We start from the raw sequence: 57,671 nt of genomic DNA, 5'->3' as shown, positions 1-57,671 counted from the left end.
CGCCGATGAAGCGCACACGTTCGCCCATCTGGCGGCCCTGGTCGTCCTTCTTACCCGTGACCGGCACGACCGCGCGCAGCTCGGGGCCGAAAGTGCCCTCGAAGTCCTCGACCTTGCCGCCCTGGGACGTCACCTGCGAACGCAGCTCTTCGCGCATCTCCTCCCAGACCCCGCTGGACTTGGGCGCGGCGAAGGGCTGCACCTGCAGCGCCGAGCCCTGGGTGCGCAGGGTCACGCCGATGATGCGGTTCTGCTGCTGGGCGACGTTCACCTGGATCTCGACGCCCGAGCGCACCGGGATGCGCACCGCCCCCAGGTCCATCCGCTGGACGTCGGGCGCCTGCTCCGTGGAATCCCAGGGGCCGTTGGCCCGGTGGCGGTCGGCGTCCTTCTCCGGATCCGGCGGGTCCTCGGGCCGACCGGCGAAGTCGACCTCGGTGCCGCCCGCGCCGGGGGTCTCGGCGGTGCTGTCGGCGTCCTCGCCGTCCTTCTTCTTGCGTCGGCGTCCGAACACGCCTTACACCTCTCCCGCTTGGTCGTCCCCGGCCGCGGATACGGCGCCGGGGATGCTGAACGTCGTCAACTGCGCGCCGCGTGGCCGCCCGTGGAACCGAAGCCGTCCGCACCGCGCACGGACTCCGGGAGGGTGTCGACCTCGCGGAACTCGGCCCGCTCCACACGCTGGACGACCAACTGGGCGATGCGGTCGCCGCGGGCGAGCTTGACCGGCGTCTCGGCGTCCGTGTTGATCAGGGTCACCCGCACCTCGCCGCGGTAGCCGGCGTCGACGGTGCCGGGCGCGTTGACGAGGGTCAGCCCGCACCGGGCCGCGAGTCCCGAACGGGGGTGCACGAAGGCGGCGTAGCCCTCAGGCAGCGCGATGGCGATGCCGGTTCCGACGACCGCCCTCTGCCCCGGCCCCAGGAGGACGTCCTCGGCCGTGGCGAGGTCGGCGCCGGCGTCACCGGGACGCGCGTAGTCCGGCAGCGGCAGATCGGGGTCGAGACGGCGGATGAGGACCTCGATCCCACCGCCGTTGTGGGTTCCGTTACTCACACTGAGCGAGCTTATCGCGGTCCGGGGCCTGAGTCGGACGCTGCCGGGCCCACGCCCGGCGTCGGGAACGCGCCGCCGCCGGTCTACTCGGCCTCGGGCAGGCTGACCTCGACCTGCAGTTCGGTCTCGTCGGTGGCTTCCAGGTCCAGCCGGGCGGCGCGCCCGGCCGCCGCCAGATCGTCGCCCGCCAGCCGCACGTGGTTGACGTTCTTGCCGCGCACCGCCACCCGCTCGATCTCGGCGCGCATGGACAGCTTGGCCTCCGACTTGGCCTTGCGGACCATGCGCAGCACCTCGGAGGCCGAGGCCAGCACCGCGGGATCGCCTTCGCGCGCGGCTGCGCGGAACTCCTCGGCGTCGGGCCAGGAGCCGCCGTGCACCGAGCCCTCGTGCCACCAACTCCACACCTCGTCGGCGACGAAGGGCAGGAACGGCGCGAACAGGCGCTGGAGCGCCGAGAGGGCGATCAGCAGCGCCGCGCGGGCGGAGGCGGCGGCGGGCGAGGCGCTGTCGTAGGCCCGGGCCTTGACCAACTCCAGGTAGTCGTCGCAGAACTCCCAGAAGAACCGCTCGACCCGCTCCAGCGCGCGCGTGTGGTCGTAGGCCTGGAAGGCGGAGGTGGCGTCCTCGACGACGTCGGCGAGCGTGGCCAGCATCGAGCGGTCCAGCGGCTCGGTGACCGCGGCCGGATCGGCGGGGGTGTCCTCGCCGGCCACCGACAGCGCGAACTTGCTCGCGTTGAGGATCTTGATGGCCAGCCGCCGGCCGACCTTCATCTGGCCCTCGTCCAGAGCGGTGTCGGCGCCGAGCCGGCCGCTGGCGGCCCAGTAGCGGATGGCGTCGGAGCTGTACTTCTCCAGCAGGTCGATCGGCGTGACGACGTTGCCCTTGGACTTCGACATCTTCTTGCGGTCCGGGTCGAGGATCCACCCGGAGATGGCGGTGCCCTGCCAGGGCAGGCTGCCGTGCTCGAAGTGCGCACGCACGACCGTGGCGAACAGCCAGGTGCGGATGATGTCCTGGCCCTGGGGCCGCAGGTCCATCGGGAAGACCCGCTCGAAGAGGTCGGGATCGCGCTCCCAGCCGCCGGCGACCTGCGGAGTCAGCGACGAGGTGGCCCAGGTGTCCATGATGTCGGGGTCGCCGGTGAAACCGCCGGGCCGACCGCGCTGGTCCTCGGTGTAGCCCTCGGGCGCGTCGGAGCTCGGGTCGACGGGCAGCCGGGACTCGTCGGGCAGGAGCGGCGAGTCGTAGTCGGGGTTGCCGTCGTCGTCGAGCGGATACCACACGGGGAACGGCACGCCGAAGAAGCGCTGGCGGCTGATCAGCCAGTCGCCGTTGAGGCCCTCGACCCAGTGCTCGAAGCGCGAGCGCATGTGGTCGGGGTACCAGTCCAGTTCGCGCCCGCGTGCCAGCAGCGCCTCGCGCACCGAGGTGTCACGCCCGCCGTTGCGGATGTACCACTGCCGGGTGGTGACGATCTCCAGCGGCTTGTCGCCCTTTTCGTAGAACTTCACCGGACGCGTGGTGGGCTCGGGCTCGGCGAGCAGGTCGCCGGACTCGCGCAGCAGCTCGACCATGCGCTCGCGGGCGGTGTGCACGGTGGCGCCGACCAGGCGGGAGTACGCCTCGGCGCCGCCGGCGGCGGCCACGGCCTCGGGCGGCTCGGAGACGATACGGCCGTCCCAGCCGACGACGGGGCGGGTGGGCAGCTGCAGTTCGCGCCACCAGGTGACGTCGGCGAGGTCGCCGAAGGTGCAGATCATCGCGATGCCGGAGCCCTTGTCGGGCTCGGCGAGGTGGTGCGCCTTGACCGGGACCTCGACACCGAAGACGGGGCTGCGCACCGTGCGGCCGATCAGCTCCTGGTAGCGGGTGTCGTCGGGGTGGGCGACCAGGGCGACGCAGGCGGGGAGGAGCTCGGGGCGGGTGGTCTCGATGACGACGCTCTCACCGCCGTCACGGTGGAAGGCGACCTTGTGGAAGGCGCTGGTGCGCTCGCGGTCCTCCAGCTCGGCCTGGGCCACGGCGGTGCGGAAGGTGACGTCCCACAGGGTGGGGGCCTCGGCCATGTAGGCCTCGCCGCGCGCGAGGTTGCGCAGGAACGCGCGCTGGGACGTGGCGCGGGCGTTGTCGTCGATGGTGGCGTAGGAGTAGCGCCAGTCGACGCTGAGGCCCAGCCGGCGCCAGATGTCCTCGAAGACCTTCTCGTCCTCGACGGTGAGCGCGTCGCAGAGCTCGATGAAGTTGCGCCGCGAGATGGGCACCTGCCGCTTGGGATCGGGCTTGGCCGGCGGCGTGAAGTCGGGGTCGTAGGCGACGCTGGGGTCGCAGCGGACGCCGTAGTAGTTCTGCACCCGGCGCTCGGTGGGCAGCCCGTTGTCGTCCCAGCCCATCGGGTAGAAGACCGACTTGCCGCGCATGCGCTGGAAGCGGGCGAGGGTGTCGGTGTGGGTGTAGGAGAAGACGTGCCCGATGTGCAGGGACCCCGAGACCGTGGGCGGCGGGGTGTCGATCGAGTAGATCTCGGAGCGGCTCTTGGTGCGGTCGAAGTGATAGACGCCCGACTCGTCCCATACGTCGACCCATTTCGCCTCGAGACCGTCGAGCGAAGGCTTGTCGGGCACGCGGAAGGAACGAGAGCGGTTGGTCATGGGCCACATGGTATTGGTTCAGCGACCGTGTTCGCTCCGCAATCCCCAACCCTGCCGGCACGTATCCCGCCACCGGTCGAGCGGCTCCGCGCCCCCGCCGGAACGGATCCGCGCCGCCCGCGAGGTCGCTGCTCGCGCTGTTCGGCGCGGTGCGACGCGCCCCGCGGCGGCGGGAGCGCCGCCCGCCCGGCATGAAAGGATCGATTAAGGCGCACGCGCCGGGTAGCGGCGCGTCGCAAGGCGCTCGGCCCCGCCGTGCGCGGGCGTGCGGCCGTTCGCATGCGGCCGCGCCGCCAGGAAGGCTAGAAGGGAAGCGATCCGACAGATGGCTAAGAAGAAGGACGGTGAGTTCGCCGCGCAGGTCCTCGGCAGCGTCACCGCTCTGGCGGCGGCGTACGTCGCCCGCAAGACGCTGACGTTCGCCTGGACCCAGGCCACCGGCAAGGCTCCGCCCACCGAGCCCGAGTCCCCCGACGTCAAGCTGAGCGAAGCCCTCGGATGGGCCGTGGTCACCGGGATCGGTATGGAGGTCACGCGCGTCCTCGCGGTGCGTGCCGCCTACCGCCGGTTCTTCGACGCGGGCCACCAGAGCGGAGTCGTGGGAATCGACGTGGAGTGAGCGCGGCCGTTGCCGCAGTGTGCCCGCCGGTGGGGCCCTGACGCCGCCCCGCCGGCGGGTACACGCATCGCGCTCAGCGCTCGCCGTCGGTCAGTTCGCCCGCGGAGCGCCCGCCGTCGAGGCCCTCGCCCGGAGCGGCGGACAGCCCCTGGGCGCGCAGGTCGGCGCGCACCGACTTGGCCAGCGCCCGGGTGGCAGAGCGGTTGAGCGTCCCTCCGGCGACCGCGCCCGTGAGGTAGGGGCCCAGCGTCGTCATGTGGCGCCCCAGCAGCCGCATCAACCGCCGGCGTAGCGCGGCCTTGGCGGCGGCGCCCAGCGTGACCGGCAGCGCCTCCGGAGAGCTGACCGGGTCGATGCCGCGCTTGCGCGCCCAGGCGCCCAGGTAGCCCGTGGTGCGTTGCAGGCGGGAGCCCGATGCCGGCGCGCCGTGGACCTCGTGCAGCTCGGCGATGAGTTTGACCTCGACGGAGGCCACGAGGACCGTCTCGGCCACGATCTGGGCCGGCACCGTCAGCAGCAGGGGCGGCGCGGTGAACTGCACCGCGGCCAGTGCCCCGCCGGCGGCGCCCACGGCGGTCGTGGTGCGTGTGGCGTTGCGGACCAGCGCGTCGGCGAGTTCCTCGCCGTCGAGGCCGTGGTAGTGGGCGGCGAGGGTCTCGCGGTCGCGCACCGGAATGCGCGGTGCGATGTCGTTGGCGAACACGTCGGCCAGCCAGCGGCCGCCGGCGACCCCGCCGCTGCGCGCCGAGCGTGCACGGGCCGCCAGCGCCGCGGCGAGCCTGCGCAGCAGACCGGCCCGGCGCCGGGAGTCGGCCGGGCCCTCGTCGAGGATCTCGCCCACCAGGGCGCCGATGTCCTCGCCGCCGGCTGCGGCGACCTCGTTTCCGGGCTCGGCGGGACCGCCGGCGGCGTCGCTCGCGGAGTGCTCACCGCCCGGCGGCTGCCGGCGCCCACCGGTCTCTTCGCGGTCTCCCGCAGCGTCCTCGGACACGTGCTGCTCCCGTTCGAACGGATGAGGCGTCGCGCCGCGGCTCTGCCCGGGCTTCTCCCGTCGGCGCAGGAACACTTCCGGTCGACTGCGACCGTCTCGCGCAACCCCCGGGGACTCGTCTCAGGTTTTCCCGGCCTCGCTCGGGCGAACCCGTGCAATCGGCTCGGGAATCGGCTGACTCAATACGTGGCGCTTGAAGGCGCAAAGGACGATGCGCCCCCGGGAGCCCGTCCCGGAGACGCATCACATGCCGCGGCGATGGCCGTTCGAGGCATTCGAGGAAAGTAGCGCGCCGGGCTCAGGCGGCGCACTCCTTGCAAACGAGCTGCCCCTTCCGCTGCTCGGCCAGCTGGCTCCGGTGGTGCACCAGGAAGCAGCGCGAGCAGGTGAACTCGTCGGCCTGGCGCGGCAGAACCCGCACGGCGAGCTCCTCGCCGGAGAGGTCCGCGCCGGGCAGCTCCATCCCTTCGGCGACCTCGTCGGGGTCGACGTCGATGGTGCTGGTTCCCTTGTCGACACGGCGGGCCTGCAGCTCTTGCAGGCTGTCCTCGTTGATGTCTTCGTCGGCCTTGCGCGGGCTGTCGTAATCGGTGGCCATTCTGCTAACTCCATCCCCCTCGTTCTATGCCTCGTTGCGCGCTACCAACGCTTGAGAGCCTCGTTTTGTGCCCGGGCCGCTGGATGACTTCCGCCGGCGTAAGTGGACTATGACCCCTCCCGGGTGCAGTCGCACCGCATCGCAGCACCGTTCGAATGGACCCGGTCGCGCTTCGTCGCGCCGTGGATCCACTCGTCCTCATGTGCTACCCAACGCCTGCCGCATTCCGACCTGTTTCCTCGTCTTTCCTCGCCCCTTCGGGCACGGCGTGCACCGGAGCGGCGAGGCGAGAACATACACGCATACCGCGGAAGTCATTCCCGCAGCGTTCGCGCCCGGGAGAGCATACCCACCCTCGACGCGCACACGTCGACCGGGCCGTCGTGTTGTCGAACACGTATGAGTATCATGCGCACGCAGTCTCCCGCAGGGACTTCGTCGACCCCGTGATCAGTCCGGGCGCCCGGACGGCCAGATGTTACCTGCCTGCGGGGGCCGCTGTGTCACGGTGTTCGACAGCGGGGAAGCGCACGGTCACCACGAGGCCTCCGCCCTGGCGGGGCCACACGTTGACGGACGCGCCGTGGGCGCGCACGACCGAGCGCACGATCGACAGGCCCAGCCCGGCGCTGCGGCCGGACTTGACGCGGTCGCCGGAGGCCCGGCGGAAGGGCTCGAAGAGGCCCTCGATCTCGTATCCGGCGATGACGGGGCCGGAGTTCTCGACCTGGATGGCCGGGGAACCCTCGTAGATGCCCGAGCGGACGGTGATCTCGCCGTCGGCCACGTTGTAGCGCACGGCGTTCTCGACCAGATTGGCCACGAGGCGCTCCAGCAGGACCGGGTCGCCGACCACGGTGGCGCCGCGCAGGTCGGTGCGCAGGGTCAGACCGGACTTCTCCAGTTCCTCGGAGAGCTGGCTGAGCACCGAGCCCACGGCTTCGCCCATGTCGACCTGGGTGCGCACGTCGAGTTCGCGGTCGCTCTTGGCCAGGAACAGCAGGCCGTCGATGAGGCGCTCGTGGCGGGAGTTGGTCTCCAGCAGTGTGCGGCCGAGGGTCTTGAGGTCGGCCGAGGCGTCGGGGTCGCTCAGGGCGACCTCCAGCAGGGTGCGGTTGATGGCCAGGGGGGTGCGCAGCTCGTGTGAAGCGTTGGCGACGAAGCGGCGCTGGCCGTCGAAAGCGCGGTCCAGACGCTCCAGCATCCCGTCGAAGGTGTCGGCCAGCTCGCGGATCTCGTCGTCGGGGCCGCTGAGGGCGATGCGCTCGTGCAGGGAGCGCTCGGATAGCCGGCGGGCGATCCGGGTGATCTTGTGCAGGGGTGACAGCGCCCGCCCTGCGACGAAGTAGCCCAGGCCCACCGCCAGCAGCCCCACGATCACCAGCGCGATCACGGAGTAGCGGGTGACCTCGGCCAGCACCGTCTCGATGAACTCGGTCTTGCGCCGCTGCAGTTCGACCGGGTCGGCGTTGGGCATCGTGAAGTTCAGGTTGTCCAGCAGCCCGGCCACGATGATGTAGTTGAGCAGCACCAGCAACGAGCCGGCCGCGAAGAAGAGCATCCCGTAGATGAGGGTGAGCCGCGCGCGCAGGCTGATGTTGTCGGTGAAGCGGTGCACGCCGCCGGTGACCGCTCCCGGAGGCTTGGCCGAGGAGGTGGCGGGCTCGGCGGACAGCCTCCGCCACGTGCCGGTGTCCCCCGGCGGGGTGGCCGCCACCTCCCCCGGGGACGCCTCCTGGTCCAGGTCCGGCTCCGGTCCGTGTGCGGTCAAATCCGGTACCCCGCTCCGGGCACCGTCTGGATGACCGGCGGCTCGCCGAGCTTCTTGCGCAGGGTCATGACGGTGACGCGGACGACGTTGGTGAACGGGTCGGCGTTCTCGTCCCAGGCCTTCTCCAGCAGTCCTTCGGCGCTGACGACGGTGCCGTTGGCCCGCATCAGCACCTCGAGGACGGCGAACTCCTTGGGGGTCAGCGAGATCGTGTTTCCGTCGCGCTCGACGGTGTGGTTGGCCGGGTCCAGCTCGATGCCGTTGCGGCGAAGCACCGGAGGCAGCGGGGGGACGGCGCGGCGGCCCAGCGCACGCACGCGGGCGATGAGTTCGGGGAAGGCGAAGGGCTTGGTGATGTAGTCGTCGGCGCCCAAGGTGAGGCCTTCGACCTTGTCCTCCAGCTCGACCGAGGCCGTCAGCATCAGGATGCGTCCGGTGTAGCGCTGTTCGACAAGGGCGCGGGCCACGTCGTCGCCGTGGATGCCGGGCAGGTCGCGGTCGAGGACGACGACGTCGTAGTCGTTGACGCCCACGTGCTCCAGCGCGCTGTCGCCGTCGTAGACGACGTCGACGGCCATGGATTCGCGGCGGAGGCCCACGGCGACCGTGTCGGCAAGGACCTGTTCGTCTTCGACCACGAGTACGCGCACGGTGAGTTTCGTCGTCCTTCGCTGCCTGCAACCTGGAAAAAGTGGGCCGCTGCCGGCGCATCCCCCAACACACCGGCAGCGGCGCTTGTGACCCCCGGCTGCACTATCCGTTATCGCACCCGCCCGATAAGGATGGGGTAAGCCTTGCGCAGCTCCTGCTGCGTGAGGACCCATCCCCTGTCGGCCTCGGCCGGTGGCGGATGCGCGGCGACCCGGGGGTGGCCACTGGGGAGTCCGCGTGGGCGGTCGCGGCGGACCGCCGCCCTTGTGCGGCTCCTGGCTGTGCGCGGGTGTCGCTGCCGGCGTATCCCCCAACCGCCGGCAGCGACGATCACCCCGCACATTTCGAATCTGACACATCCAGGATAAGAAACAAGTAAGCCCTGGCCCACACAACCGAATGTGGTGTACGGCACCGTCTGCCGCGCTCGCGTGCGAGGGCGCCGACATGGTCGAGTATCTCACGGCGGCCCGCGAGCGCGGGAGCGTCCGCCTGCGACCGATCACAGCTCGGTCACGGAGGTTTGGCCGCTCGTCCGGCGTGGGTATGGCCGTCACTTGCGGGTCGCGCCGGTCTCGACACCGCTGTCCCCTGTCACGTTGCAGCAGCGCCGCCATGGCGCTGTGCAGCTTTGACGCGATGAAAAGTGAGGTGAAATGGGCGAGTTCCGAGCGGAGATCAAGGGCCGCATCAAGGAGATCCGCCAGTCGCTTCAGGCGGCGCAGGCCGCGGGAGACGAAGACCTCGCCGACGTGCACATGTCGGAACTTGAGGACCTGCACCGCATCGCCGCTCGCAACGGAGTCGACACCGGCTGCGGTTGAGCACAGGGCCGCCGCTCCGACCGACACCGGCGTCGGTACCGAGCGGCGCGTGGCCGACCTGGTGGGAGGCCGGCCGCGCAGCAGAGCAGACGGGGTAGCCCCGAGCCCCGCAGGGACGAAGAAGGGCCTTTCCGAAGTGCCGAGCACTTCGGAAAGGCCCTTCGTTCGTCTCCGCCCGCGGCGGGCGCCGGCGTCCTCAGCCGACGGCGGCGTCGGTGTCGGCGCCCAGCGGCGCGAGCACGTCGTGCAGCTCGACGAAGAGCTCCGGCGCGGCCGCGATGACCAGGTCGGGGGTGGGTGGGGCACCGTGCAGCCCGCCGACCCGGGCGCCGGCCTCCTGGGCGATGAGCGCGGCCGCTCCCCAGTCCCACTGGTTGAGCCCGCGCTCGTAGTAGGCGTTGGACCGGCCGTGTGCCAGCTCGCACAGGTCGACGGCCGCCGAACCGCCGCGGCGGATGTCGCGCACCCGCGGCAGCACCGAACGCAGCACCTCGGCCTGCTGGGCGCGGCGCCCGGACTCGTAGCCGAATCCGGTACCCACCAGGGCGAGCTCCAGCGGCACCGCGGGCGCCGCCTGGATCGCCTGGTCGTTGCAGAACGCGCCCCCGCCGAGCACAGCGGTGTAGAGGTCGCCGCGGGCCGGCACCGCGACCGCTCCGGCCACCACCTCGCCCTCGACCTCCGCGGCGATGGAGACGGCCCATTCCCCGCGGCCGTAGAGGTAGTTGACGGTGCCGTCGATGGGGTCGACGATCCAGCGCACCGCGCCCTCGCCGGCTTCGTCGCCGCCCTCTTCGCCCAGCACGGCGTCGCCGGGGCGGGCGGTGTGAAGGCGCTTGCGGATCAGCTCCTCGACCGAGCGGTCCATCTCGGTGACCACGTCGGTGGGCGAGGACTTGGTGTCGAGGACCCCGATCCCGGCCTGGCCCTCGGCGGCCACGCGCCCGCCCTCCCGGGCGGCCTCGACGGCCAGGGACAGCAGCCCGGCGCGGTCGGGTGTGGGCGTGGTGGTCATGGTTCCCCCGTTCTTCGTGCTCGTCGGTGCGGGCGCGCGGGCGCCCGCGGCCGCTTCCGGTGCTGCGCCCGCCGTCACAGCAGTTCCGGCCGCTGCCAGTCCTTGCCCAGCACGTGGTGGTCCAGGAAGGCCAGGATGGTCTCGTACCAGACCCTGATGTTGCCCGGCGTGAGCACCCAGTGGTTCTCGTCGGGGAAGTACAAGAACTTCGCCTCGACGTCTCGGCTGACCAGGTCCCACCACAGCCGCAGCCCTTCCCCGATGGGTACCCGGTAGTCCTTGTCGCCGTGGATGACCAGCATCGGCGTGCGGATGTTGTCGGCGGCCGACCGCGGCGACGCGCTGCGGTAGCGCTCCGGGTGCTCCAGCGGGCCGCCGAACTCGGCGGTCCAGGCCCACGGGCAGTCGGTGGCGCCGGCGAAGGCCTCCAGCGACCACAGGGAGGCGTGGGTGACAACGGCCTGGAACCTGTCGGTGTGCCCGGCGATCCAGTTGGCCATGTAGCCGCCGAAGGAGCCGCCCATGGCGGCGGTGCGGGTGCCGTCGACGTCGTCGCGGGCCGCGGCGGCGTCGGTGACGGCCATGAGGTCGGCGAAGGTGCGCTCGCCCCAGGCGGCCCGGGCGCGGCGGCGCATTTCGGGCCCGTAGCCGGTGGACAGCGCCGGGTCGGGCAGCAGCACCGCATAGCCCCGGGCGGCCATGAGCCACGGGTTCCACCGCCAGGACCACCCGTTGAAGCTCATGTAGGGGCCGCCGTGCACCCACAGGACCAGGGGCGCGGGCGACGCGGCGGAGGCGTCGGCGGGCAGCACCAGCCAGGCGCGGATGCGCGTGCCGTCGTCGGCCTCGGCCGCGACCTCGGTCAGCGTGCCGGGCATCTCGAGCGGTGCCTCGGGCGCGGGCAGCCGCACCGGGTGCTGCCGCCCGCCGGCGCCCGTGGCGTCGTCGATGCGCACCGGTGTGGGCGGCTCGTCCCAGGCGTCGCGCAGCGCGAAGAGCGCGGTGCCGCCGGGCGCGGGGTGGAGGCAGGTGTAGGTGCCGTCGTCGGCGGTGATGCGGGTCAGCTCGCCGGTGGCGGCCTCGACGCGGAAAACGGGGCAGCGGCCCTGGTCGTCGGCGGTGAACAGCACGGCAGAGGAGTCGGAGGCCCAGGCGTACTCGCGCGGCCACAGGTCGTGCCCGGCCAGCAGGTCATGGCCTTCGCCGGTGTCGGGATCCACCAGCCACAGGGTGCTCGCGGGCGGTTCGCCGCCGGGGCCGGGCTGCCCCCTGTAGTCGCGGCGCGCAACGACGCGGCGGCCGTCGGGAGAGTATGCGGGCGCGCCGAAATCGTACTCGGGATCGGCGGCCAGGACCCGGCGCTCACCGGTGGCGGCGTCCAGCGCGACCAGCTGCTCGCTCTGCAGGCCCCCGCCCGCGGGCACGTTCCAGCCGGTGACCACTGTCGTGCCGTCGGGACTGATGTCGGGCGCGTGGCCGTAGAGGACCATGCCCGGTTCGGGGGTGAGGTCGACGGGCTCGCCGAGGCGGGAGCCGGCGCCGGCGGGGGGCGCGGCGGTGAACAGCCGCGGGCGCTGAGGGCCCAGGTCTCGGTCCCAGCTGCGTACCGGCGAGGCTTCGTGCAGGATGGCGCTTACTCCGGCGTCTTTGCGGGCCTTGCGTGCCCGGGCGTCGGCCTCGGCGTCGGCGGCGCCGGGGTGCACCTCGGAGGTGTAGACGACGGTGCCGGTGTCACGGGCGACGGCGACGGCGCCGAAGCCGCCGGGGCGCTCGGCCACGCAGCGGGCTTCGCCGGCGCCCGCGGGCAGCAGCCACAGGGCGGGGGCGTCGGCGGAACCGGCGGTGTCGGGGTCGGGGCGTGCCGAGGTGAACAGCAGCGAGCCGTCGGGCAGGAACGCGGGGGCGCTCTCGCCCGCCGCCGAGCGGGTCAGCCGACGCGGCTCGGCCTCGCCTGCGGGGTCGATCTCCCACAGGGCCGTTCGGAACGAGGCCCCATCGGGCTCGGGTTCGCTGACGGGTGCGATCAGGCGGCTCCCGTCGGGCGCGAGGACCAGCCCGTTCACACGGCGCAGTCCGATGTATTCCGCGAGGTCGTACCAGGTGCGAACCACGTCGTGCGAGTTCCCCTCTGCCCGAGTCTGCCGTTGTCTGCCCGGGTGCGCCGATGGACCGGCGGCCCGGGACCGCGTCACGTCCGCCGACGCGCCGCAAGTGCTGCGATGTCGGCATCCGTGCCGATTCGAGACTATCGGGCGCAGGCGCCGGAGCGTGCTCCGGCGCGGCTCAGCGCTGGCTGCAGCACCCCTCGGGGCAGACGTGGCAGGTCGGCAGCGAGGTCAGGCCGAAGGGCTCGGCGCCGGCGGCGCGTTCGGCCACGAGTTCGCGGACCATCGCCACGAAGCGCGGGTGGGTGCCCGGGCTCAGCGCGCGCACGAAGTGCATGCCGTGCTTCTGTGCGGTCTCGCGCGCCTCGTTGTCGAGGTCGTAGACGACCTCCATGTGGTCGGAGACGAACCCGTAGGGCACGACCGCGACCGCGGCGGCGCCCTGCTCGGCCAGCTCGGCCAGCCGGTCGTTGACGTCGGGCTCCAGCCACGGCTGGGAGGGCGGGCCGCTGCGGCTCTGGTAGACGAGGTCGTAGGGGTGCTCCTCTCCCAAGCGCTCGCTGATCAGGCGCGCGACCTCGGTGAGCTGGGCGACGTAGGCGCCGCCGGGGCCGTATCCGCGGCCGGGTTCACCGCTGGCGTCGGCCATGGCCGTGGGGATGGAGTGAGCGGAGAACAGCAGGTGGGCCCCTGCGCGCTGGTCCTCGGGGAGGCGGTCGAGGGCGTCTCGGGTGTGCTCGACCAGAGGCTCGATGAACCCGGGGTGGTCGAAGAAGGGGCGGATCAGATCGATGTCGGGCGCCTCGGGGCCGACCGCCTCGCGTGCGGCCGCGATGTCGTCGAGATAGGCCCGGTGGCTGGAGTAGTTGCTGTAAGCCGAGGTCGCCATCGCCACAACGCGGCGCACGCCGTCCCGGGCCATCTGCGCGACGGTGTCGCTCAGCATCGGGTGCCAGAAGCGGTTGCCCCAGTAGACCGGCAGGTCCATGCCCGCCCCGGCGAAATCGGTGCGGACGGTGGCGATCAGGTCGCGGCACTGCTGGTTGATGGGGCTGACGCCGTCGTAGAGGTAGTAGTGCTGTCCGACTTCGGCCAGGCGCTCCCGGGGGATGTTCCGCCCCCGGGTGACGTTCTCCAGGAAGGGGATCACGTCCTCGTTGGCCTCGGGTCCGCCGAAGGAGACGAGCAGAAACGCATCGTAGGGCTCGTAGGGCATGGCTCCATCCAACCAGCTTGTCGCGGCGCGGCCCTTCCGCGCTCGCGTTGCGCGTGTCACCGCCTCCGGGGGACCCGTCCCCCGGCACGCGCTGCGGCCCGGTAGTGTGCCACGCCATGAGCAGTGTGGTATGGAGCACATGGTCCGGTACGCACACGGCCCGCCCGCGCCGGATGGCGGCGCCCTCGAGCACCGAGGGGGTCGCCTCGGCGGTGCGCCGCGCCGCTGAGGAGGGCCTGCGAGTGCGGATGGTGGGGGCGGGCCACTCCTTCACCGACGCGGCCGTCACCGACGGCCTGCTGCTTGCGCCCACGGGCCTGGCACGGCTGCGCGGCGTCGACGCCGCGGCGGGCACGGCCACGGTCGAGGCGGGCATGCCGCTGTGCGACCTCAACGAGGCGCTGCAGGCGCGCGGGCTGGCACTGGCCAACATGGGCGACATCGCGGTGCAGACGGCGGCGGGCGCCGTCCAGACGGGCACGCACGGCACCGGCCGCGACAGCGGCGGGCTGGCCGACCAGGTCTGCGCGATGGAGCTGGCGCTGGCCGACGGGTCGGTGGTGCAGTGCTCGCCCGAGCACGAGAGCGCCCTGTTCGAGGCGGCTCGCGTGGGACTGGGCGCGTTCGGCGTGGTGACGGCGCTGACGCTCCGGGTGCGCCCCGCGTTCCTGCTGCGTGCGCGCGAGGAGCCGATGCGCCTGGAGGAGGTACTGGAGGGACTACCGGAGCTGCGGGCCGGCAACGAGCATTTCGAGTTCTTCTGGTTCCCCCACACCGGCCGCACCAACACCAAGCGCAACAACCGCGCGGACGGCCCGGCCGAGCCGCTGAGCCCCCTGCGCGCCTGGCTGGACGACGACTTCCTGTCCAACACGGTCTTCGAGGCGGCCAACCGGCTGGGGCGGCGGATGCCGACCGTGATCCCGGGGATCAACCAGGTCTCGGCGCGGGCGCTGTCGGCGCGCACCTATACCGACGCCTCCCACCGCGTCTTCGCCAGCGCTCGCCGGGTGCGGTTCGTCGAGACGGAATACGCGGTGCCGGCCGGGGACCTGCCGGAAGTGCTGAGGGAGATCCGCGGCATCGTCGATTCGGGGCGCCACCGCATCGGGTTCCCGATCGAGGTGCGCTTCGCGCCGGCCGACCGGGTGTGGCTGTCGACGGCCTACGGGCGCGACACCGCCTACATCGCCGCGCACGTCTACAGGGGCATGCCCCATGCCGACTACTTCCGCGAGTTGGAGGCGGTGTTCACCGCCGCGCAGGGCCGCCCGCACTGGGGCAAACTGCACACCCGCGGGCGAGAGGACTTCGACACCCTCTACCCGCGCTTCGCCGACGCCATAAAGGTGCGCGACCGGGTCGACCCCCACCGCCGGTTCGCCAACGCCTACCTCGACACCGTCCTGGGGCACTGAACACCCGCGCGGGCGAGCCGGGGTCAGGGCGAAGGCGGCGCCTGCTCCTCGGTTTCCCCGGTGTCCTCCTCGGGCGCGGAGGTCTCCTCCCCGGTCTGGCCGCCGTCTCCCCCTCCGGGCTCCGCGGGCTCCTGGCCGGGCTGGTCCCGCTGCTCCCGCTGTTCCCACTGCTCTTGCTGCTCCTCGACTCCGCCGGTGGGGGCCGCGGGGGTGCCGTCCTCCTCGCGTGCGGTGGGGGTGGGCCCGGGCGCCGGATCGGAGCCCTCCTGACCGTCCGCGGATCCGCCGCCGAAGACGGTGGGCGCCGAGGAGCCCTCCCGTCCGTGGACCGTGTCGGACAGCGACTGGCCGGTGAACAGCTCGAAGACCAGGACCACGGCCATCACTCCGACGAACACCAGCGCGGCCGGGACGGCCAGGGTGCGCCACGACGGCCACCGCCACGCGCGCCCGGGCTCCCTTCGGCCCTTCGGCCCTTCGCCGGCCGTGTCCTGCGTCGAACCGGATGCGCCCAGGGACAGCGCCTGCGTCTCCGCCGCCCGGGAATCGCCCCCCTCGGCGTCCGCCGGCGCCTCCTGACCGGCCGCGGCCGGCGGGGTGTCGCCGTCGGCGGCGCCCGGGCCGGAGCCGGCCGGCGAGTCGCGGGCGCTCGCCTCCCCCGCGTACCGCCTGCGCGCGGTGCCACGCGCCGCCAGCCCGCGGGCCCGGTCGCCGCCCCGCTGCATCCAGTGGGTGACAAGGGTCGTGCCCGCGGTGCTGATCACGCTCATGATCGCCGCGCCGATGACGGTGCCGTAGACGCCGATGAAGGACGCGGCCGTCGCGGCGGCCATCGTGGCGACGCCGCCGCCGATCAGCTGGGACGCGCTCAGTTCGACGCGTTTGCGGCCGCCCCCGTTCTCCTTCTCCTCGTCGGTCATCGCCCTCTCCTTCTCGGCCGCCCCTGCGACCCGATCACCGCGCGGTCGGCACCGAACGCCCCGCCCCGCTCCCCCGTGCAACGGGACAACCACGCAGGAAGGCGCCGATGTTCCCCGGAACCGACACAGATGCCATATCAACGGAATAAATCACAATCACGCAGCCTGCGGCGTGCCGTGTTCACTCCGCCCCGGATGCCGATCCGTAAGGGACACACCCGCGTGCGGGGAGAAAAGTCCGCATTCGGCACGGGACGTCCCTGGACGGCCGGGATACCATCGGCCCAGAGACGGTCGGCGCGGGTGTGGGTCACAGCCGCTCCGCCGTCTCGCCAGTCCGGTTCGCCTGCGTGCCGCTTGGCGTTTCCGACAGCACGACGACGCTCGCCGGGCGGTCCCCACCGCCCGGGAGGGTCACACAGTTCGGACATGCCAGACGCGGTATTGGCCGAACACGTGGATGCCGTTGAGACTGGGATCGTGGGGGATGGCCGAGGACCTACCCTCGACGGGACGCGAAAGGGAGGGCGATGCAGGAGCTTCGCCTCGCCGCCGTCAGTGAGGACGGCACTTACCTGGTATTGGCGAGTGCCGGTCGTGGGACCCGTTTCACGCTGCCCGTCGACGACCGTCTCCGCGCTGCCGTGCGCGGACAGTTCTCCCGGCTCGGCCAGGACGAGATCGAAGTGGAGAATCCGTTGCGCCCCAAGGAAATCCAGGCCCGGATCCGCTCGGGTGAGACCGCCGAGGCGATCGCGGACCTCTCCGGGATCCCGATCGAGCGCGTCCGCTGGTTCGAGAGCCCCGTGCTCCAGGAGCGCGAGTACGTCGCCCAGCAGGCGCAGCGCGCGTCGGTCCGGCGCCAGGGCGAGTCCGCTCCCGGCCCCGTACTGGGCGAACTGATCGCCGAGCGCATCGGCCGGCACCAGTTGGAGACCGGCGATGCGGTCTGGGACTCCTGGAAGCGCGAGGACAACACCTGGCAGCTCAGACTGGTCTTCTACGCGGGGGGCGAAGAGCGCGTGGCCCACTGGGTCTACGAGCCGCGCCGCCGCTCGGTCACCCCGGCCGACGAGGAGGCCCTGCGCTTCCTCACGCCCGAAGCCGACGAGCCGCTGGACCTGGGGCCGGGCAGCGCGAACGTGACCCCCTTCGTCCCGCGGCGCCAGGGGCCCGCACCCGAGTCGCTGCGGCCGGAGACGGGCCGGGCCGAGCCCGGACGCACGCAGCAGGACTCCGGGCTGCGTACCACGCCGACCGACCCCCCGCGCCGCGAGGAACCGACCGCCCCGGCCGCCCCGGCGGCGTCGGCACCGCCTGCGGCTCCCGAGCGGCAGGCGCCGGTCGATCCTCCGCAGCGGTCCGCGCCCGCGCGCACCCGCATCACACCTGACCGGGCGGCGCCGCCGGCGCAGGAGGGCACGCAGGAGTCCGCCCCCGCCGCACCGCAGCGGCGCGAGGAACGCCCCGCCCCTGCGCAGGAAGCTCCCGCAGCCGAGAGCACCCCGGCTGCTCCCGTCGCTTCGGCCGAGGCTCCCGAGGACACCGACCGCCCGGAACGTGCTGAGCAGCCCGAGCAGTCGGAGCGGCCTGCCGCGGGACGCGCCTCGGTGCAAAGCGCTGCGCCGCCCGCGGCCCAGCGCCACAACGCCGCGACCCAGAACGCCGCGCCGGCGAGCGCGCCTGAGCAGGAGGAACCCCAGGACCGGTCGTCCGCTCGCCGACCGGAGCCGCCGGTCTCCGCCGCGGCTGCCGGGACGGCGGCGTCCGGGAGCGGCGGTTCGGCGTCCCGGCGCAAGGGCCGCGGCCGCCGGGCGTCGGTGCCCTCCTGGGACGAGATCATGTTCGGCGCCAAGAAGTCCGACTAGGCGTGCGCGGGCGTCCGCCGCGACGGTGGACGCCCTTAACCGCCGTGCGCCGCGGTTCCGCGCCGCTTACGCCCCGCCGGCTGCTCCGCGTCCGGGCCGGATCGGGCCGGGGCGCCTGCGTCGGCCTCTTCGATGAAGGGCCGCACCATCTCCGGTGTGACGTCGTGGGCGAAGGCCACCGACTCGCCGAAGCCCGCGTCGATCGCGGAGTAGCCGCCGCTGCCCGCACCCACCGACAGCTCCAGATCGGCCAGCCCCACGCGGCGCTGGAACAGCGTCTGCCTCCAGTTCCAGCCGATGATGGCGTCGCGCACGACCACCGCCTGCACACGCCGCAGCGACCCCGAGCGTACGCTGACCTGGTACCCGTCCTCGCCGTGGCCCAACGACCGATAGCGGTCCAGTCCCAGCGGCACGCCCAGCACCGCCAGCACCGCGAGTGCAGCGGCCACCCAGACCGGGGCGAAGTACGCGGCCAGCGCGGCCGCGAGGGCGAAGGGCGCCACCGCGCGGAACAGCCGCCGCCCCAGAGCGGCCCGCGGATGGCGCACGAGTGTGCCCCGGAACGGCGTGAGCGCGCGCTCCACGACCTCCTCGACGCGCGAGCGCGGTCCGGTCGGCATCAGCATTGCGCGGGTCGCCGTCTGGCCCAGACCGGTGACGATGGCGCGCAGGTGCACCGCCGAGCGCGTCCGCTCCAGCGGATTGTCGACCAACTCGTGACCGCGGATGCGGCGCTTCTCCAGGGTCACGCTCTGCCGGGTCAGCAGCCCGCGCTCGGCGACCAGCGTGTCGCCGCGCCGGCGCAGGGTGAATCGCCAGTGGGTGACGGCGTAGGAGACCACCGCGAACAGCGGCATGGCGACCAGCAGCACAAGCACCAGCACGACCACGGCGGCGACCAGCAGCGAGACCGCCACCTCGGCAGCCCACCGGTAGAGCTCGTAGACGGTGTCGCCGACCCGATCGCCCATCGCCTCGCCCAGTCCCTGGCTGACGAAGCCGAGCAGCGTGGCCATGGCGACGAAGGGAGTCAGCAGGTAGCCCAGGCTGAGCACCGAATAGAGGTACCAGCTCGCCGGCATGGTGAAGAAGACCTCGGTCTCCTCGGTCGCCCGGGTGGCGCCGGGCTCCGCCGCGGCGCCCTCGGCGCGGGGCGCGGACTCCTCGCCGCCGCTCAGGTACGCGCGCCGCTGCAGCAGGACATGGCGCAAGCGCTCGGCCTCCTGGGAGGTGACGGCGTCGAGCTTGCCCTCTTCGCTGGCCCCTCCCCCGGCGGCGGCCTCGATCTTGACGACGGCCAGCCCCAGCATCCGGTGCAGCAGATTGGAGCTGATGTCGACGCCGCGGATGCGCTCAAGCGGAATGGAGCGGCGCGAGCGGTTGATCAGGCCGCGGCGGATCTCCAGGCGCTCGGCACCGACCTGGTACCGCAGCGTGTACCAGGTGAGCAGTCCGCTGAGGAACATCGTGACGACGGCCGCCGCTGCGCCGCCCAACATCCAGGGATTGAAGCTGTAGGTGCCGGCGATCACCGCTACGAGGACCGGGACGAGGTAGTTGCGCAGGTAGTTGAGGGGCGAGGTGACCAGGGTCAGCGGACTGAGGCGGTAGGCGGGCTCGGCCTCGGGGGGTGCCTCGGAACCGGTCGGAGGCCCCGGCGGACGCCCTTCGGCCTCGCCCCGCCGCTCGGTGCCGGTTTCGCCTGCGGAGGGCGGGGCCGGTTCCGGGGAGGCCGGCCGAGCAGGACCGCGGTCCCGGTCCGGGCCGTCGCCGGGCGCGACGGGGTCGCCGGGGCGGGGCCGGTGCTGCTCGTATGGACCGTTCTCGCTCATCAGACTCCTCCGGTGGGCCCTGCGTCCCCGCCGGCCGCGCGGGCGGGGATCACGTGGCGTCGTCGCGCAGTTCGGCGGCGCGTTCGGCCAGCTCCTCGGAGATCCGCTGGGCGTCGGCGGCGGCGAGTCCCTCGATGGTGGAGGAGCCGGCGTGCGAGGCGGTCTGCACCTCCAGCGTGGCTACGCCGAACATCCGCTCCATCCAGCCCTGGCGGTGGTCGACGGTCTGGATACGGCTCACGGGCACCAGCTGCCACTGGCGGCTGAACCACCCGCTGCGGGTGTAGACCACGTCGGCGGTGATCTCCCAGCGGTGGACGCGGTAGCGCCACTGCGGCACGATCACCACGCGCGCGAGGGCGTAGACGGCGTAGAGGGCGACCAGCCACCACGCGTTGCGCAGCATCCAGTCGGGCACCCAGTCCCACCACGCGAACCGCAGTCCCCACACCGCCGCGCTGAGCAGCGCGGCCGTCACCACCGAACCGATCGCGGCCTGCAGGGTCCACAACCGCACCGCCTTCGGTGACACGCGGTGGGTCGGGGGTCTCAAACGCGTTGTCGTCGCCACGGCACCGAGTCTAGGGGCCGCCCCGTCGCACGGCTCACAGCCGCGGCCGCGGGACCGGGCGCGAGAGTCCGCCCGGCGCTCGGCACCGGGAGAACCGCCCGGGCATCGAAGCGGAGGATCGGTGCGGCACCGGGAAACCTCGGCGCCCCTGCCGTGTTGCACCAATGCGCCGTCCGTCTGCCGGAATGTGCGCTGTCCGCCGGGTGTCAGCCGGTGCGAGCGGTTGTCAGCGGTTTGTCAGTACCCGGCCCGAGACTGGCGGCGTGCGTACATCACCCTCGGCACCGACAGGAGCCATGCTAGAACTGGTGTTCGATATCGTGGTCCGGGTTCCCGGAAACCGAGCCGGGCCACCGCCGAGGCGATGAACGCGCACCCAGCCGGCTGCGTTGGAGTCCGGTGTCTCCCGCCCGCACAGGGCGGGACCACGTCCTCAAAGGAGATTCGATGACTGATGCCATCCGGGCGGAGGGTCTGGTCAAGAGGTTCAAGGGGCAGACCGCCCTCGGCGGGGTGGACCTCACCGCGCGCACCGGAGCCGTACTCGGCGTCCTGGGGCCCAACGGGTCGGGCAAGACGACCACGGTACGGATCCTGTCGACCCTGCTGCAGCCCGACTCCGGCCACGCCACGGTCGGAGGCTACGACGTGGTCCGCGAACCGCACCAGGTGCGCCGCCAGATCGGGCTCACCGGCCAGTACGCGGCCGTCGACGAGGACCTCAGCGGCACTCAGAACCTCGTGCTGATAGCGCGGTTGCTGGGCTTCTCGCGGCCTGCGGCGCGCGCCCGCTCCGCCGAACTCTTGGATCACTTCGTCCTGTCCTTCGCCGCCGACCGCCCGGCCAAGACCTACTCGGGCGGCATGCGGCGCCGCTTGGACCTGGCCGCCAGCCTGGTGGGCCGGCCCTCGCTGCTGTACCTGGACGAGCCGACCACCGGGCTCGATCCCCACAGCCGCAACGAGCTGTGGGACGTGGTGCGCTCGCTGGTGGGCGAAGGTGTCACGGTGCTGCTGACCACGCAGTACCTCGAGGAGGCCGACCAACTGGCCGACGACATCGCGGTACTGGACCGGGGCAAGGTCATCAGCCGGGGCGCTCCCGACGAGCTCAAGGCCCGCGCGGGCGCCCAGGTGCTGCAGGTGCGGCCTGTCGAGTCGGCGCGGTTGGAGCAGGTCGCCCGCATCGTCGAGGCCGTCACCGCATCGGAGGTCCGCTCCGGCGAGGGCACGGCCAACGCCTCGGTCACCGACACCGCGGTCATGCCCGAGGTCGTGCGCCGCCTCGACGACGAGGGCATCGAGGTTTCGGAGCTGACACTGCGCCGCCCCAGCCTGGACGAAGTGTTCCTGGCCCTGACCGGCCACACCGCCCAGACCGCTCCCGAGGGCGAGAGCAACGACGACGGCGCCTCGGGCGCCGCGGAGACCGAGAGGACACCAGCATGAGCGCCGTGGAGACGGCAGAGCCGGGCGAAAGGACCGCCGCCCCCGTGGTCACCCCGCGGATCACCCCGCTGTCGGCAGCCCAGCACGGAGCACTGCTGACCTGGCGCAGTCTGCTGAAGATCAAGCGCAACCCCGAGGAGATCCTCGGGCTGACGTTCATGCCGCTGATGTTCGTGGCGCTGTTCGTCTTCGTCTTCGGCGAGGCGATGATGGGCGACTGGCAGGCCTACCGCGACCTGATCACCCCGGGGATCATCGCCCAGTCGGTCATCTTCGCCACCATCGGCACCGGGGTCGCGCTGAACACCGACATCGAGAAGGGCATCTTCGACCGTTTCCGGTCACTGCCCGTGGCCCGGTCGGCGCCGCTGATCGGAGCCATTCTGGGCGACCTGGTGCGCTACCTGCTGACTGTGATCATGGTGCTGCTGGTGGCGGTGGCGATCGGATACCGGCCCGAGGGCGGCGTGATCGGCGTCGTGGCGGCGATCGCCGTGGTGATGTCCTTCGCCTTCGCGCTGTGCTGGCTGTCGGCGTTCATGGGGCTGCTGCTGCGCACGCCCATGGCCGTGAACATCTTCGGGTCGGTGTGGATGTTCCCGCTGACCTTCGGCAGCTCGGCGTTCGTGCCCACCGACCGGATGCCCGGGTTCATGCAGACCTTCGCCGAGGTCAACCCGGTCACCCACGTCATCGACGCGATGCGCGAGCTACTCGCCGGCGAGGCCGTGGGCGACTCGCTGCTGTGGGTGTTGGTGTGGATCGTCGTCATCAGCGCCGTGTTCTTCCCGCTGGCCACCCGGGCCTACCGGCGCCGCACCTGAGCCCGCGGCCGCCGAACGACGTGGCGCGGCGCGCGGGCCGCCGCCGGACCAAACCCCGCAGGTCGGGGCGGAATCGGAGGAACCGCGCGCCGCCGGCGCGCATCCTATCCACCGAACATCGCGCACGACCGCGGTTGGGCCGTGACGGCGGCTCCCCCACGACCGGAAGGACACCATGGGCATCAAGCGCATCCTCGCGGCAATCGGCATCGGCGGCCCCAGCATCGACACGGTGGTCACCCAGCCCCACACACGGCCGGGCGGGCAACTGGAGGGTTACATCGACCTGGCCGGAGGCGAGGTCGATGCCGACATCGACGAGATCGCACTGTCGCTTGCCGCCCGTGTCGAGGTCGAGATCGGCGACCACGAGGGCCAGGTCACCCGCGAGATCTCGCGCGTGCCCGTCTGCGGCGCCTTCCGGCTGGCCGCGGGCGAGAACCGACGCGTCCCCTTCACCTACCCCGTCACCTACCAGGCCCCGCTGACCGACGCGGGCGGGCGGCCGCTGCCCGGGGCCATGCTGGGGCTGAGCACCGACGTGGTGATCGGCGGCGCGCCCGACAAGGGCGACCTCGACCCGGTCAGCGTCCATCCCCTGCCGGCCCAGGACCGCGTGCTGGAGGCGGCGCACCGCATGGGGTTCGTCCTGGTCAAGACCGACGTCGAGCAGGGCAGGCTGCAGGGCACGCGCCAGGAGTTCCCGATGTATCAGGAACTGGAGTTCCGCGCGGCCCCGCAGTACAAGGACCAGATGAGCGAGATGGAGCTTTCGTTCGTCGCCGACCAGCAGGGGGTCGAGGTGGTGATCGAGGTCGACAAGCGCGGCGGCCTCTTCACCGAGAGCCAGGACCGCTTCGCCCGGTTCCGCGTGGGGCACGCGGAGGCCGAGCAGCCCGGCGACTGGGCGCCCATGCTCGCCGAGACCCTGGGGTCCATGCTGCAGCGCCGCGGGATCTTCGGCTAGTCCGCTCCCCGACGGCCGCCGCTCGGCCGATGCGGCCGCACCGTAGGACGGGCGGTGCGGCGGGCCGGGCGACGGGCCGGGCGGCGGTTACCCGGCGGGCCGCGCGTCCTCGGCGCGCGTGCCGCCCCGTCGGCTCAGCCAGGAACCCAACCACGCCTCGACCTCGGCGGGCTCGCGCTCGGCGCCGAATGCGTAGGCCCGGTCGAAACCGTCGGCGCCCAGCGCGTCCCGTGCGTGTGCACGGACGCGCACGACCGCGGGACCGGCCTCGTTGGCCAGCCCGCGCACCGATTCGGCGCGGCCCAGCAGGACGGCCGCGCGCTCGGGCCACTCCCCGTACAGCACTTCGGCCAGCCGTTCGAGGACCTCGGCGCAGGCGGGTCCCGCCGTCTGCGGCGTGATCATCGTCCACGCGGCCGCGGCGTCGGCGAGGGCACCCCGGCGGTCGCCGAGCGCCATCGCGGCGCGGCTGCGCAGCGCCAGCCATGTGGGTTCGACCTGCCGACGCGCGACGTCGTTCATCCCGGTGATTTCGGGGGCCAGGGACAGCGCGATGTCGTAGGCGCCGGCGGGATCGCCACCGGCATAGGCGACTTCGGCTTCGCCCACCCGGCAGATCAACCGGGTGTCGCTGTCGGCGGTCAGCGCGCGGGCCTGCTGGATCGCGCTGCGCGCGGCGTCGATGCGGCCGGCTTCGGCCAGGGTCATGGCGCGGCGGGCCGCGAACTGGGCACGCATCGCGTTCAGCCCGATCTCCTCGGCCAGGGCGTCGCCCTCCTCCAGCAGCTCCTGCTCGCGGTCGATATCGGTGAGGTGGCAGACACCCGAGGCCACGGTCAGAGCATGGGTGGTACCCCACCGGTCGCCGATGGCGCGGAACGCGTCGAGGGCCTCGAAGACGCGGCCGCGCCCCTCGGCGCCGCTTCCCGTGTGCAGCGCCAGCAGACCGCCGAAGAGCCGCGCCGCGGCGCGCATCCAGGGGTCGGCGTGGTCCGCGGCGGTGCGGTCCAGGCGGGCGATGCGCTCACAGCGGTCGTGGCCGACCATGCCCAGCAGCAGGGTGGGTTGCAGCAGCGCCGGATGGTCCTCGGCCCGAGCGCCCGACTCGGCCAGCAGCTCCTCGGCGCGCAGCATGCCCTTGGCGGAGATCTCCTGGTCGGTGATGTCGGCGCCCGCCGAGCGGATCGCCAAGCAGTAGGCGTAGGCCACGGTGCGCCCCTCGGGCGGGCGCTCGCCGGAGGCGCGCAGCAGCTCGCCGCACCAGCGCACCAGGTCGCTCCAGGAGTTGCCCATCTGCCAGTACCAGCAGGAGGCGTGCAGCAGGTCGAAAGCGCAGGCGAGGTCGCCGGCGTCGATCGTCCAGCGCAGCGCGGCGGTGAGGTTGTCGTGCTCCAGGCGCAGCAGCTCCAGCCAGCCGAGCTGCTCGGGGCGGCGCAGGTGCGGATCGGCACGGGACCACAGCCCGAGCGTGTAGTCGGCGTGGGCGCGCCGCACGGCGGGCTCCTCGCCGCTTTCGGCCAGGCGTTGGGCGCCGTAAGCGCGCACGGTCTCCAGCATCCGGTAACGGGGCTCGCCACCGTCGTCGGCGACGTCGGCACTGACCAGTGACTTGTCGACCAGGGCGAACAGCACCGACCAGACGTCGCGCCCGCCCTCGCCCGGGGACCACACGTGCTCGACGGCGTCCAGCGTGGCGCCGCCGGCGAAGACCGACAGCCGGTGCAGCAGGGTGCGCTCGTCGCTGTCGAGCAGTTCCCAGCTCCAGTCGACGACGGCCTGCAGGGTCTGGTGCTGGGGCAGGGCGAAGCGGTTGCCGTTGGTGAGCAGCCGGAACCGGTCGGACAGCCGGGCGGCCAGGTGGGCTACGGGCATCGCGCGTACCCGGGCCGCGGCCAGTTCCAGCGCCAGCGGCATGCCGTCGAGCTCGCGGCAGATGCGCACCACGTGCTCGACGTTGTCCTCGCCCACGGTGAATCCGGGATCGACGGCGCGGGCGCGTTCGGCGAACAGCCGCACCGCGGCGTAGTCGCCGGCCTCGCCGGGGGCGGTGGTCTCGGGCGGCAGGGCGAGTGAAGGAACGGCCAGCAGCCGCTCGCCCGCGATCCCCAGGGGTTCGCGGCTGGTGGCGAGCAGGCGCAGCCGGGGGCATCGGGCGAGGAGCCGTTCGGCCGCCTGCGCGGCCTCGGCGACCAGATGCTCGCAGTTGTCCAGGATGAGCAGGGCGTCGCGCTCGCCGAGGTAGTCGAGGACGCGGTCGAAGACGTCGCCGGTGCTGGGGGGTGCGCCCGACGACAGCGGAATACCCGAGGGCTCGCTCAGTCCCAGCGCGCTCAGCAGCGCGTGCGGGATGTCGGCCCCGTCGCGCAGCGGGGCGAGTTCGACGAACCACACCCCGCCCTCGGCCGGAGCCGTCGGGGCCTCGACGAAGCGGGACCCGGCCTCGATGGACAGCCGGGTCTTACCGGCGCCGCCGGGGCCGATCAGGGTGACCAGCCGTTCGCCGGCGAGTAGCGCGCCGACCTGGCCGACCTCGTCCTCGCGGGCCACGAAGCTGGTCAGGACGTGCGGGAGCCGTTTCACCGGGCGCGGTTCGGGCTCGTCGGCGCCGGACTGCTGCACGGTAGCGGGCTCCGCGGGCGCGGATGCGGCCGGCTCGGGCTCGGCCGGTGCGGGCTGCGCGGTGGCCGCGTCGGGCCCCTCGCCGTGGAGTTCGCCCCGCAGCAGTCGCACCTGCAACCGCTGCATGTGGGGGGAGGGATCGATGCCCAGGTCCTCGGCGAGTCTGCGGCGCAGCCGGTCGTAGGCGGCCAGGGCCTCGGCCTGGCGGCTCGCCGCCGAAAGCGCGCGCACCAGCAGCTCGGCCGGGCGCTCGTCGCGGGGGTCGCGGGCGGCCAGCGCCTCGATCTCGGGAAGCGCCTCGTCGCAGCGTCCGAGGTCCAGGTGCAGCCTCAGGCGCTCCAGCAGGACGCTGTGGCGAGACGCGGCCAGGCGCAGGACGGTGTCGCCGGCGACGCCCGACTCGTCCAGTTCGGGCAGAGCCGGGCCGCGCCACAGCGCCAGCGCCTCGCCCAGCAGCTCCTCGGCCCGTACGGGATCGCCGTTGCCGCGAGCGGCGCGCCCGCGGCGGGCCAGGTCGTCGAAGCGGTGCAGGTCGACGCTTGCGGGGTCGACCTGCAGGCGGTAGCCGGTGGGGTCGCCGTGCAGGGGCGCGCCGTCGCCCAGGGCACGGCGCAGACGGGAAGCCAGCGCCTGCAGCGCGTTGCCCGCGTTCTCGGGTACGGACTCCTCGCCCCAGATGCCGCGGACCAGGCGTTCGCTGCCCACGGTGCGGCCCGGAGCGAGCAGCAGCAGCACGAGCAGGCGGCGCAGGCGCGCGCCGCCGATGGGCAGTGCCGCGCCGTCGGCGCTGTACACCGCGAGTGGACCGAGGATACTGAACCGCACGGTTCCATGATTGCCGATCACCGCAACACCGGTTCAACTGGTTTGTTTTCTGTGGACGCCCGCGCGATCGCCTCAGGTAAGCGCGGCCGCCGGTTCCTCCGCCGCAGCCCGGCCGGGGCCGCACCGGCCGCATCCGCGGCGCGCCTCGGCGGATAGGCGAACTCATCTGCGCTCCGTGCGCAGTATGGTTCGGGTATGCCGTCCCGTGCAGCCTAGCCTGGGCCCCGCCGCGCCCGCGGTGGCCGGCACTCGGGAGAGTCCGTCGCATCGTCTGCAGGAGCCCCATGTTCTCGGTCGAACCTCGTCGTCTACCACGCCCGCGCCGCGCGGGGGCGCGGCTGGCCGCCGCGGGCGGCGCCGTGCTGGCCGCGACCACGGCCGCCGGGTGCGGGACGCTGTCCTCGGGGACCGAGGTCGAGCTCAGCGACGAGATCAACGTGAGCAGCACGATGATGCAGTCGGGTGAGCCCATCCCCGACCTCTACACCTGCCGGGGCGAGGGGGTTTCGCCCACGCTGCAGTGGTCGGGCCTGCCCGACGACGACGTCACCGAGTCGCTGGCGCTGGTCGTCGACGCCCCCGAGGAGGCCTCGGTGTTCTGGGTGCTCTACGGACTCGACCCGCAGACCGCCGAACTGCGGCAGAACACCGTCCCCCACCCGGGCGAGCAGGGGCGCAACAGTCAGGGCGATACCGCCTATGACCCTCCCTGCTACTCCGAAGACGGCGCCGACGAGATCCGCTTCACCGTCTATGCTCTCGACGGCGAGGTGCAGCTCTCCGACGACGCCTCGCTGGAGGCGACGCTGGGGGCGATCGCCGACCATGCGATCGCGCGCGGTTCCCTCACGGTCACCAACGGTCCGTGAAATCAGATACCACCTATCTTCCGGGAGATTCTGCATTTCGACGAGGCGTTGTCCGTGCGCAGTCCGTGTGCACAAGAGGAACGTCCATCGCCCTCTGCACTCATGCCGCATCTATGCATAAAGTGGGTCCGTGCCCCCCGTTGATTACCTCATGACCGAATCGTGTAACCGTCGCAGCCGACGCACAAGCCCGGTAGCAGCCCCGGGTCCCGTGCGCGGCTCCGCAGGCGCGGGGGCCCCGGGTGGTCCGGCGGCCCGCATCGCGCGTCCCTTTGCAACGGGGGTCGCCCGACGGGCCGCGGTTCGCCGAGACCGCCGGGTCGCACGCCGCGGCATCGCGGCGGCGCACCGTTCACTCGCTCCGCGCGCTTCCACACCGGCCAGCCCGATCGCCCCCGCCGGTGGCAGCCATGTCGTCTACCAGGCCGCGGGCCCAAGGGTGGTGCATTCACTGTGACCATTGCGCTAATCGCGATCATCGCCGTCATCGTGGTCCTCATCGTCCTGATGCTCATCCTGCTGGGCATGCGCTCGCTCAACGCCGGAAACGTCGACGACGGCTACGACGAGTACGACGACTACGAAGACGAGCAGGGGGAGGACGAGGAGCCCGCCGGCGAACCCGAGCCGCGCGGGCGCGGACGCGGACGCGATCGCCGCGCGCGGGCGGAGGCGGAGCCGACGCGTCCCCGCAGCCGTCGCAGCCGGTCCGTCCGCGACGACGACTTCGCCGACAACGACTTCTGGTCCAGCCTCTCCGACGACGGCTCCGACGACGAGGAGCGCCCCTTCTCCGGCTCCGGTCGGCGCGACACCCGGGCGGAGCCGCCCGAGGCTCGACGCGACACCCGGGCGGAGTCGACCGCGGCGATGGCCGCCCTCGACGACGACGCGGCGCCCGCCGCCCCGCCGCGCTCGGCCGAGACCGATCAAGGCCGCGCCGGTGCGTCCGCGGAGGCCTCACGCGGCCGACGCAGCCGCAACGCGCCCGAGGCGCCCGCGCCGGCGGCCTCGGAGCCCTCCGGAGACGACGGGCTGCGCATGCTGGCGAGCCTGGGCCAGGGCCCCGGACCGGGCGACGATCCGGCACACGGGGCGGGTCAGGAACCCCCGGCTCCGCCTGAGGAGCGGACGGGCGCGGCGCCCGACGCACTCGGCCCGTCGGGCGGCCGGGGCGGTCCGGATGCACACGATCCCCTGACCGACTCGCGGGGCGGCCCCTCCTCTCCCGCCCGCCCCTGGACTCCGGCCGCCTCCTCCGATCCGCTCGGGCAGCCGGGCCCCGTGGCGTCCGGCGGCGGGGAGCAGTCGCACCGCGACCTCCGGGACTCGGGTGCGCTTCCGCGCGACGACGACCCGCTCAGCGGCCCCTCCCCTCTGGGCCGCAGCACGCCGCCGGCATCCCCGGGCTCCCCCGCCCCGACCTATGACTCCGGCCCTGTGAGCCGCGGCGGAGCAGGCTACGAGGGTTCCTCCCCCGCGCCCTCCTCCTACGGTTCCGGCTCCTTCGACACCGGCTCGCACAACCGCCCCTCCTACGACTCCGGGCCCCTGAGCCGCTCGTCCTACGACACCGGTTCGCACTCGCGGGCGGAGTACGGCGGCTCGGCACCGGGGGTCTCGCCCTACGACACCGGCTCCCTCAACCGGCCCTCCTACGACTCCGGGCCGCTGAACCGCTCCTCGTACGACACCGGCAGCCACAGCCGTTCCGGTTACGAGTCCCCCGCCGGCTCCTCGTCCTACGACACCGGCTCCTACAACCGACCCTCCTACGACTCGACGGGTCCCGTCTCGCCCTACGACACGGGTTCTTACAGCCGGTCGGCGCGCGACTCCTACGACCCCGCCGGGCGCGGCGGGTCGGGCAACGGCGACCCGCTCACCGACCCCGCGTTCACGCCTCAGGGCAGCTCGGGACCCGACACCGGCTCGCCGATCTGGTCGAGTCTGGAGACCGGCCCGCACCAGCGGCCGAACGCGGCACCGCCCCCGCCCGCCGCCCCGAGCCGGCCGTCCGGTCCGCCCGCGGGGCAGATGCCCGGCACCGATCCCGCGGGCGCACCCGGAATGGGCGGCCACGGCGGGCCCGCTCAGACGCCTGCGGGCGGCTTCGAGGGACCGCCGCCCTCCTACGGCGCCGGCTCCTTCACCCGCGACCCCTACGACAACGGCCCCTACGGTGACAGCGGCCCTTACGAGGGCGGCCCCTACGGCTCCCCGTCGCACCCCACCCGGCAGTCCGGCCCGATGCCCCAGGCGCCGACCGGCCCGGAGCCCGGCTACGGCACCGGCCCCGGAGCCGAACCCGGCTACCGCGGCGGCCCGGACCCCGGCTACGGCACCCGGCCCGACCCCGGCGGCTACGGCTACGGCGGCCCCCCGCAGGGCCCCTGGGAGCAGCAGCAGCCGTGGGGCGGGAGGGCCGGCGATCAGCCGGGCATGGCGCCGCGCGGAGGCTACGACTCCTACGGGGCTCCCGCCCCTTACGGCCCCGGCGGCTCCTATCCGCCCGAGGGCTACGACAGCGGACCCTACGGCGCCCCGCAGCCTCCGCCGGCCGGCCCGGCCCCGCAGAACGGCTACCCGGGAATCGGGGCCTCGCAGCAGGGTCCCGGCTCCGCGCAGCACTATCCCGGTTACGCCGACGTCCTCAGCGACTACCCGCCCATGGACCAGGCCGGCGGCTACCCGCAGGCAGGGCCCGCGGGCTACGATCCCGCACCGGGCGAGTGGCCCCCCTACCCCGGCCGCCCCGATCCGCAGGACCAGGAGAACCCGCCACCGCCGCCCTACGGCCAGGGCTACGGATACGGCTACGGCTACGGTGACGGGCGCCGCTAGAGCGATCCCGGGCCAAACAGGCGCACAAGGGCGGGGCGCGCACGGCGCGCCCCGCCCTTCATCGTGTCCGCGGACTTCGCACCACGCACGCTCAATCGAGCGCAGCGGAAACGGTAATCAACATCGTTGCGAAAACCGCCCCCGCCGCGCACACGATTGACTACAGTACGTGACCGGCCAAGGTTTGTCGGGTCATGGGCTGCTTAGCCGGGGCCCGCCGCGAGGCCGCTGTCCCAGAGCGCCATTCGTTCGCACCCACCGGGGGTAGATATGCGTCACGACGCCCAGGGAACACCGACCCCGCACCAGGAGGAGACCCGCGGTCCGCTCTCGCGCATCCGCTCCCTGCCGTTACTCGGCAACGTTCCCGGCGACGTCGCCGCATCGCTTGTGGTCTTCCTCGTCGCCGTCCCTCTGTCGCTGGGCATCGCGGTGGCCTCGGGGGCGCCGCTGATCGCCGGGATCGTCGCCGCCGTGGTCGGCGGCATCGTGGGCGCCCTCGCCGGCGGATCGGCCGTACAGGTCAGCGGCCCCGCCGCCGGGCTCACCATCATCGTCGCCGACCTGGTCACCACCTACGGGTGGCAGGTCACCTGCCTGATCACCCTTTCGGCCGGGCTGGTGCAGATCGGCCTGGGCGCCTGCCGCATCGCGCGCGCGGCTCTGGCGATCTCCCCCGCGGTCATCCACGGAATGCTGGCCGGGGTCGGTGTCACCATCGCCCTCGCCCAGCTGCACGTGCTGCTGGGCGGCGACCCGCAGAGCTCGGCCATCGCCAACGTCACCGAACTGCCCCGCCGGCTCGCGGACAACCACACACCTGCCGCCGTGGTCGGTCTGCTGACCATCGCCGTGGTACTGGCCTGGCCCCGCCTGCCCGGACTGCGCCGCCTGCGCAGGCTGCCCGCGGCCCTGGTCGCCGTCGCCGGAGCCACGACCGTGGCCTCGGCGGCCGGCTGGCACGTCGAACGCGTCGACCTGCCCGAGTCCCCGACGGCCGCCTGGAGCGGCCCGGCGCTGCCCGGGACGGAGGATCTGCACGGGGTGGCTCTGGGCGTGGTGGCGGTGGCCCTGGTGGCCAGCGTGGAGTCGCTGCTGTGCGCCATCGCCGTCGACCGCCTGCACGAGGGCCCGCGTGTCGACCTCAACCGCGAACTCGTCGGCCAGGGATGTGCCAACACCGCCAGCGGCGCGCTGGGCGGGCTGCCCATCGCCGGGGTGGTGGTGCGCAGCACGACCAACGCCCGGGCAGGCGGTCGCACGCCCCTGGCGGCGATGCTGCACGGCGTGTGGATCCTGGTCTTCATCGCCCTGTTCGCCCACGCCGTGGAGCTGATCCCGCTGGCCTCGCTGGCCGGGCTGCTTGTCGTGATCGGCCTGCAGATGGTCAACCTCGCCCACCTGCGCGACCTCCGGCGCCACCGCGAAGCCGGCATCTACGCCGGCGCACTGCTGGCCGTGGTGGTCTTCGGGCTGCTGGAGGGAGTCGTCATCGGCTTCGCACTGTCGGTGCTGGTCTCGCTGCGCCGGCTGACCCGGGTCAGCGTGCTCACCGAGGAGCGCGACGGCCGCTGGCACATCGTCGTCCAGGGCTCGCTGACCTTCCTGGGCGTTCCGCACGTCGCCCACGTGCTGCGCACCGTCCCCACCGGGGCCCACGTCGACCTGGATCTGCACGTGGACTTCATGGACCACGCCGCCTTCGAGTCGATCCACTCCTGGCGGCTGGACCATGAGCGCACCGGAGGCAGCGTCGACATCGACGAGGTGCACGAGAACTGGTACGAGCGCCGCTCCCAGCAGGTCCCGCCGGACGGCAAGACCGCGCCTGCGGGGCTGGCGCGGTGGTGGGCGCCCTGGGGCATGCGCGGCGGCTTCGACCCCGCGGCCCCGCCGTCGGGCCTGCTGCTCAGCGGCGCCCGCGAGTACCACGCGAGCACAGCGGGGAGGATGCGGGCGCTGATGAGCAGGCTGGCGCACCGCCAGCGCCCCAAGGCACTGTTCATCACCTGCGCCGACTCCCGGGTGGTGCCCAACCTCATCACCGCGAGCGGCCCCGGCGACCTCTTCACGCTGCGCAACATCGGCAACCTGGTGCCGCCGCGCGGCAGCGAGCCGGCGGACGACTCCGCGGGCGCCGCCGTCGAGTACGCCGTCACGGTGCTGGAAGTGCCCTCCGTCGTGGTGTGCGGGCACTCCAACTGCGGCGCGATGAAGGCGCTGCTGGAGGGCACCGGCGAGTCCGACTCCGAACTCGGGCACCTGGGGCGCTGGCTCGCCCACGGCGACCCGAGCCTGGCGCGGGCCGACCGGGCCCGCCTGCAGGCCGTTCCGGCCCCTGAGGCGATGCGCAGTCTGTCCCAAGCAAATGTGGTCCAGCAGCTGGAGAACCTGCTCACCTACCCGGCGGTGCGGCGCCGGGTCGAGCAGGGCCGACTGGAGCTGTCGGGGATGTACTACGACCTGGAGTCCGCCGAGGTGCGGGTGCTCGGCACCGACGGAACCTTCGGTCCGGTCCCGACCGAGCCCGGACCGGACGAGGAACCCGACGCATCCGGGCACGGGCGGAGCGCTCTGGTCCTCGGTACCGGAACCGGCCGCGAGAGCGCGGAAGCGGTGCCGCCGAGCACGCCGTGAGACCGCGGACCCCGCGATGCGGCGCCGGTCACCCGACGGCGCGGCGCCCCGCGGGGTCCGCGCTGTCGCTCACTCGTCGATCTCCCCGTCGTCGCGCCCGTCCTTGCGGACTTCGGAGGAGTGGTAGGCGGCGAACGCGACGATGGCGATGATCGCGATGATCGGCAGGGCGAACAGGATCACCCAGGTCGTGGTGGACAAGGCAGCTTTCACCGGAACCCGACTCGCAGGCGGAAACGGGCGCGCGACCGCGCCCGCGTCAGGCCCGTGCAGGACCCGACCGGACCCTTCCAATCTAACCCGCGCCAGTCCCCCGCAGGTGCACACAACCCCGTCTGCACGGGCTTTTCCGCTGCCGAGCCGCGCCCGGTCCCGGCCGAATCCGCGCGTCGGCCGAACCGCCCACCGGTGTGCGGCCCGCGGCCGTCCGGGGTGCAGCACAGGCCGCTGCAGGTACGGAAAGAGGCGGGTGGGAGGGGGAGCCGGCCGATAAGCCGGATTCTGTCGGTCCTGGCGGACCGGGCGGCCATCCGTCTGGGACTGCCGTTTCCGGCAGCCTCGGTGCGGTCTACCCGCGGACATCGGGCGGGCAGCCCTCGAACATCCGCGCAGGGGACGCACGTCCCCATCTTGACCTTGCTCCGGGTGGGGTTTACCGAGCCGACCGGATCACTCCGGCCGCTGGTGGTCTCTTACACCACCGTTTCACCCTTACCACCGCACAGCGGTGGCGGTCTGCTTTCTGTGGCACTTTCCCGCGGGTCGCCCCGGGTCGGTGTTACCGACCACCCTGCCCTGTGGAGTCCGGACTTTCCTCGACACCGCATCGGTGCCGCGGCCGCCTGGCCGACTCCCCCTCGGTCTCCAGCGTACCGCGCTGTGGGCCCGGTCGGCCAAGGCGGACCGGCCCGCTCAGGCGTCCTCGGCGCTCAGGTGGCCGGTGTCGTTGAGGGAGCGCACCAGCATCGGACCGTCGGTGAAGCAGTCGATGCGCGACAGGCAGCCCACGTCCAGGTGCATGCGGAACAGCGCCTCCGGCGGGGCCAGCAGTGCCTGCTGCAGCAGGACCTTGATCGGCGTCACGTGGCTGACGACCAGCACGGTGCGGCCCGCGTGGCGGGCCAGCAGCTTGTCGCGGGTCTCGGCGACGCGTCGGGCGACCGCGGCGAAGCTCTCGCCTCCCTCGGGGGCGGCCTCGGTGTCGGAGAGCCACCGCTGCAGCTCCTGCGGGCGGCTGCGCTGCACTTCGCCGAAGGTCATGCCCTCCCATGAGCCGAAGTCCGTCTCACGCAGCCCCTCGTCGACCTCCACCGGCACCGAGAGTCGGGCCGCGATCGGTTCGGCGGTGTCGCGGGCACGGCGCAGCGGCGAGCACACCACCACGTCGACGCCGGATCCGGCCAGATGCCGGGCGGCGGCGCGGGCCTGGGAGCGGCCGGTCTCGGTGAGCTCGACGTCGCCGGTCCCGGCGAAGCGCCGCTCCACCGACAGCGGGGTCTCGCCGTGGCGCAGCAGCACGAGCCGCGTCGGCGCGGTGTCGGGCGCCGCCCACCCGGTGGCCGCGGGCTGGGCCGCCTGCGTCCCGGCGCCGCCGGCGGGCGCGGGCGCCGCATCAGCGGGCCGTCCCTGTTCACCGGACTCCTCGGCGCCCAGCCGCACCGGCCGCCCTTCGGCAGCGGCGTCCATGGCCTCGTTGGCCAACCTGTCGGCGTGGGAGTTCTGCGCTCGGGGCACCCAGACGTAGGAGACCGCGGCGAAGTCGCCCGCCGCGGTGCGGGCCTCCTCGACCAGCGGGCGCAGGTCGGCGTGCTTGACCCGCCAGCGCCCCGACATCTGCTCCACCACGAGTTTGGAGTCCAGCCGCGCCTCGACCGAGGCGTCCGCGGCGATCCCGCTCGCGGCGGCCAGCCCGGCGATCAGCCCGCGGTACTCGGCCACGTTGTTGGTGGCCGTGCCGATGGGTTCGGCCACCTCGGCCAGCAACTCGCCGGTCTCGGCGTCGCGCACCGCGGCGCCGTACCCGGCCGGCCCCGGATTGCCGCGCGATCCGCCGTCGGCCTCGATCACCAGTCGCCTGCTCATCGTCACACCTCCTGCCTGCTGCGGCCGCCGCGCACGCGCCGCCCCCGTCGCGCCATGTCCGCCCCGGCCCTCAGATGCCCGAATCGGTGGTGCGCACGAGGATTCGACGGCACTGGTCGCAACGCATCACCTCGTCGGCCGGCGCTTGGCGGATCTCGGAAAGCTCGGCCGTGCTCAGCGCGAGCGCGCAGCCGCCGCAGCGGCCGTAGCGCAGTGGGGCGGCCCCCACGCCCTCGTTCTGGTCGCGCAGCTTGGTGTAGAAGGCGAGGAGGTCCTCGGGGATCTCCTCGGCGATGCGCTCGCGGCGGGTGGACTCCGTCGCGCGGTCGGCCTCGATCTCGGCCACCGCGGTGGAGCGCCGCTCCTCGACGACGTCGCGCTCGGCCTCGGCCTCGTCCAACTCCTTGCGCAGCCGGCTCTCCTGGCCTTCGAGGTCCTCACGCCGCTCCATCACCTCCAGCACGATCTCCTCCAGCTCCGTCTGGCGGCGCTGAAGCGAGACGATCTCCGACTGCAGGTGCTCCAGGTCCTTGGGCGAGCCGACCTGGCCGGAGTCCAGGCGCTGGGTGTCGCGCTCGGCACGCGTGCGCACCTGGTCGACGTCGGACTCGGCCTTGCGCTGTTCGCGGTCGAGGTCGGACAGCGCCGTAGTCAGGGCCGTGCTCCGGTCGCGCAATTCGGCGATGCGGGTGTCCAGCCGCCGGACTTCCTCGTTCTCGGGCAGGGTGCGCAGCCGGTGGGCGAGCTGGGCGAGTCGGCTGTCGATCTCCTGGAGGTCGAGCAGGCGGATCTGGTGTGCCGGTTCTGCTTTCACTTGTGTTCAAGGCTCCTTTGCCGAGGTCGGAGGCGGTGGCGGTACTGCACAGGCCGTCGGGCGAGGCCTCGGCGCCGATCGGTTCACAGCGCCAGGGACCAGGCGTCGGTGACGATCTCGGATACGCGGGTCTCCACGTTAGCCCGTTCGCCGCCCAGCGCGCTCACCAGGCGGGCGGCGCCCTCGGCGAGCCAAGGCCACTCGCTGGCCCAGTGGGCGGTGTCGATGAGGGCGGTGTCGCCGTGTTCGGCGAACTCCGAGGCCGGGTGGTGGCGCAGGTCGGAGGTGAGGTAGACGTCGACGCCGGCGGCGCGGGCGCGGTCCAGCAGGGAGTCGCCCGCACCGCCCGAGACCGCGACACGCTGGACGGGGCGTCGGGGATCGCCGCTGACACGGATTCCCCCGGCAGTGCGCGGCAGCCCGGCGGCGGCGCGCGCGGCGAAGTCGCGCAGGGGCACCGCCTCGGGCAGCGATCCGATGCGGCCGATGCCGCGGTTGCCGGCGGGGTCGGCGGGATCGGGGGCGAGCGGGCTGAGCGGTCCGGGCAGGCCCACGGCCGCCGCCAGCGCGTCCGACACACCGGGGGCGGCGGTGTCGGCGTTGGTATGCGCGGTGTAGAGGGCGGTCCCGCCCGTGATCAGCCGGTGCACGAGCCGGCCCTTGGGTGTCGTGGCGGCGACGCCGGTCACGCCGCGCAACAGCAGCGGATGGTGGGTGACGACCAGGTCGGCTCCCCATTCGCGGGCCTCGTCGACGACCTCGGCCACCGGGTCGACGGCGAAGAGGATCCGGCGCACCGGTTGGGCGGGGTCGCCGCATACCAGTCCCACCGCGTCCCACGAGGCCGCCCATGCGGGATCGTAGAGGCCTTCGAAGGCGCGCGTGACGTCGTGCAGGCTCAGGTCGGCAGGCGTTTGGCTCACGCACCGCACCTTAGCGCTCCCGCGCCCGGGTGCGAGCGGTGTCCACAACCGGTCCCCGTATCGCCTCACTCGCGGATCCGCCTTGCCGCGGCCCCCGGAGTCTCCTAGCGTCGAACGCAAGCGCCGGACGGCCGGGCCGGCACCCCCGCGCGGAAGGGCGGATCGCCGTGAAACTCCTCGTGCGCGAACGCATATTCGACATCGGCGACGACTTCTGGGTCACCGACGAGACCGGAGCGCGCGTCTTCTGGGTCGACGGCAAGGCGATGCGGCTGCGCACCACCTTCGAGCTGAGGGATCCCGAGGGCAACGAACTCATGGTGATCCGCAAAAAGCTGCTGAGCGTGCGCGACACCATGCGCATCGAACGCGGATCGGAGACCGTGGCCACCGTGCGCAAGCGCATGTTCAACCCGGTCAAGGACAAGCTCGTCGTCGACCTCGACCAGGGAGAGGACTGGGAGGTCACCGGAGACTTCCTCGACAAGGAGTACGTCATCAGCGACGCCGGCGGCACCGTCGCCCACATCTCCCGGAAGTGGTTCCGGATGCGCGACACCTATGCCGTCGACGTCAACACCTACCGCTCCGACGCCGGGGGCGACCCCGCGCTGGTGATCGGCGTCGCCGTGTGCGTGGACGCGCTCACCGAGGACGACGACGACTGACGGGCACCGCGCAGCCGCGGCGCGGGCGCCTCGTCTCAGGCCCTCGCGGCGGGGTCGCGCGGGATGAACAATCCCGCCGCGTAGACCCCGAGCGCTCCGGCGATCCCGCCCAGCACGGCCCACACCGCGCCCAAGACCGGTGTCGCCGGGTCGCCCGAGCCCGCCACCGGCGCCAGCAGCAGGTAGCCGACCGTCCCGAAGACGGTCGCCAACCCGGCCCGCGGGACGTGCGCCCGCCGCAGCAGCCACCAGCACGCCGGCGGCGTGGCCGCCAGCCGCAGCCCCAGCACCGCGATCCCCAGCCCGATGTTGGCTCCCGTCGTATCGCCGCCGGCGAGCGAGCCGACGGCGCCCGCCGCCCCATAGGCCGCCAGCCCCACGACCGCGGTGCCCACCGCGCCGATCGCGGCACCGGCCCCGATCCTCGGCCAGTCGGGCGCGAAGCGATTCGTCCTCATGGCGTACAGCATGCACGACGCCACGACGCCCTAAGCTGAGGACCACCATGTCTGATCTCGCCGCATCGCCCATCGGGGCCCACGTACCGGTCGCCGGGGGCCTGGCCACCCGCGGGCTGGCCTACGCCGCCGACATCTCCGCCGAGACCGTCCAGGTCTTCGTGTCCAATCCGCGGGGCTGGGCGACCACGCCCGGAAATCCCGACGAGGACGCCAAGCTGCGCGAACGCACCGATCTCCCGGTGTACGTGCACGCCAATTACCTGATCAACCTGGGATCGCCCGAGGACGCGCTCGCTGAGCGCTCGACGGCCTCACTGGAGCACGCCTTGCGGCGCGGCGCCGACATCGGTGCCGGCGGCGTGGTGGTGCACACCGGATCGGCGGTGCGCGGCAGCCGCGAGGAGGGCCTGGAGCGGATGCGAGCACGGCTGCTGCCGCTGCTGGAGCGGCTGGGTGAGGACGTGCCGCCGGTCCTGCTGGAGCCCATGGCCGGGCAGGGCCAGGTGCTGTGCGCGACGGTCGACGATCTGGCGGACTACCTCGCGGCGCTGGGCTGGCACCCGCGGGCCGGGGTGTGCCTGGACACCGCGCACGCCTTCGCTGCGGGCCACGACGTGTCCACGCCGGCGGGTATGAGGACGATGCTGGACCGCTTCGGCGAAGTCGTCGGCGCTCAGCGACTGCGCCTGATCCACGCCAACGACTCCAAGGAGCCGTGCGCCAGCAACAAGGACCGCCACGAGAACATCGGAGCCGGCCACATCGGCTCGGCCCCCTTCGGCGCCCTGTTCGACCACCCGGTCAGTGCGGGAGTACCCGTCGTGTGCGAGACCCCCGGGCCGGTCAAGCCGCACGCCGCCGACGTCGCGACCCTGAAGGGGGTGCGCGAGGCCACCGCCGGCTGAAGGCCTGCGCCGCGCTGTGACGGGGCCCGTCGGCGCCGCCACCGCCGCCCGACACGGCGCGGGGCCGCGCGCGGCGCATCGCCCGTCGGAGCGTCGGACGGGCGCTCCCGGCCGCGAACGGCCCCGCGCTGCGGGCGAAAGGCGCACTCCCGCGAAGCCCCCTCCGCTGCCGCCGAGTCAGCTCATCGGCTGCTCGTGCTTTCCGGGACGTGTTCCCGGCGGCCGCTCGGTGGCGCCCTGGCGCGCCTGCTGGGTGCTGGCCCCGCCGTAGGGGCGTTCGTCGCCCGCTCCCGGCTCGGCGTACCGCTCCCCCGCCGCGGCCTCGGGTCCTTCCGCTCCTTCGGCCGTCTGCTCGCGGATCGGCGCCGTGCCCCGGGCGTCGGCGCGCCCGGCCGCGTAGGCGTCGCCGCCCGCGCTCTCACGGTCGGGCCAGCCCGCGGTGACCGCATAGACGATCAGCACGTCGACGGCGACGGCCACCAGCGACCACACCGGGTAGGACTCGATGAACGCCAGTTGGGCGAACGCGTTCACCGCCGCGACCACCACGGCCAGGGCCCGCGCCCACATGTGTCCGGAGAGCAGGGCGAAGCCGCCGAGGACCAGGAGGATCCCCCAGGCGCCCAGGACCAGTCCCCATACCGCGAAGTCGAAGACGAGGATCTCTCCTTCGGCGGCCACGAAGTATTCGGGCATGAACAGCGCGACGGCGCCCTGCACGATGTTCACGGCGCCGACCACGAACAGCATGGTGGCCGCGAAGACGCCCCATCCGTTCGCCCTCGATCGCTTCATGTCGTGCTCCTCCCCCGGGACGGAAAGCGTGTTGACTTCTGTCGTCGCCCGTCCTCTTTGTCAGCACTCGATCTGGCCTTACGATGCACGACACCAAGCGCGGCGATCCACACCCGGCTCACCAGGTGCGGGTAAAACAGCACAAAAACCGATTGCCCCGCCCTCGTTCGTCCCGGCGGGTCACGGGATCGGAGGTATCCGCTGCGCGCCGTCCGTCCCGCGGCGCGCCATGGCGCCCGACCGGATCCGGACGCACAATGGAAGCCGGAGCGCGGGTCTCGACAGGATTGAGACCTCGCGTCGTCGGCCACAATGGACCACGACGGACGTCGGAGGGCGGTGCACGACATGGAGCCGGTAAGCCTTGTGGTGGGGGCGGCCATCGCTCTCGGCGGGGTGATGATCGGCCGCATGATCCCCCGCCGCGGCCAGCAGCCACCGCCGCCCCAGCGGCCCGCCGTCTCCGCCAACGCCGGTGCGCCCCAGCCCATCTGCGGCTGCGGCCACCACCTGGTCTTCCACGAACACGAATCCAAGCGGTGCCAGGCCCAGGTGGTCATCCCCGGCCGCTGGGTCGGCCAGAGCGGCGGGACCTACCGCCCGTGCATGTGCCAGGGCTACCGCGGCCCCGTCCCGGTGGACGAGTACTACGCCCCGGACTTCCTCGGCGGGGACAACTGAACGGCGGGCCTGCGATCGCCCGGTAGCGTCGGGGTATGGCCGGATGTCAGCTGAAGGACCGCCGTGAGCGGTGAGGACGGCGCGGCGCGCGGGACGGTGTGGGTGGTCGCCGGCGCCCCGGGCGCGGGCAAGTCGACCGTGGCCGAGCTGCTGCTGCGACGCCTGGACCCCGTACCCGCCCTGCTGGACAAGGACACGATGTTCAGCGGGTTCGTCGCCGAGGTGCTGTCAGCGCACGGCCGCTCCTACGGCGAGCGCGAGGGCTCCTGGTACGACGAGCACGTCAAAGTGCACGAGTACGGCGGGATGACCGCCGCGGCCGCGCAGATCCGCGCGGCGGGCTGCCCCGTCATGCCGGTGGCCCCCTTCACCGGCCAGGTCCGCGATCCCGACCGGTGGCGCTCCTGGGTCGACGCGCTGGGCGGCGAGCCGGTGCGCTTGGTGTGGGTGGCCAGCGACGGGGCCACTCTGCGCACCCGCCTCGGCGGACGAGGGCGCTCGCGCGACTCCGGCAAGCTCGACGGCTTCGACGACTTCGTGGCACGGGTGCGCCCGGAGGAGCCGCCTCCCGTCGAGCACATCGCGGTCGACAACCGCCTCGACGCGAAACCTCTGCAGCAGCAGGTCGACGCCGTCCTGGCCCGCACCGACCGACCGTGTGGGCGCGCGCCCGGCGGGTAGACGGCCGGTATGGACAGCACCGTGATGAACCTCGTCTTCGCAGGCCTGATCCTCCTGGGACTCTTTGTGATCCTGGGGGGATTCGGGCTGCTGATGCGGCGGCGCAACCAGCGTTACCGGCGCTGACGCGCGCCCGCGCCGCGGCACCCGGCGGACGCGCACCCGGCGTGGCCTGCCCTCGTCCGCGAGCACGGCCCCCGGGTCAGCGCCCCGCCTCGTCCGGAACATCGAGGACGGGTGTGACGCGCTGCAGCAGCCCCCAGGCGAAGTCGGCGACGTAGCGCGCGTCGGGGGCGGTGAAGGCCAGGCGCCAGCGCGAGGGCGCGGTCCCCTCCATCGGCACCGCGCCGGTGAACGCGCGTGCCAGGTCGTCGACGACGCAGGACCAGGGCGCGAGGTCGCCGACGGTGTGCAGGCGCGGCTCCGGCGCGTCCTCGGCGCGCACCAGCCACTCGTGCAGCACCGGCCCCCCGGCGGCGGTCACCACCTCGTAGCGCAGCTCGGGCCACAGCGGCACAGGCCAGCGGTGCCATGTGCAGTCGAGGTCGCCGATCGCGCGCCGACCGCTGCTGCGGGCGGGCCCCAGCACGAGCCGGTAGCGCTCCAGGCCCGCGGGCGCACGCGCCGAACGCAGCATCGCCTGCCAGCGCCGGTTGGCCTCGCGCATCTCGGTGCGCGAGGCGCCCAACTCATGCCGGGCCTCGTCGACCAGCTGGGGCTGGAAGTCGGCCATGCGCCGCAGCAGCACCAGCTGGAACGCGCGCGGTCCCATCGACGGCACCGAGGCGGCTCCTCCCTCAGCGGGCGCGCCTCCGGCGGCGCCGGGCAGCACCCGCCGATGGCGGCGGCTTGCTACCAGCGCAGCAGCGCGGCCACGCCGTCCTCCTCGGCCAGCACGTCGGCGGCCTCGGGCGGCAGCATGGTGACCTGGGCGCCGGAGGTGAACGCGAGTTCGATCATGCGCTCGCCCAGGTCGTTCTCCTCGGCCGCGGCCGACTCCCCGGGCGGCAGTTCACCATGAGGGTAGTACCGCGCGTCGGGCGTGCGCCGCCCGCGCAGCTTGCGCGCTCCGTCCAGGACGAGGTGGGCGACGCGGTTCTCGCGAAACGCACCGAGCGTGTCGCTGATCCCGGTGGTTCCCGGTCCGCCCGAGAGCGCGGCCTCACGTGCCTGCTCGGCCACGGCCCGGCAGCGGCGGCTGCGGGACCTCTCCAGTTCGGGGCGCGCCAGCGCGGCGATCTCGTTGGTCGACAGGGACTCGGCGACCCGGTCCAGCAGGATGACGTCGCGGCGGGCGGGGGAGGCCGACAGTCCTTTGCGGACCACCTCGATGAGCCGCCGGTCGCCGGTGATGGCAAGGGACTCCCAGCCGTGGCCGTCGGCCATCTCGGCGACGCGCGGCCGCAGCGAGGACAGGTAGCGCTGCAGGTTGTCCTCGACGCGGCGGTCGAAGCGGTCCGGCTGGTTGGCCGACCGCGACGGGCTGCCGGCCTGTCCGCCGGCTGCGGGCCCGCGCATGATGCGCCAGTCGCCGGTGTCGAGCTCGAAGGCCAGCCGGGTGACCTCGCGGGCGATTCCGAAGCGGAGGTCGATGACACGCATTCCCTCATGGGACACGGCCAGGACGCCGGCGGGCGCGCCGAAGGTGAGTGCGCCGGCCAGCGGCCGCAGGTAGGGGCGCCGCTCCAGGACCGCGCAGTCGTCCAGCGGCATCTGCACCGTCAGGGTGTGCACCTCGTCGCTGCTGACCGGTGCGAACAGGGCCCGTCCGACCCCTGACTCCGCGGAGTCGAGCACAGTCTCGATCTCGGGCTGCAGCCGGTCGAGGCGGTCCAGGACCGCGTCCCTGCGCCCCTTGTCGCCCTGGTCGGCCACGCCGTTGCGCAGCGCCCCCAACTCGTTGCCCACCGCCAGGCGCCAGGCGGGAGAGGCGGACTTGTCGCGCGGATCGGCGGTGGCGTACACACTCAGCACGCCCATCTCGTCGTTCATGGCGGCCAGATTGCGGACCGACGTCGGATCGATGATCACGTGCATCCCGCCCATCGTCGATGTGCCTTCCGGTCACCGGAAGCCCTTCTCCTCTCTCACAGGAGATCAGGACGGCCTTCAACAGGCGGTTTGCGGTTGGCCACCGGCGGTTCAAGATGCGGCAATCGCTTCCGATCCCACGGCCGGGGCGGGGGCGCCGGGGCGCCGTCGGGGCCCGGCGCGGAAATGCCGCGCGCCGGCGGCCCTCCCCTCACGGCGGCCGCCGGCGCACTCCGCCTCCGGGCGGGTCGGACGACGCCGGACCCGGGGCGGGGTTCGGCGGGGATGCCGGCGAAGCGGTCGGACCGGACGTCCCGGACCGCCGGGGCCGGCTCCCCGCGGATGTTCGTCGCGAAGGGCCCGTGGTCGCCGCGGATCCGGGGAAACGCGGTAGGAGCACGACGGCGCCGACGCCGCTGCGGGCATCGGGGCCTCCTTCGCACCGGCCGGCACTCTGCCGGCTGATCATCGTCAACAATCCATGCGTCCGCATCATTCCGCGGCGGCGTGCTGCCTGGCCCCGGCTTCCGCCCCCGCCCCGGTGCGGCGGGAGGTAGCCGTCCGTGCACAGCCCCCGCCCACCGGTGTGACAACCGCGGTCGAGCCCAGGACAATGCACAGGGTGAACAAGATCGAGAAGGTGGACCAGCCAACGTGACGATCAGCATCGACCAGCGCATCGCCGAGGAGATCGGCGTCAGCCAGCACCAGGTGACCGCGGCCGTCGGGCTACTGGACGGCGGGGCCACCGTCCCCTTCGTCGCCCGCTACCGCAAGGAGGCGACCGGCGGGGTGGACGACGCCCAGCTGCGGGAGCTGGAGGAGCGCCTGCGCTACCTGCGGGAGCTGGAGGAGCGGCGCGCCGTCATCCTGGAGTCCGTCCGCTCCCAGGGCAAGCTCGACGACGAGCTGGAAGCGCGCATCAACGCGGCCGACTCCAAGGCCCGGCTCGAGGACATCTACCTCCCCTACAAGCCCAAGCGCCGCACCAAGGCCCAGATCGCCCGCGAAGCCGGACTGGAGCCGCTGGCCGACCTCCTGCTCGGCGAGGCCGCACCCGATCCGCAGACCGCCGCCGCGGCCTACGCCGACCCCGACGCGGGCGTGGCCGACGCCGCCGCCGCGCTGGAGGGCGCCCGCGCGATCCTGGTGGAGCGCTTCACCGAGGACGCCGACCTCGTCGGGGAGCTGCGCGAGCGCCTGTGGTCGCGCGGCCGCCTGGTCTCGCGTGTCCGCGAGGGACGCGAGGAGGACGGCGCCAAGTTCTCCGACTACTTCGACTACTCCGAGGCGCTGACCGGACTGCCCTCCCACCGGGTGCTGGCGATGTTCCGCGGCGAGAAGGAGGAGGTGCTCTCGCTCACGCTGCAGCCCGAGGACGACGAGCACTCCGCCGACCCCGCGGCGCCGGGCCCCTACGAGCGCGCGATCGCCGCGCGCTTCGGCATCGCCGACCGCGGGCGCCCCGCCGACCGGTGGCTGGTGGAGTCGGTGCGCTGGGCCTGGCGCACGCGAGTGTTCGTGCGGCTGGACATCGATCTGCGTATGCGCCTGTGGCAGCAGGCCGAGGACGCCGCCGTGGGGGTCTTCGCCGCCAATCTGCGCGACCTGCTGCTAGCCGCGCCCGCCGGCACCCGCCCCACCCTCGGGCTCGATCCGGGGCTGCGCACCGGCGTGAAGGTGGCCGTGGTGGACGCGACGGGCAAGGTCGTGGCCACTGACACCGTCTATCCCCATCCGCCGCAGCGGCGCTGGGACGAGGCGCTGGCGAGCCTGGGCAAGCTGGTGCGCGAGCACGGCGTCGAACTCGTCGCCATCGGCAACGGCACCGCCTCCCGCGAGACCGACAAACTCGCGGCCGAGCTGGTGAAGCTGATCGGCTCAGACCGGCTGACCAAGGTCATGGTCTCCGAGGCCGGAGCCTCGGTCTACTCCGCCTCGGCCTATGCCTCGCGGGAACTGCCCGACTTGGACGTGTCGCTGCGCGGCGCGGTGTCCATCGCCCGTCGGCTGCAGGACCCGCTGGCCGAACTGGTCAAGATCGACCCGAAGTCCATCGGCGTGGGGCAGTACCAGCACGACCTGTCCGAGACCAAGCTTTCGCGCATGCTCGACACCGTTGTGGAGGACTGCGTGAACGCGGTGGGGGTCGACGTCAACACCGCCTCGGTGCCGCTGCTGTCGCGGGTGTCGGGTATCAGCTCGGCTGTGGCGCAGAACATCGTCGACCACCGTGACGCCAACGGCGCGTTCGCCGCCCGTTCGGCGCTGAGCGCGGTGCCGCGGCTGGGGCCCAAGGCTTTCGAGCAGAGCGCCGGTTTCCTGCGGATCCGCGGCGGCGACGACCCGCTGGACGCCTCCAGTGTGCACCCGGAGTCCTACCCGGTGGTGCGCCGCATCGTCGCGGCGACCGGCGGCGAGGTCGCCTCGCTGATCGGCGACGGCGCCACACTGCGTGCGCTGCGGCCGGCCGACTTCGTCGACGAGAAGTTCGGCCTGCCCACGGTCACCGACATCATCGCCGAGCTGGAGAAGCCCGGGCACGACCCGCGGCCGGAGTTCACCACGGCCACGTTCAAGGAGGGCGTGGAGACCCTGGCCGACCTGCAGCCGGGCATGATCCTGGAGGGTGCGATCACCAACGTGGCGGCCTTCGGCGCGTTCGTCGACGTGGGGGTCCACCAGGACGGGCTGGTGCACGTGTCGGCCATGTCCAAGAGCTTCGTCAGCGATCCCCGTGACGTCGCCAAGCCGGGTGACGTCGTGCGGGTGAAGGTCATGGACGTCGACACCGACCGCCAGCGGATCTCGCTGAGCATGCGGCTGGAGGACGATCCGCACAGCGCTGAGCGCGGCGCCGCCAAGGGCGCAGACGGCGGAGGCCGCAAGGAAGGTTCGCGCAAGGAGGGCTCCCGCAACAGCAAGGGCGGCAAGCGCGCCGATCGCGACGGCGCACCGGAGGCGGGCGGCGCTATGGCCGACGCCCTGCGGCGGGCCGGGCTGGACCAGGGCGCGAAGTAGGCTCCGGTCCGCGGCCGCGTTCGCACGCCGCGGCCGCCGACGCCTCCGGGCGCCGGCGGCCGCGGGCCGGGTACTCGGGCCGGTCAGAGTCGCGGTCGGGGGCCGGAGGCGTCCGTTCGCGTGGGCCCTGTCGCGGGCGGAGGCTGCGGCCCGGCGGCGGGCGGTTCTTCACCACCGGATCCTCCGCGCCGGTGCACCAGCAGTCCCACCCAGCTGGCCGCCAGCAGGATGCCCCCCGCCAGCAGCAGGACGGTCGCCGCCCCGATCGCCCCGTCGGTGACGTCCCAGACCAACTCCGGCACGCCGACCGTGACACCGATGATGCCCAGCACGAGCAGCACCGCCGTGCGGTCGAGGAAGTAGTAGGCGATGCACAGCGCCGCCACCGCCAGCGTGGCGCAGTAACCCAACGGTTCGTGCGGCGTCCAGGCGTGCAGGAACTGGCCGGCCGCCAGCGCGAGTGCCGCACCCAGTCCCAAGCCCAGGCGGCGCTCGGCCGCGGCGCCCAGGGCCGACAGCACCGCCCACAGCAGCCCCAGTGCCAGCAGCGCGCCGCCGATGACCAAGCTCTCGGTCTCGTACGCGTAGGAAAGATCCCCCAGCGCGGTGGCCACCACGCCGATGCTCATACCCCAGACCGCCACGTGGCCCACGGCCGAGGGCAGCGCGGCGTAGCCGGCGGCGGCCACGACCAGGCCCACCAGCGGTGGAGCGTACAGCGGATCGCCGTCCAGGGCGACGCCCACGGCGAATGCGGCGAGCACCGAAGACAGCGCCAGCAGTACGCCCCCGATCCGGCGCCGGACGTCGGGCACCCGGCTGCGGCGGCCGCGCATCCGCTGGGGTCCGCCGACCATGAACATCGCGCCGCCCGCCGACGCGGCGGCCAGTACGGCCAGCAGAGCGATGCGGGCGTCGTCGCTGAGGTCGTACCAGGAGGAGGCGACCAGCGCGACCGCGCCGGCCAGCACGAGGCCTCCGCCGATGTATCCGACGATCTCCGTCCACCGGACCCGGCCGGGTCCGGAATCGGCTTCCCGCAGCGCCGCCCGCACCTCCTCGGCTTGGCCGGCAGAGATGACGCCGCGTTCGACGAGGCCGCTCAGGGCCGCGTCCCGGGCGGGCTTCGACTCGCTCACCTGTGTTCTCCTCCTGCGACCGGCGGGGTGTGGTTCCGACGCCTCCATTCCATCGTGGCGGCCGCGGGAAGGCTTGAGTAGTACTACTCAGATCACCGTGCGGATTCACCGGCGCCGCGGCCGGCCGGCGCGTCCGGAGGGGCCTGCCGCCCCGGGCGGCGCAGCGGCGCCGAGGCCCGGTGCAGATGGGCGAGCGCCTCGGCGTGGGAGCGCAGGAAGCCGGTCTCGTGGTAGGCGACGCCGATCTCGGCGCAGTAGTCCCGCACGATGGGACGGGCGAGGCGCAGGTGCGGCGCGGGCATGCTCGGGAAGAGGTGGTGCTCGATCTGGTAGTTGAGTCCGCCCAGCGCCGTGTCGGTGATCGGTCCGCCGGTGATGTTGCGCGAGGTCAGCACCTGCTTGCGGAGGAAGTCGAACTTGTCCGCACGCGTGAGCGTGGGCATGCCCTTGTGGTTGGGGGCGAAGACGCAGCCCAGGTAGATCCCGAACAGCGCCTGGTGGATCGCCAGGAACAGCAGGGCCCGACCGGGTGAGAGCACGGTGAACACCGCACCGAGGTAGAGGGTGAAGTGCGCGCCCAGCAGCGCCGCCTCCAGCCAGCGCAGGCGCAGCCGGGGCCGCAGCAGGGACCGGACGCTCTGCGCGTGCAGGTTGATCCCCTCCAGGGTGAGCAGCGGGTAGAAGAGGAACGCCTGCCACCGACCGATGAAACGGGCCGGACCCGTCGCGCCGGCGGCCTGTTCCTGCGACCACACGAGCAGGTCGGGTGCGACGTCGGGGTCGAACTCCTCGTGGTTGGGGTTGGCGTGGTGCCGTGTGTGCTTGTCCTGCCACCAGCCGTATCCCATGCCGATACCGAGGTTGCCGACGATCCGTCCCGCCGCCTCACTGGGAACGCGGGCGAGGAACACCTGCCGATGGGCGAGTTCGTGCGCGGCCAAGGCCACCTGGCCGAAGACGGCGGCGAGGTAGACGGCCACGGCCATCTGCCACCACGAGTCCCCCAGCAGCAGGAACGCCGCCCACCCGGCGACGAAGAGCACGGCGAGCGTGCTCAGCCGTACCGTGTAGTAGCCGGGGCGGCGCTGCATCAGCCCCGCCCGGTGGATGCGCCGCGACAGGACCGCGAAGTCGCTGGGAGACCGCGCGGCTCGGCTGTTCGTCTCCGCGGCCGGGGGCGCGCCGCCCTCGCCGCTCACGTCGGTCGTGGCCATACCGGTACCTCCACACGTGCCGTCCGCTGCCGATCGCTCCCTCCGGCGGGGCTCAGCGTGTGCGGAACCGGCCCTCCCCCTCGCGGGGCCGTCGCGGCATAGGCGGGGCTGGCCGATCGCGGGGGACGCTGAGAACGCTGCCGAAGCGGTTGGTGTTCAACCTAGGCCGGAGGAACCCGTCGTAACGAGAGTGCGGACTCCCCCTGCGGAGGTGGCGCCTGCACCCCCGTCGGCGAGCGCGACGCCGATCGCGCCGGCAGGCGACAGGGCACGGGCGCCTGGGCCGGCGCACGTTCCCGAGCGGGGCGGCCGCCGGTACTCCCCCGTCGGCTCCGGCGGCCGCCCCGGTTCAGGCGCCGTACTCGGCGCGGATGCGGTCGGCGAAGTGGGAGAACTCGCAGCCGTGCAGGAACGCCGAGCGCATGGTGCCCGGATCGGCGACCCCGGTGCCGGCGATGTCGAATGCGGTGCCGTGGTCCACGGAGGTGCGCAGGATCGGCAGGCCCACGGTGACCGAGATGGTGCCGTCGAAGTCGAAGGTCTTGGCGGCGATGTGGCCCTGGTCGTGGTACTGCGAGAGGACACCGTCGTAGCGGTCCTGCAGCAGCTGGTGGAAGACGGAGTCGGCGGGCACCGGTCCGACCACGTCGGCACCCGAGTCCCGTACGCGCTCCACCCCCGGGAGGAGGTGGTCGATCTCCTCGGTGCCGAAGGCTCCGTTCTCCCCGCCGTGGGGGTTGATGGCGGCCACGGCCAGGCGCGGCTCGTCGTGGCCGAACACCCGCAGCGCGGTGAGCGCCTCCCGGATGGCGGCCGCCTGCTGATCGGCGTTGGTCTGGTCCAGCGCCGTGCGCAGCGACACGTGGCGGGTGGCGAAGAAGATCTTCTTGCCGCGTACCACGAACATGGTGTTCTGCCGGGTGACGCCGGTGAGCGCGCCCAGCATCTCGGTGTGGCCCAGGTGCTCGCTGCCGGCCGCCCAGATGGCCTCCTTGTTGATGGGGCCGGTGACGATCCCGTCGACGTGGCGATCCATGGCCGCGCGGGTGGCGACCTCGATGGCGCGCACGGCCGCGGCGCCCGCGCGCTTGTCCACGGCGCCCCAGGGCAGTTCGGTCTCGCCGAGTTCACCGAGGTCGAAGCAGTCGATGACGCCGTCGGCCTCCTCGGGCAGGTCCCAGGAGTCCAGTGCGCGGATCCGCACGTCCAGACCGCAGACGCCGGCGGCGCGGCGCAGCACCGCGGGGTCGGCGACCACGACGCCGCGGGCCGAGGCGGAGGTACCCACCTCGGCGAGCGTGCGGACGGTGATCTCGGGGCCGATCCCCACGGGGTCGCCGACGGTGACGGCGAGGGCGGGGCGGCCGCTCGGGGGGCCGGTGGTCTCGGACATCTCGTTTCCCTCCCAGGATGCGCGCCCGGCCGCTGGGTCCAGCGGCCGGGCGGGGTCGTTCCTCGTGCCGCGGCGCCGCCGCGGGCGTCACACCCGCGGCGGTGCCTGCAGCGGCCCGGCCGACGGGGGATCAGGGGGCTGCGGGGGGCGGGCGTGCGGACCGTGGTGTCCGGGCACCGCGGCCGGGACCGTCCGCAGGCGCGCCCGCACGGCGCGGCGCAGCTTCGCCAGACACTCCGCCAGGGTCGCGTCGTCGCCCACGAGACCGCCCTTGGTGACGACGGGGGCACCGTCGAGCACTCCGCCGCTGAGGCGGCCGTGCACCGCAAGGGGGACGACCTCGCCGTCGACTTCGAAGGCGCGCACGTCCAGGGCGTCGAGGACGGCCGAGGTGACCTCGCCGCCGCTGGTGTAGAGGCCGCTGGGCACACCGGACTCGTCAGCGCTGCGCACCGCGTCGGCGACCAGGTCGGCCAGCAACCCGGGCAGGGCGAGCTTGGCGGCGGCCGGAAGCTCGACGACGTCGCGCGCCGACTGCGCGGTGCGCAGCACGACCGGTTCGGGGAACGCCGCCGCGGCCAGGTGGTCGTCGAGCTCGCGGGCGATCCGCGCCCGGTAGTCGACCTCTCCCCCGGCCAGGCGCGCTGCGTCGACGTCGACGAACCGGACGGGGCCCGCTCTGGCGACCGCGTCGAGTTGGCGGCGGGTCAGTTCGGTGGCGCTGCCGACCACGCCCAGCAGCGGTCCGGCCGCGGCGGCGGGCCCGCTCAGGCCGAGCGCCTCGCCCAGCAGGGCTCCTGCCGGCCCCGGATCGACGGCCAGCCACACGGTGCCGTGGTCGCGGTTCACTCGGGCGGCCGCCTGGGCGATGTCGGCCAGGTGCTGCTCGGTGAGCGCGTCGCAGAGCACGACCGGCTCATCGCCGGCGGCCAACTCGGCGGTGAGAGGGCCCTGGGCGACCCGGCGCAGCGGGATGTGCCGCACCGCCAGGTCGGTCTGCTCGCCCAGGATGTCGGCTACGACGCTTGTGCTCATCGGGTTGAGCGGGTCCAGGGCCAGCTCGCTGCGCTCCAGCGGGACACCGTCGAGCAGCTGGACGCCGTCGACGGTGACCCGCCCGGACGCGGGGAAGGCCGGCGCGAACAGGGCCCGCACCGGGGTCGGTTCGGGCACCCGCGCGCGCACGGCCCGCCATGCCGCCTCCAGCTCCGCGCCGACGTTGCCCCGCAGGGTGGTGTCGGTGCGCTTGATGACAAGCTCCACCGGCCAGACGGCCTCGACGGCGGCGGTGACCTCAGCGGCCGCCTGTTCGGCGGGCAGGTGGCGGCTGTCGAGGTTGATCACGACGGCGTCGTAGTCGCGCGCCGCCCGCGACGCCTGCTCGGACGTGACCGTCGCCACCCGCAGACCGGCGCGCGCGAACCGGGCGCCGGTCGCGTTGGCACCGGTGAGGTCGTCGGCGACGACGAGGATCTGGGCCACGGTGGTTACTCCTATCCCAGGATGAGGGCGGCGATGCCCAGCAGCGGGATACTGGCCAGCCACAGGGTGGTGGTGGCACCGGTCCACATCTTCATCGCCGCGCCGCCGGAGAGGCCGGTGAAGCGGGTGACGACCCAGAAGAAGGAGTCGCTGACGTAGGAGAACACGAAGGAGCCGGCGCAGGCCGCGAGCACGGCGAGGGTGGGGTCCACCCCGCCCGACTGCACCAGCGGCGCGCTGAGCGTGGCCGCGGTGATGATGGCGACGGTGCCCGATCCCTGCGCGATACGCACGAACGTGGCGATGAGGAAGGGCATCAGGAACAGCGGCACCGCCCAGGTCGAGACCTCCTCGGCCAGGGCGTCGCCCACACCGGACTGGCGCAGCACCTCGCCGAAGGCGCCGCCCGCGCCCGTGATGAAGACGATCATGCCGGCGGAGGCGGCCGCGGAGGTGAGCCAGCCGACGACGGTCTTGCGGCCGGTGTTCAGGCGCGGAAGCAGGTAGACGGCGATGACCAGGCCGATCAGCAGTGCGATGGCGGGCTCGCCGATGAAGGAGAACACCTCGGCGAGGCGGGTGCCCTCGGCGGCGGCTCCGGTGACGGTGTTGCCGACGATCAGCAGCAGCGGCAGGAGCAGCGGCAGCGCCGCCAGGGCCGGGTTGACCCGCGGCTTGTCGGTGCCTTCCGCGGCCGCTGAGGCGCCGGACCCCTCCTTTCCGCCGTGGGCGGCGCCGCCGGCGGATCCGCCCGAGGCCGGTGCCGATGCTCCGGATCCGCCCGATCCCCCGGCCGCGGCGAACTCCGGGAGCAGGTCCGGGTCCAGGTGGGGCTCCAGGCGCGGGCCCATGATGCGGGCGTAGGCGATCACGACCGGCACCAGGAGGACGGCCATGATCAGCCCGGCGAGGATGACGGTGCCCAGGTCGGCGCCCAGCAGGCCCACGGCGGCGAGCGGGCCGGGCGTGGGCGGGACCAGGTGGTGGGTGACGGCCAGGCCGCCGGCGAGTGCGATGGAGACGCCCACCAGCGGCTTGCCGTAACGGCGGGCCAGGGAGCGGGCGAGGGGATGGAGGATGACGAACCCGGAGTCGCAGAAGACCGGGACGGAGACGACCGAGCCCGTGGCGGTCATCGCGACGTCCTCGCGCCCCTTGCCGAAGGCGCGGACGAACATCCGGGCCAGCGCATCGGCGCCGCCACTCTCCTCCAGGACCTTTCCGATCATGACGCCGAGCGCGATGACGATGCCGATCCCGGCGAGGGTGTCGCCGAAACCGGAGGTGATGTGGCCGATCAGGTCGGTGACGGGGACACCGGCGACTACCCCGGTGACCAGCGCGCCGACCAGCAGACCGACGAACGCGTCCAGACGCGACCACACGATGATCGCGACGACAGCGGCGACGCCGAGGACCAGCGCCGCGAGCAGCTGCACATCCATTTCCGCCCCTTTCGTGGGGTCAATCGGTTGCCGCAGGCGTGATGGGGGCGCCTGCGGTCGGGACGACGCGAAGCCGGCAAGAGGGGTCCGTGTCGAACACGCGGGCGTCCTCGTCGCCGATGCCGTCGTCGGTGACGAGCACGTGGGGACCGGGCAGGACCGCCCAGTAGTGGTGCTCGTCCGCGTGGAGCTTGCTGGAGTCGGCGACCACGACGACCTCGCGGGCGCTGCGCATCTGCAACTCCTTGATCGCCGCCAGTTCGGGGCTGGGGCAGTTCACGCCGCGCCCGGCGACCACGCCGTCGGCGCCGATGAAAGCGATGTCGGCGGTGAGCCGGTCCAGGACGCCGCGGGCGTAGTCGCCGACGATGGATCCACGCCGCCGCCGGACCCGGCCGCCGATCATGATCAGCTCTACGCCCTCGGCGTCGTGCAGTGCGGTCATCGGTCCCAGCCCGTTGGTGGCGACCGTGGGTCCGTACCGCGCGGCCAGCCGCTCGGCGATGAAGGTCGTGGTACTGCCCGCGTCGAGCAGCACCACGTGGTCGTCCTCGACGAGATCGGCCGCATAGGCCGCGATCCGCCGCTTGGCGGATGCGTTGCGCTGGCTCTTCTGCGTCCAGGAGAGTTCCCCGCCGGCGGGCGCGGGGACCGCGCCGCCGTGCGTGCGCACGATCTTGCCGGCCTGCTCCAGGTCGGCCAGCCCGCGCCGCACCGTCGAGGGGCTGATCCCCAGCACCCGTGCCAGGTCCTCGACCCGCTGGATGCCGTCGACGACGGCGTCCAGCAGCTCCTGATGACGCACTCCGCACCCCTGTCTGCTCATTTCGCGCAGATGAACAGCTCAACAATGACCTAAGTACGCATGTAATGCAACTCATAGAGTGATGCATGACTGAATCGCGCATTCGAGGAGGAGGAGCGCGGAGCCCCGGGGTGGCAGCGAGGCCCCGGACGGCCCGGGGTCGGCGTCGGCCGGTTGCCGCCGGCGCGGGGGCGGCCGCCCGAGGACGGCAGCGCAGGCACCGGATGACTCGGGCCGCCTCCACCGGTTGCGGTGGGCGAACGGCAAGGCCCCCGAGGAGGCGTCGACGGTGGCGGACAGCCAGGGCGGCGTCGGTCGGCGACGCGGGGACGAATCGGCCGATCCGGACTGTGGCGGCCGCTGGGGCGGCGTGCGTGCGCCCGCACACGCGGAATGCCGCTTCGGGCGGCACAGGCGCTCGTCCAGCGGAGCGGTTCACCCGTCTGATCCGGTTTCGCGGGTCAGCGAGGATCCGACTGATTTCAGCGACCGCGATACCGCGCCGGGTCACACCCCCAGGGCCGAAAACGCGGCATTCTGCGAGTGTCGTCGCGCAGCGGGCAGGTGCGCCACCGCACACGCCGGGCGATTCGGGCGAATCACCCCGCTGAACTTCCGCAGTACGGAAGAAGAGCGATGCGTTCGTACCCAGGACGCATCGTCGCGCGCCTCACCTGACGCCGAGAGCACCTACCGACGCCCACCCCCATCCGCACCTTCGCCGCCCTGCCGGACACCCGGCCCGGCGCCAACACGCCCGTCGACCGCGCCCCGCCCCCTTCCGCCGCCCTACCGGCCCGTTACGACGTCCGCACCGCCGGCGGCAGGGAGAAGTGGACGGTCTCGCGGGTGATCTCGTGTTCGTGGACGGTGACCGGGCCGAGACCCCCCAGAACCCTGATCACGGCTTCGACGAGGCCCGGAGGCGCCGATGCGCCGGCGGTCAGGCCGATCGTCCGTACTCCGGCCAGCCACTCCGGGCGGAGGTCGCGGGTGTCGTCGATGAGGTGGGCGGCGGTGCCGCGGCGAACGGCGAGCTCGACCAGCCGCTGGGAGTTGGAGGAGTTGTCCGAACCCACCACCAGCACCAGGTCGGCCTCTTCGGCGATCGCGCTGAGCGCGTCCTGGCGGTTGGTGGTGGCATAGCAGATGTCGTCGGACGCGGGGCCGCGCAGCGCTGGAAAGCGCGCGCGCAGCGCGTCGACGACCTCGGCGGTCTCGTCGACGGCCAGGGTGGTCTGGGTGAGGTAGGAGACCCGCTCGGGATTCTCGACCTCCAGGGCGGCGGCCTCCTCGGGCGTCGAGATCAGGACCGTCCTCTCGGGCGCCTCGCCGAGGGTCCCCTCGACTTCCTCATGACCGTCGTGGCCGATGAGCACGACGGTGTCGCCGCGGGCGGCGAACCGCCGCGCCTCGGTGTGCACCTTGGTGACCAGCGGACAGGTGGCGTCGATGACGCGCAGCCCGCGCTCGTCCGCCTGCCGGTGCACCTGCGGGGACACGCCGTGCGCGGAGAAGACCACGGTGGCGCCCTCGGGCACCGCCTCCAACTCGTCGACGAAGACGGCGCCGCGCGCTTCGAGGTCGGCGACGACATGGGTGTTGTGCACGATCTGCTTGCGCACGTAGATCGGACTTCCCCGCTGCTCCAAGGCCTGCTCGACGACCTCGACGGCGCGTTCGACTCCGGCGCAGAAGGACCGGGGCGAGGCGAGCAGGACGGTGCGCGCCGTTCCGGCTACGGCCAGGCAGGCGTCGACGGCTTCACGGGCGGCCCGCTCGGCGGCGGGGTCCGCGGGGTCCTCCGCCCCGGCGCCCAGGCCGGTCGGCGGGTCCGAACCGGGGACCACTGCGGTGTGCCCGGTGGCGGACAGCGCGCCGGTTCCCCCGTCCGAGTGCGCCGGTCCGCTTGGGGTACCCGCCTGGGCGGTGCGCCCTGCCGCATCCCCGGTGACGAGCAGGGATCCGCGCACCTGGCGCGCGCCGCGGCGGCGGAGTTCGCCGGCGACGAGGTCGGCCGCCGGGCAGGGTATCTCGGAGCCGTACCAGGGGACGAGGTGTTCGGCGATCACCACGGAACCCGGTGACGGGCCCGTGTCGCCGGCCCCGGTGGTCGGTGCTGCGGTCTGGGACATGTGCTGTGCCTCCTCGGCTGGGCCGTGGGTCAGTGGTCGCGTCGGGTGGCAAGGCGGGCCAGCGCCGCCAGTTCGGCCGCCGGTACCGCCGCGCAGGATGCGCAGCGCAGATGCTCCAGCGCCCGTTGCAGCAGCGCGGCGGTCTCCTGCTCGCCCCAGGAGCGCCCGCCCGCCAGCTCCACCAGCTCGGCGGCGCGGATCAGCTCGGCTCCCTCCAGCGGCCGGTCCCGGGCGAGCAGCGCCACCAGCTCGCCCGACTCGGCGGTGTCGGCAGACAGCGCAGCCACGACCGGCAGCGACTTCTTCCGGTTGCGCAGGTCCGAGTGGACGGGTTTGCCTGTCACCGCGGGATCGCCCCAGATTCCCAGCAGATCGTCGGCGAGCTGGAAGGCGAGCCCGAGCAGTTCGCCGAACCGCCGCATGTCCTCGACCTGCCGCGGCCCGGCTCCGCCGAAAACGGCCCCGAGCGCGCAGGCGCCACCGAGCAGGGCGCCGGTCTTGGCCTCGGCCATGGCGCGGCATTCGGCGGTGTCGACGTCGGTGCGGCGCTCGAACTCCATGTCGGCGCTCTGACCGTCGATGAGCCGCTGCACCGCGGTGTGGAGCCGGCGTGCCGCGTCGCCGGATGCGGCATGGCCGCTGGCGGCCAGGGTGTCGAAGGACAGGGACAGCAGGGCGTCGCCGGCGAGGATGGCGCCGCCCGCACCGAACACGCTCCATGCGGTGGCGCGGTGCCGGCGGGTGGTGTCGCCGTCCATGACGTCGTCGTGCAGGAGCGAGAAGTTGTGCACCAGTTCGACCGCGACGGCCGCCGGGACCGCGTCGTGGGCGGCACCGCCGGCGGCCCGTGCGGCGAGCAGGGCCAGCGCGGGGCGGAACAGTTTGCCGCTCGCACCGGCCACCGGGTTTCCGTGCTCGTCGCGCCAGCCGAAGTGGTAGTCGGCGATCGCCCGCGGGGCGAGGGGAAGGGTCGCCACTGCCGCGCGCAGCGCGGGGTCGACGACGTCGCGTACGTCGGCGAGCACCTCGGCTGTCGGACGGCCGTGCCCGGTTTCCTCGATTGCCACCATGAGCCGGATCCCTCCTGTGCGTGGCTTGGATGCCTCAGCGTCCGATCTCGACGTTCTCCAGGACGCCGAGGGCGTCGGGGACCAGCACCGCAGCGGAGTAGTAGGTGCTGACCAGGTAGGAGGTGATCGCCTTCTCGCTGACGCCCATGAACCGCACCGACAGCCCCGGCTGGTATTCGTCGGGCAGGCCGATGTGGTGCAGGCCGACGACGCCCTGGTCGTCTTCGCCGGTGCGCATCGCGAGGATGGAGCTGCTGCCGGCGGCGCTGACCGGGATCTTGTCGCAGGGCAGCATCGGTATGCCGCGCCAACCGGTGACGGCGTGGCCCTGGTGGTCGAGGCTGTCGGGGTAGACGCCGCGGCGGCTGCACTCGCGGCCGAAGGCGGCGATGGCGCGGGGGTGTGCCAGCAGGACCCGTGTCTTGCGGCGGCGGGAGATGAGTTCGTCGAGGTCGTCGGGGGTGGGCGGGCCGCTGCGCGTGGGGATGCGCTGGCGCGGATCGGCGTTGTGCAACAACCCGAAATCACGGTTGTTGACCAACTCGTCCTCCTGGCGCTCCCGCAGCGCCTCCACCGTCAACCGGATCTGCTCCTCCAGCTGATTCATCGGCTGGTTGTACAGATCCGCCACCCGCGTATGCACCCGCAGCACCGTCTGCGCCACACTCAGCTCGTACTCGCGCGGCGCCGCCTCGTAATCCACGAACGTCCCCGGCAGATCCGGCTCCCCGGCATGGCCCGAGGCGACGGCGATGTCGGCTTCGCCGTACTTGTTGGCGC

The 57,671-nt window shown here is 73.0% G+C and carries 46 protein-coding genes and 1 other RNA gene (2 of these 47 cut by a window edge); 15 read left to right on the top strand and 32 right to left on the bottom strand.

Translation table 11 applies throughout. The features are described 5' to 3' along the window. The 3 genes from LP52_RS01925 to valS form a co-directional block, all read right to left on the bottom strand. Window positions 1-514: the 5' portion of a DUF3710 domain-containing protein gene (locus tag LP52_RS01925; RefSeq protein WP_040270210.1), read on the bottom strand. It extends 296 nt beyond the left edge of the window; only the first 514 of its 810 coding nucleotides appear in the window; its start codon is at window positions 512-514; the stop codon falls past the left edge of the window. A 65-nt stretch (window positions 515-579) separates the two neighbouring features. Beyond that, complete coding sequence (dut, locus tag LP52_RS01920; protein WP_040270208.1) at window positions 580-1,056, bottom strand: dUTP diphosphatase; 477 nt, start codon at window positions 1,054-1,056, stop codon at window positions 580-582. 83 nt (window positions 1,057-1,139) lie between these two features. Continuing rightward, complete coding sequence (gene valS, locus LP52_RS01915) at window positions 1,140-3,710, bottom strand: valine--tRNA ligase (RefSeq protein WP_040270205.1); 2,571 nt, start codon at window positions 3,708-3,710, stop codon at window positions 1,140-1,142. 325 nt (window positions 3,711-4,035) lie between these two features. On the opposite strand from valS, the gene LP52_RS01910 reads away from it, so the two are divergent. Then, a complete protein-coding gene (locus tag LP52_RS01910) occupies window positions 4,036-4,329 on the top strand; it encodes a DUF4235 domain-containing protein (protein WP_040270204.1) in 294 nt (97 codons plus the stop codon). A 73-nt stretch (window positions 4,330-4,402) separates the two neighbouring features. On the opposite strand, the gene LP52_RS01905 is transcribed toward LP52_RS01910, so the two are convergent. From LP52_RS01905 to LP52_RS01890, 4 genes are all read right to left on the bottom strand, one after another. Further along, window positions 4,403-5,320: a hypothetical protein gene (locus tag LP52_RS01905; RefSeq protein ID WP_394298171.1), complete on the bottom strand. Its 918-nt coding sequence runs from the start codon at window positions 5,318-5,320 to the stop codon at window positions 4,403-4,405. Between the two features lie 298 nt (window positions 5,321-5,618). Further along, window positions 5,619-5,918, bottom strand: a complete 300-nt coding sequence (locus tag LP52_RS01900; RefSeq protein ID WP_040270202.1) for a DUF4193 domain-containing protein — start codon at window positions 5,916-5,918, stop codon at window positions 5,619-5,621. Window positions 5,919-6,396: 478 nt separating this feature from the next. Next, complete coding sequence (locus LP52_RS01895) at window positions 6,397-7,689, bottom strand: sensor histidine kinase (protein ID WP_238580688.1); 1,293 nt, start codon at window positions 7,687-7,689, stop codon at window positions 6,397-6,399. After that, the gene (locus LP52_RS01890) at window positions 7,686-8,339 is read right to left on the bottom strand and encodes a response regulator transcription factor (protein WP_040270198.1); all 654 of its coding nucleotides are present in this window, start codon (window positions 8,337-8,339) and stop codon (window positions 7,686-7,688) included. The genes LP52_RS01895 and LP52_RS01890 overlap by 4 nt, the downstream gene beginning before the upstream one ends. Before the next feature lie 657 nt (window positions 8,340-8,996). Here LP52_RS01890 and LP52_RS27590 point away from each other — a divergent pair. Beyond that, a complete protein-coding gene (locus tag LP52_RS27590) occupies window positions 8,997-9,164 on the top strand; it encodes a hypothetical protein (RefSeq protein WP_169775329.1) in 168 nt (55 codons plus the stop codon). Between the two features lie 196 nt (window positions 9,165-9,360). Here the strand turns inward: LP52_RS27590 and LP52_RS01885 are convergent, their stop codons facing one another. The 3 genes from LP52_RS01885 to LP52_RS01875 all read right to left on the bottom strand — a co-directional run bounded on the left by LP52_RS01885 (window position 9,361) and on the right by LP52_RS01875 (window position 13,500). Beyond that, entirely contained in the window at window positions 9,361-10,179 is an 819-nt protein-coding gene (locus LP52_RS01885) for an inositol monophosphatase family protein (RefSeq protein ID WP_040270195.1), read from the bottom strand. A 74-nt stretch (window positions 10,180-10,253) separates the two neighbouring features. Beyond that, entirely contained in the window at window positions 10,254-12,290 is a 2,037-nt protein-coding gene (locus LP52_RS01880; RefSeq protein ID WP_040270194.1) for a S9 family peptidase, read from the bottom strand. 172 nt (window positions 12,291-12,462) lie between these two features. Continuing rightward, window positions 12,463-13,500 carry a ferrochelatase gene (locus LP52_RS01875; RefSeq protein WP_040270193.1) on the bottom strand — a complete coding sequence of 346 codons (1,038 nt, stop codon included), beginning with the start codon at window positions 13,498-13,500 and terminating at the stop codon, window positions 12,463-12,465. A gap of 116 nt (window positions 13,501-13,616) precedes the next feature. Here LP52_RS01875 and LP52_RS01870 point away from each other — a divergent pair, with 116 nt between their 5' ends. Next, window positions 13,617-14,918 (top strand): D-arabinono-1,4-lactone oxidase, encoded by a 1,302-nt coding sequence (locus LP52_RS01870; RefSeq protein WP_040270192.1) that lies wholly within the window; start codon window positions 13,617-13,619, stop codon window positions 14,916-14,918. Between the two features lie 23 nt (window positions 14,919-14,941). On the opposite strand, the gene LP52_RS26965 is transcribed toward LP52_RS01870, so the two are convergent. Further along, window positions 14,942-15,838, bottom strand: a complete 897-nt coding sequence (locus tag LP52_RS26965) for a hypothetical protein (protein WP_052809309.1) — start codon at window positions 15,836-15,838, stop codon at window positions 14,942-14,944. A gap of 530 nt (window positions 15,839-16,368) precedes the next feature. Here LP52_RS26965 and sepH point away from each other — a divergent pair. Beyond that, window positions 16,369-17,706 (top strand): septation protein SepH, encoded by a 1,338-nt coding sequence (gene sepH / locus LP52_RS01860; protein WP_040270191.1) that lies wholly within the window; start codon window positions 16,369-16,371, stop codon window positions 17,704-17,706. A 35-nt stretch (window positions 17,707-17,741) separates the two neighbouring features. Here sepH and LP52_RS01855 read toward each other — a convergent pair whose 3' ends face one another. Together LP52_RS01855 and LP52_RS01850 are read right to left on the bottom strand one after the other, a co-directional pair. Beyond that, a complete protein-coding gene (locus tag LP52_RS01855) occupies window positions 17,742-19,541 on the bottom strand; it encodes a PH domain-containing protein (RefSeq protein WP_084722799.1) in 1,800 nt (599 codons plus the stop codon). A gap of 49 nt (window positions 19,542-19,590) precedes the next feature. Beyond that, window positions 19,591-20,112, bottom strand: a complete 522-nt coding sequence (locus LP52_RS01850) for a PH domain-containing protein (protein WP_238580687.1) — start codon at window positions 20,110-20,112, stop codon at window positions 19,591-19,593. A 447-nt stretch (window positions 20,113-20,559) separates the two neighbouring features. Here LP52_RS01850 and LP52_RS01845 point away from each other — a divergent pair, with 447 nt between their 5' ends. The 3 genes from LP52_RS01845 to LP52_RS01835 all read left to right on the top strand — a co-directional run bounded on the left by LP52_RS01845 (window position 20,560) and on the right by LP52_RS01835 (window position 23,352). Continuing rightward, window positions 20,560-21,561 (top strand): daunorubicin resistance protein DrrA family ABC transporter ATP-binding protein, encoded by a 1,002-nt coding sequence (locus tag LP52_RS01845; RefSeq protein ID WP_040270188.1) that lies wholly within the window; start codon window positions 20,560-20,562, stop codon window positions 21,559-21,561. Further along, on the top strand, window positions 21,558-22,385 hold the full coding sequence (locus LP52_RS01840; protein ID WP_040270187.1) for an ABC transporter permease: 828 nt from the start codon (window positions 21,558-21,560) through the stop codon (window positions 22,383-22,385). The genes LP52_RS01845 and LP52_RS01840 overlap by 4 nt, the downstream gene beginning before the upstream one ends. A gap of 175 nt (window positions 22,386-22,560) precedes the next feature. Beyond that, a complete protein-coding gene (locus LP52_RS01835) occupies window positions 22,561-23,352 on the top strand; it encodes a sporulation protein (protein ID WP_040270184.1) in 792 nt (263 codons plus the stop codon). 87 nt (window positions 23,353-23,439) lie between these two features. Here the strand turns inward: LP52_RS01835 and LP52_RS01830 are convergent, their stop codons facing one another. Next, window positions 23,440-26,796, bottom strand: coding sequence for an AfsR/SARP family transcriptional regulator (locus LP52_RS01830; protein ID WP_040270181.1), 3,357 nt, complete (start codon window positions 26,794-26,796; stop codon window positions 23,440-23,442). Window positions 26,797-27,080: 284 nt separating this feature from the next. Between LP52_RS01830 and LP52_RS01825 the strand changes: the two genes are divergently transcribed. The 3 genes from LP52_RS01825 (at window position 27,081) to LP52_RS01815 (ending at window position 33,146) form a co-directional block, all read left to right on the top strand. Beyond that, window positions 27,081-27,665 (top strand): YbhB/YbcL family Raf kinase inhibitor-like protein, encoded by a 585-nt coding sequence (locus LP52_RS01825; protein WP_040270179.1) that lies wholly within the window; start codon window positions 27,081-27,083, stop codon window positions 27,663-27,665. Between the two features lie 453 nt (window positions 27,666-28,118). After that, the gene (locus tag LP52_RS01820) at window positions 28,119-30,509 is read left to right on the top strand and encodes a hypothetical protein (protein WP_040270177.1); all 2,391 of its coding nucleotides are present in this window, start codon (window positions 28,119-28,121) and stop codon (window positions 30,507-30,509) included. 270 nt (window positions 30,510-30,779) lie between these two features. Continuing rightward, window positions 30,780-33,146, top strand: a complete 2,367-nt coding sequence (locus LP52_RS01815; protein WP_084722798.1) for a SulP family inorganic anion transporter — start codon at window positions 30,780-30,782, stop codon at window positions 33,144-33,146. Between the two features lie 69 nt (window positions 33,147-33,215). On the opposite strand, the gene LP52_RS28650 is transcribed toward LP52_RS01815, so the two are convergent. The 5 genes from LP52_RS28650 to LP52_RS01800 form a co-directional block, all read right to left on the bottom strand. Further along, window positions 33,216-33,347 carry a hypothetical protein gene (locus LP52_RS28650; RefSeq protein WP_274518772.1) on the bottom strand — a complete coding sequence of 44 codons (132 nt, stop codon included), beginning with the start codon at window positions 33,345-33,347 and terminating at the stop codon, window positions 33,216-33,218. A gap of 273 nt (window positions 33,348-33,620) precedes the next feature. Continuing rightward, window positions 33,621-34,000: RNase P RNA component class A (rnpB, locus tag LP52_RS25550), an RNA gene on the bottom strand. A gap of 58 nt (window positions 34,001-34,058) precedes the next feature. Then, complete coding sequence (locus LP52_RS01810) at window positions 34,059-35,228, bottom strand: bifunctional RNase H/acid phosphatase (protein ID WP_040270175.1); 1,170 nt, start codon at window positions 35,226-35,228, stop codon at window positions 34,059-34,061. Between the two features lie 70 nt (window positions 35,229-35,298). After that, on the bottom strand, window positions 35,299-36,042 hold the full coding sequence (locus LP52_RS01805; RefSeq protein ID WP_040270173.1) for a zinc ribbon domain-containing protein: 744 nt from the start codon (window positions 36,040-36,042) through the stop codon (window positions 35,299-35,301). Between the two features lie 83 nt (window positions 36,043-36,125). Further along, on the bottom strand, window positions 36,126-36,944 hold the full coding sequence (locus tag LP52_RS01800) for a Nif3-like dinuclear metal center hexameric protein (protein WP_040270321.1): 819 nt from the start codon (window positions 36,942-36,944) through the stop codon (window positions 36,126-36,128). Window positions 36,945-37,132: 188 nt separating this feature from the next. Here LP52_RS01800 and LP52_RS01795 point away from each other — a divergent pair, with 188 nt between their 5' ends. Then, entirely contained in the window at window positions 37,133-37,633 is a 501-nt protein-coding gene (locus LP52_RS01795) for an LURP-one-related/scramblase family protein (RefSeq protein ID WP_040270171.1), read from the top strand. A 35-nt stretch (window positions 37,634-37,668) separates the two neighbouring features. Here the strand turns inward: LP52_RS01795 and LP52_RS01790 are convergent, their stop codons facing one another. Beyond that, a complete protein-coding gene (locus tag LP52_RS01790) occupies window positions 37,669-38,091 on the bottom strand; it encodes a hypothetical protein (protein ID WP_157036154.1) in 423 nt (140 codons plus the stop codon). 47 nt (window positions 38,092-38,138) lie between these two features. Here LP52_RS01790 and LP52_RS01785 point away from each other — a divergent pair, with 47 nt between their 5' ends. Beyond that, window positions 38,139-38,999 (top strand): deoxyribonuclease IV, encoded by an 861-nt coding sequence (locus LP52_RS01785; RefSeq protein WP_040270163.1) that lies wholly within the window; start codon window positions 38,139-38,141, stop codon window positions 38,997-38,999. Window positions 39,000-39,176: 177 nt separating this feature from the next. Here LP52_RS01785 and LP52_RS25540 read toward each other — a convergent pair whose 3' ends face one another. After that, complete coding sequence (locus LP52_RS25540) at window positions 39,177-39,794, bottom strand: DUF7144 family membrane protein (RefSeq protein ID WP_052809307.1); 618 nt, start codon at window positions 39,792-39,794, stop codon at window positions 39,177-39,179. Between the two features lie 348 nt (window positions 39,795-40,142). Here LP52_RS25540 and LP52_RS01775 point away from each other — a divergent pair, with 348 nt between their 5' ends. Further along, window positions 40,143-40,475: a hypothetical protein gene (locus LP52_RS01775; protein ID WP_040270319.1), complete on the top strand. Its 333-nt coding sequence runs from the start codon at window positions 40,143-40,145 to the stop codon at window positions 40,473-40,475. A 63-nt stretch (window positions 40,476-40,538) separates the two neighbouring features. Next, on the top strand, window positions 40,539-41,156 hold the full coding sequence (locus LP52_RS01770) for an AAA family ATPase (protein WP_040270162.1): 618 nt from the start codon (window positions 40,539-40,541) through the stop codon (window positions 41,154-41,156). Between the two features lie 202 nt (window positions 41,157-41,358). Here the strand turns inward: LP52_RS01770 and LP52_RS01765 are convergent, their stop codons facing one another. After that, complete coding sequence (locus tag LP52_RS01765; RefSeq protein ID WP_040270161.1) at window positions 41,359-41,928, bottom strand: hypothetical protein; 570 nt, start codon at window positions 41,926-41,928, stop codon at window positions 41,359-41,361. Window positions 41,929-42,008: 80 nt separating this feature from the next. Then, window positions 42,009-43,193 carry a VLRF1 family aeRF1-type release factor gene (locus LP52_RS01760; RefSeq protein ID WP_238580686.1) on the bottom strand — a complete coding sequence of 395 codons (1,185 nt, stop codon included), beginning with the start codon at window positions 43,191-43,193 and terminating at the stop codon, window positions 42,009-42,011. Window positions 43,194-43,841: 648 nt separating this feature from the next. Here LP52_RS01760 and LP52_RS01755 point away from each other — a divergent pair. After that, window positions 43,842-46,208 (top strand): Tex family protein, encoded by a 2,367-nt coding sequence (locus LP52_RS01755; protein ID WP_040270160.1) that lies wholly within the window; start codon window positions 43,842-43,844, stop codon window positions 46,206-46,208. A gap of 83 nt (window positions 46,209-46,291) precedes the next feature. On the opposite strand, the gene LP52_RS01750 is transcribed toward LP52_RS01755, so the two are convergent. The 9 genes from LP52_RS01750 to LP52_RS01710 all read right to left on the bottom strand — a co-directional run. Then, window positions 46,292-47,347 carry a DUF2157 domain-containing protein gene (locus tag LP52_RS01750; RefSeq protein ID WP_052809306.1) on the bottom strand — a complete coding sequence of 352 codons (1,056 nt, stop codon included), beginning with the start codon at window positions 47,345-47,347 and terminating at the stop codon, window positions 46,292-46,294. Between the two features lie 92 nt (window positions 47,348-47,439). Beyond that, window positions 47,440-48,438 carry a fatty acid desaturase family protein gene (locus LP52_RS01745; protein ID WP_157036159.1) on the bottom strand — a complete coding sequence of 333 codons (999 nt, stop codon included), beginning with the start codon at window positions 48,436-48,438 and terminating at the stop codon, window positions 47,440-47,442. A gap of 472 nt (window positions 48,439-48,910) precedes the next feature. Further along, window positions 48,911-49,954: a 4-hydroxythreonine-4-phosphate dehydrogenase PdxA gene (pdxA, locus tag LP52_RS01740; RefSeq protein ID WP_052809305.1), complete on the bottom strand. Its 1,044-nt coding sequence runs from the start codon at window positions 49,952-49,954 to the stop codon at window positions 48,911-48,913. A gap of 87 nt (window positions 49,955-50,041) precedes the next feature. Further along, complete coding sequence (locus tag LP52_RS01735) at window positions 50,042-51,436, bottom strand: four-carbon acid sugar kinase family protein (protein ID WP_084722795.1); 1,395 nt, start codon at window positions 51,434-51,436, stop codon at window positions 50,042-50,044. Between the two features lie 11 nt (window positions 51,437-51,447). Continuing rightward, a complete protein-coding gene (locus LP52_RS01730) occupies window positions 51,448-52,881 on the bottom strand; it encodes a GntP family permease (RefSeq protein ID WP_040270159.1) in 1,434 nt (477 codons plus the stop codon). Between the two features lie 19 nt (window positions 52,882-52,900). Next, the gene (locus LP52_RS01725) at window positions 52,901-53,686 is read right to left on the bottom strand and encodes a DeoR/GlpR family DNA-binding transcription regulator (protein WP_040270157.1); all 786 of its coding nucleotides are present in this window, start codon (window positions 53,684-53,686) and stop codon (window positions 52,901-52,903) included. An 800-nt stretch (window positions 53,687-54,486) separates the two neighbouring features. Then, window positions 54,487-55,821 (bottom strand): 4-hydroxy-3-methylbut-2-enyl diphosphate reductase, encoded by a 1,335-nt coding sequence (locus tag LP52_RS01720; RefSeq protein ID WP_040270156.1) that lies wholly within the window; start codon window positions 55,819-55,821, stop codon window positions 54,487-54,489. 29 nt (window positions 55,822-55,850) lie between these two features. Next, the gene (locus LP52_RS01715; RefSeq protein ID WP_084722794.1) at window positions 55,851-56,891 is read right to left on the bottom strand and encodes a family 2 encapsulin nanocompartment cargo protein polyprenyl transferase; all 1,041 of its coding nucleotides are present in this window, start codon (window positions 56,889-56,891) and stop codon (window positions 55,851-55,853) included. Window positions 56,892-56,925: 34 nt separating this feature from the next. After that, window positions 56,926-57,671 carry the 3' portion of a family 2B encapsulin nanocompartment shell protein gene (locus LP52_RS01710; protein ID WP_040270155.1) on the bottom strand. Its footprint extends 649 nt past the window's final position, so 746 of the gene's 1,395 nt are visible here — the last part of the coding sequence; its start codon lies off the right edge, out of view; its stop codon occupies window positions 56,926-56,928.

Origin of the sequence: Streptomonospora alba (assembly GCF_000826685.1) — a bacterium.
Classification (GTDB): domain Bacteria; phylum Actinomycetota; class Actinomycetes; order Streptosporangiales; family Streptosporangiaceae; genus Streptomonospora; species Streptomonospora alba.
This window is presented reverse-complemented; position numbering and strand designations above follow the sequence as displayed.

Coding starts and splice junctions, on each gene's coding strand:
- valS (WP_040270205.1), bottom strand. CDS start 3,710: ATGACCAACCGCTCTCGTTCCTTCCGCGTGCCCGACAAGCCTTCGCTC.
- LP52_RS01900 (WP_040270202.1), bottom strand. CDS start 5,918: ATGGCCACCGATTACGACAGCCCGCGCAAGGCCGACGAAGACATCAAC.
- LP52_RS01910 (WP_040270204.1), top strand. CDS start 4,036: ATGGCTAAGAAGAAGGACGGTGAGTTCGCCGCGCAGGTCCTCGGCAGC.
- LP52_RS01845 (WP_040270188.1), top strand. CDS start 20,560: ATGACTGATGCCATCCGGGCGGAGGGTCTGGTCAAGAGGTTCAAGGGG.
- LP52_RS01790 (WP_157036154.1), bottom strand. CDS start 38,091: ATGAGGACGAATCGCTTCGCGCCCGACTGGCCGAGGATCGGGGCCGGT.
- LP52_RS01840 (WP_040270187.1), top strand. CDS start 21,558: ATGAGCGCCGTGGAGACGGCAGAGCCGGGCGAAAGGACCGCCGCCCCC.
- LP52_RS01730 (WP_040270159.1), bottom strand. CDS start 52,881: ATGGATGTGCAGCTGCTCGCGGCGCTGGTCCTCGGCGTCGCCGCTGTC.
- LP52_RS01745 (WP_157036159.1), bottom strand. CDS start 48,438: ATGCAGCGCCGCCCCGGCTACTACACGGTACGGCTGAGCACGCTCGCC.
- LP52_RS01870 (WP_040270192.1), top strand. CDS start 13,617: ATGAGCAGTGTGGTATGGAGCACATGGTCCGGTACGCACACGGCCCGC.
- LP52_RS01760 (WP_238580686.1), bottom strand. CDS start 43,193: ATGCACGTGATCATCGATCCGACGTCGGTCCGCAATCTGGCCGCCATG.
- LP52_RS01875 (WP_040270193.1), bottom strand. CDS start 13,500: ATGCCCTACGAGCCCTACGATGCGTTTCTGCTCGTCTCCTTCGGCGGA.
- LP52_RS01810 (WP_040270175.1), bottom strand. CDS start 35,228: ATGAGCAGGCGACTGGTGATCGAGGCCGACGGCGGATCGCGCGGCAAT.
- LP52_RS01765 (WP_040270161.1), bottom strand. CDS start 41,928: ATGGGACCGCGCGCGTTCCAGCTGGTGCTGCTGCGGCGCATGGCCGAC.
- LP52_RS26965 (WP_052809309.1), bottom strand. CDS start 15,838: ATGACCGACGAGGAGAAGGAGAACGGGGGCGGCCGCAAACGCGTCGAA.
- LP52_RS01885 (WP_040270195.1), bottom strand. CDS start 10,179: ATGACCACCACGCCCACACCCGACCGCGCCGGGCTGCTGTCCCTGGCC.
- pdxA (WP_052809305.1), bottom strand. CDS start 49,954: ATGTCCGAGACCACCGGCCCCCCGAGCGGCCGCCCCGCCCTCGCCGTC.
- LP52_RS01785 (WP_040270163.1), top strand. CDS start 38,139: ATGTCTGATCTCGCCGCATCGCCCATCGGGGCCCACGTACCGGTCGCC.
- LP52_RS01775 (WP_040270319.1), top strand. CDS start 40,143: ATGGAGCCGGTAAGCCTTGTGGTGGGGGCGGCCATCGCTCTCGGCGGG.
- LP52_RS01715 (WP_084722794.1), bottom strand. CDS start 56,891: ATGGTGGCAATCGAGGAAACCGGGCACGGCCGTCCGACAGCCGAGGTG.
- LP52_RS25540 (WP_052809307.1), bottom strand. CDS start 39,794: ATGAAGCGATCGAGGGCGAACGGATGGGGCGTCTTCGCGGCCACCATG.
- LP52_RS01720 (WP_040270156.1), bottom strand. CDS start 55,821: ATGTCCCAGACCGCAGCACCGACCACCGGGGCCGGCGACACGGGCCCG.
- sepH (WP_040270191.1), top strand. CDS start 16,369: ATGCAGGAGCTTCGCCTCGCCGCCGTCAGTGAGGACGGCACTTACCTG.
- LP52_RS01855 (WP_084722799.1), bottom strand. CDS start 19,541: ATGAGCGAGAACGGTCCATACGAGCAGCACCGGCCCCGCCCCGGCGAC.
- LP52_RS01825 (WP_040270179.1), top strand. CDS start 27,081: ATGTTCTCGGTCGAACCTCGTCGTCTACCACGCCCGCGCCGCGCGGGG.
- LP52_RS01815 (WP_084722798.1), top strand. CDS start 30,780: ATGCGTCACGACGCCCAGGGAACACCGACCCCGCACCAGGAGGAGACC.
- LP52_RS01835 (WP_040270184.1), top strand. CDS start 22,561: ATGGGCATCAAGCGCATCCTCGCGGCAATCGGCATCGGCGGCCCCAGC.
- LP52_RS27590 (WP_169775329.1), top strand. CDS start 8,997: ATGGGCGAGTTCCGAGCGGAGATCAAGGGCCGCATCAAGGAGATCCGC.